The organism is Pseudomonas sp. RL_105y_Pfl2_101 (assembly GCF_963970585.1).
Taxonomy (GTDB): domain Bacteria; phylum Pseudomonadota; class Gammaproteobacteria; order Pseudomonadales; family Pseudomonadaceae; genus Aquipseudomonas.
Genome location: NZ_CAXAPG010000011.1, coordinates 57,672 through 115,342 on the forward strand (window position 1 = coordinate 57,672; position 57,671 = coordinate 115,342).

Consider the following 57,671-nt stretch of genomic DNA (forward strand, 5'->3'; position numbering starts at 1 on the left):
GGCGCGCACGTTAGGGATTTGCGTGGCTTCGGTGGCGCCGATCTGCAGCACCGCGTTCGGCTCTTCGGCTCCGGCGGCGAAGATGCCGCGAGGGCGCGAATACTTGAAGCTGCGGCCAATGATGTCGACACCGTTGGCCAGCAGCGCAGCGGCCAGGGAATCGCCTTCGAAGCCTTTGTAGGTCTGGCCGTTGAAGGTGAAGCTCAGCGCTTTGTTGCGGTCGATCCGTCCGCCGTTGGACAGGCGATTGATCTGGCTCATACCTTCTCTCCCAGAGCCTGTGCAGCCGCTTTCGGACTGTCAGCCTTGTCGGTGAACTGCGGCTTTTGGCCGATCTTGTAGGTTTCGAGAATCTCGTAGGTCACGGTGTCACGGGTCGCGTTGAAGTACTGGCGGCAACCGGCAACGTGATCCCACAACTCATGGTGCAACCCGCGTGGGTTGTCACGGAAGAACATGTAGTCGCCCCACTGTTCGTCGGTGCAGGCGTTCGGATCCAATGGGCGCGGGATATGCGCCTGGCCGGATGCATGGAATTCCTCTTCGGAGCGCAGTTCGCCGCAGTGAGGACAGAAGATGTGCAACATAGGGATTTCTCCTGTTAGTGGGCGACGGCAGCAGCGCCGTGTTCGTCGATCAGGGCACCGTTGTGGAAACGGTCGATGGAAAACGGCGCGGCCAGCGGGTGCATTTCACCCTTGGCCAGGCTTGCAGCGAAGACGTTGCCCGAACCCGGGGTGGCCTTGAAGCCGCCGGTGCCCCAACCGCAGTTGAAGAACATGTTCGGCACCGGGGTCTTGGAGATGATCGGGCAGGCGTCCGGCGTAGTGTCGACGATGCCGCCCCACTGGCGGTTCATGCGTACGCGGGACAACACCGGGAACATCTCGACGATGGCCTGGACCGTGTGTTCGATCACCGGGTACGAACCACGCTGGCCGTAGCCGTTGTAGCCGTCGATACCGGCGCCGATCACCAGGTCGCCCTTGTCGGACTGGCTGATGTAGCCGTGCACGGCGTTGGACATGATCACGCTGTCGATGATGGGCTTGATCGGCTCGGACACCAGCGCTTGCAGCGGGTGCGATTCGATCGGCAGGCGGAAGCCCGCGAGCTTGGCCATGTGTCCGGAGTTACCGGCCGTCACCACGCCGACGCGCTTGGCGCCGATGAAGCCCTTGTTGGTTTCGACGCCGATGCATACGCCGTTTTCCTTGCGGAAACCGATCACTTCGGTCTGCTGGATCAGGTCCACGCCCAACGCGTCCGCCGCCCGGGCAAAGCCCCAGGCCACGGCATCGTGACGGGCCACGCCGCCGCGACGTTGGACGGTGGCGCCCATCACCGGGTAGCGGGTGTTCTTCGAGCAATCCAGGTACGGGATCTCGTCGGCCACTTGCTTGGCGTTGAGCAACTCGCCGTCCACGCCGTTGAGGCGGTTGGCGCTGACGCGACGCTCGGAATCACGGATGTCCTGCAGGGTGTGGCACAGGTTGTAGACGCCACGCTGGGAGAACATCACGTTGTAGTTCAGGTCCTGGGACAGGCCTTCCCAGAGTTTCATCGCGTGTTCGTACAGGTGGGCCGATTCGTCCCACAGGTAGTTGGAGCGCACAATGGTGGTGTTGCGCGCGGTGTTACCGCCGCCCAACCAGCCCTTCTCGACCACGGCCACATTGGTGATGCCGTGCTCCTTGGCCAGGTAGTAGGCGGTCGCCAGGCCATGCCCGCCACCGCCGACGATGACCACGTCATAGACCTTTTTCGGGGTCGGCGTGCGCCACATCCGCTGCCAGTTTTCGTGATGGCTGAGAGAGTGCTTGAAGAGGCCGAAGCCCGAATAGCGTTGCATAGTCATTACTCCAAAACCGACTCAGCGATAAACCGGGAAGTCCGCGCACAGGGCCGCCACTTGCTGGGCGACATTGGCCTCGACATCGGCATCGCCGAGGTTGTCGAGAATGTCGCAGATCCAGCCGGCCAGCGTGACGCACTGGGCCACCTTGAAGCCACGCGTGGTCACCGCCGGGGTACCGATGCGCAGGCCCGAAGTCACGAACGGCGATTGCGGGTCGTTCGGCACGGCGTTCTTGTTGACGGTGATGTGGGCGCGGCCCAGGGCAGCATCGGCATCCTTGCCGGTCAGGCCCTGACGGATCAGGCTGACCAGGAACAGGTGGTTGTCGGTGCCACCGGACACTACATCGTAGCCGCGCTTGATGAACACGCCAGCCATGGCCTGGGCGTTGTCGATCACTTGCTGCTGATAAGCCTTGAAGCCAGGCTCCGCCGCTTCCTTGAAACACACCGCCTTGCCGGCGATCACGTGCATCAGCGGGCCGCCCTGGGCGCCGGGGAATACCGCGGCGTTGAGCTTCTTCTCGATCTCTTCGTTGGCCTTGGCCAGGATCAGGCCGCCACGTGGACCGCGCAGGGTCTTGTGGGTGGTGGTGGTGACCACGTCGGCGTAAGGCAGTGGATTAGGGTACAGACCGGCGGCGACCAGTCCGGCAACGTGGGCCATGTCGACGAACAACAGGGCGCCAACCTTGTCGGCGATCTGGCGGAAACGTGGAAAATCCAGGGTCTTGGAGTAAGCGGAGAAACCGGCAACGATCATCTTCGGCTTGTGCTCGACCGCCAGGCGCTCGACTTCGTCGTAGTCGATCAAGCCGGTGGTGGTGTCGATACCGTATTGCACCGCGTTGTAGAGCTTGCCCGAGGACGACACTTTGGCACCGTGGGTCAGGTGACCGCCGTGGGCCAGGCTCATGCCCAGAATGGTGTCGCCGGCCTGCAGCAAGGCCAGGTACACGGCGCTGTTAGCCGAAGAACCGGAGTGCGGCTGGACGTTGGCGTAGTCGGCGCCGAACAACTGCTTGGCGCGTTCGATGGCCAGGGCTTCGACTTTGTCGACGTGCTCGCAGCCACCGTAGTAACGCTTGCCCGGATAACCTTCGGCGTACTTGTTGGTCAGGCCGCTGCCCTGGGCCTCCATCACGCGCTTGCTGGTGTAGTTCTCTGACGCGATCAGTTCGATGTGATCTTCCTGGCGTTGCTCTTCGGCGTTCATCGCCGCCAGCAGTGCATCATCGTAGCCTTGGATTTGGTCTTGCTTGCTGAACATCGCGTCTCTCCCAGCGGCGGCGGTGCGCCTTTCGTCTCGGTGAGGCACGGACCGTTCGGTCGTGCCCTTTGGATGCGATGGTATGGCTGGCGCAGGCATGTCAAATGCCTATGGACGCCACGCAAAGGTGCGTTTACGACATGGGACCAAAGAGTCGGAGAGCAAGGCCTGCGCGATAGCACTGTGGGAGCAAAGCTTGCTCGCGATCCAGGCGCCCCGGGGCATGGCAGACCGCGGCGCTTTCATCGCGGGCAAGCCCTGCTCCCACGGGGTTAGGCGGCGACATGGCGAACCACGAGCAACAGCAAAAAATGCGCCGGATACAGCCCATAAGCCCAGCGCCGCATGGGCAATGGATGAAAACGACCCGCCTGTCGCAAAAGCATCAGCCCAAACCATGGCGCGATCAGGCAAGTCACCAGACCCCACAACGCCACCGCATCCCCCAGCCACGCCGCGCCATACAACACCCGCCATTGGTTGGCCGCCAGGCAGACCAGCCCCGGTAACAAGGCCATGTACAAAGGACGCTTGAATACCAGCAACATCGCCAGCGGCAGCAGCACACCAAAGAAACCGAACATCAGTTGCGACGAAAACAGCGCCGCCAACAGCAACGCCATCGCCGCCAGGTATCGCGCCTCCAGGGTGGGCGCCTGCCAACAGCGTGCCACCAACAATCCCAGCACCAGGGTTGGCATCACATTCAGAGTGGCGGGATCTGGAATGAACAAGCGATAGGGGATTTCGCTGACAGCGCTGAATAACAACAGCCAGCCCAGGTAACGCCAAGGGGCGGTGCTGGCGTCGTTGCGCGCCAGGTTCGCCGCCATCGCCAGGCAAAACCAGGGGAACGCCAACCGCCCGGGCACGTAGAGCCAATCGACGGAGAACCCGACATATCGCAGATGATCGAGCACCATCGCCAGCAATGCAGACCATTTGAGCAGATCCAAAGCACCTTCGCGCCGATTCATGTGTACCGCGACTCAAAAGCTTTGTAGTTTTCCCACAGAAACATCCGGTGTGTTCCCCCGCTAATCTTGGGTAAAGTGCGCACCAACATCGACCACGGCGCTGTGAACTCAAGCACGCCGAAAACCAGGGAACGCCCCACCCGGGAATTCCGCCAGGGATCTTTACCCAGGACTCTCTACCTTAGGAGCAAGGCCATGACCGACAAGAGTCAACAGTTTGCCAGCGACAACTATTCCGGCATTTGCCCCGAGGCCTGGGCGGCCATGGAAGCAGCCAACCAGGGTCACCAACGCGCCTACGGCGACGACGAGTGGACCCACCGCGCGGCGGACGATTTCCGGGCCTTGTTCGAAACCGACTGCGAAGTGTTCTTCGCGTTCAACGGCACGGCGGCCAACTCTTTGGCGCTGTCCTCACTGTGCCAGAGTTACCACAGCGTGATCTGCTCGGAAACCGCCCATGTCGAAACCGACGAATGCGGCGCACCGGAGTTCTTCTCCAACGGCTCCAAGCTGCTGGTGGCACGCACCGAAAACGGCAAGCTGACCCCCGAGTCGATCCGCGAGATCGCCCTCAAGCGCCAGGACATCCATTATCCCAAGCCCCGGGTCGTGACCCTGACCCAGGCCACGGAAGTCGGCAGCGTCTACACCCCGGAAGAAATCCGCGCCATCAGCATCACCTGCAAGGAACTGGGGCTGAACCTGCACATGGACGGCGCACGCTTTTCCAACGCCTGCGCCTTCCTCGGCTGCTCGCCGGCCGACCTGACCTGGAAGGCCGGCGTGGACGTGCTGTGTTTCGGCGGCACGAAAAACGGCATGGCGGTGGGCGAAGCGATTCTGTTCTTCAACCATGACCTGGCCGAAGACTTCGACTATCGCTGCAAACAGGCCGGGCAACTGGCCTCGAAGATGCGTTTCCTCTCCGCGCCCTGGGTCGGTTTGCTGCAAAATCAGGCCTGGCTCAAGCACGCCCGCCACGCCAACCGCTGCGCCCAACTACTGGCAGAGCTGGTCAGCGACATCCCCAGTGTGGAATTGATGTTCCCGGTCCAGGCCAACGGCGTGTTCCTGCAACTCTCGGAACCGGCCATCGCCGCGCTGACCGCCAAGGGCTGGCGCTTCTACACCTTCATTGGCAAAGGTGGCGCACGCTTCATGTGCTCGTGGGATACCGAGGAAGCGCGGGTGAGGGAATTGGCGGCGGATATTCGGGAAGTGATGAGCGCCTGAAGCAACGGCCGACATGATGATCGTTCCCACGCTCTGCGTGGGAACGCCTCTACGGACGCTCCGCGTTCGGCTCTTGGGGACGCAGAGCGTCCCTGGCTGCATTCCCACGCAGGAGCGTGGGAATGATCATCGAGGGTGTGCGGACTATTCCCACCCGCCTCGTGCCCTCTTCGTCTATCGCCAAACGTCTCGAAGACTGCAAGATGGTCATTCCCCGCAGCAAAGGAATGCATCCCATGGGCCGGAGCCGCTACGTCATCACCGAACCCGACAAGCCCCACTTTCTCACCTGCACATTGATGGAGTGGCTGCCGCTGTTCATTGGCCCCTACCTCGTCGATCACTTGCTCGGGTGCTGCTGGCGCTATCAGCAAACCCATCAGAATTTGCAACTGTTCGGCTATGTCGTTCTGGAAAACCATCTGCATTTCGTTGCCCAGGCTCCGAACCTGAGCAAGTGTCTGCGTCAGTTCAAATCCTTTACGGCACGCCAGATTATCGACGACCTGCAAAGCAAAGGCGCTGAGCGGGCTTTGCAACGCCTGCGGTTCAACAAACGAGCCCATAAACAGGACAGGGTTTATCAGCTCTGGCAAGAAGGCTCACACGCGGAGCAGATTTATAGCGAAACGGTAATGCGCCAGAAGCTGGACTACATCCATTTCAACCCGGTGAAACGTGGATATGTGGAATTACCGGAACATTGGCGCTATTCCAGTGCGCGTAATTATGCGGGGATGGAAGGGTTGATTGAGATTCAGCGGTGGTATTAGCGCATAGACAGCAGACTGCGACGAAGCTGGGACGCAGAGCGCCCCTGGTTGCATTCCCACGCAGGAGCGTGGGAACGATCAGGTCGCGATGGCTGTGAAATCGATCGTTCCTCACGCTCTGCGTGGGAATGCAGCCCGGGACGCTCCGCGCTCCCCTTGCGCCGAGCATGTGTCAGAACTCGATCCGCACATCCCCCTTCGGCACGCTGCAGCACGACAGGATGTAGCCCTCGGCCTCGTCGTCCTCGGTGATCCCGCCGTTGTGGTCCATCTCCACTTCCCCGCCCAGTTTCAAGACCTTGCAGGTGCCGCAGATGCCCATGCCACAGGCCTTGGGGATCATCATGCCGAGCTTGGCGGCGGCGGCGTGAACGGTCTCTCCCGGCCCCACGCGAATACTCTTGCCGGAGGCGGTGAACTCCACCAGATGCAGGTCCGCCATATCGACTTCCGGGGCATCGGCAGCCTGCTCGGCTTGCTCCACCGCGTCGGCACGAGCTTCCGCTGGCGTGGCGCCGAAAGATTCCTCGTGGTAACGCGTCATGTCGAAGCCAGCAGCTTCCAGCAGACGCTTGACCGCGTTCATGTAGGGCGTCGGCCCACAGCAAAACACTTCGCGCTCCATGAAGTCCGGCGCCATCAGCTCCAGCATCTTGTGGTTCAGATAGCCGCGATACCCGGCCCAGGGCTCGCCCAGCCCGTGTCTTTCGCAAATCAGGTGTAAGCTGAAATTATCGATCCGCGACGCCATATGTTCCAGCTCACGGTGATAGATGATGTCCTTAGGCGAGCGGGCGCTGTGGATAAACACCATGTCAACGTTGGCATTGGTGTCGTAGTACCAGCGAGCCATGGACATCACGGGCGTGATACCAACGCCGCCGCTGAGGTAAAGCACCTTCGGGTTCGAGAAGTCGATGGCATTGAACAGACCGACCGGCCCGTGCACCGCCAGCTCCTGGCCTTCGTGCAGGGTGTCGTGCAGCCAGTTGGAAACCTTGCCTCCCGGCACGCGCTTGATGGTCACCGAAAAACTGTAAGGCACCGACGGCGAGCTGGAGATGGTGTAGGAACGCATGATCGGCTGACCTTCGATTTCCAGCTCCAGGGTGACGAACTGCCCTGGCTTGAAAAAGAACAGGATCGGCTGGTCAGCCATGAAGCAGAAGGTGCGCACATCCCAGGTTTCCTGGATGACTTTGACGCAACGGACAATGTGACGACCATTGGCCCAGGTCTGGGTGGTTACCGGGTTCAGGAAGCTGTTGGACATGCTGATCTCCACGGCCGACTGTCGGCCTCTTATGAGGCGATTCTGCTTATAGCGCGAACCGCCCATTTACCTATCTGCGACATTCACATGCTTACCGCGACCAGCCCCCAACGACAGGACCTTGCGCGTCGGGAACAGATTGGGCCATGTCGCCCATGGATAAGGTTGCGCACCTGCGCGGCCCCACACTCGCCCCCAACAGATAAATAATATTTTCTGCCTTGCGTAGCACATTTGATTAGCCACTTTCGCCGGCCACGTAGAGGCCATGAGGATACAATGATGGACGTCACCGCAACCCTGAGCCTGGGCGATCCGCTGGAACCCGCACGCAAGGCCACCGCGCAAATGCTGCAAGAGCGCGAGCGCACCTTTTCGTTGCCGCAACCGTTCTACAGCGATGAGCGTCTGTTTGATATCGATATGCAGGAAATCTTCCAGAAGGAATGGCTGATTGCCGGCATGACCTGCGAAATCCCGGCCAAGGGCAACTACCTGACCCTGCAAATCGGCAAGAACCCGATCATCGTGATTCGCGGTGCCGAAGGCGTGGTGCACGCATTCCATAACGTCTGCCGCCACCGCGGTTCGCGGCTGTGCACCAGCGACAAGGGCAAGGTCGCCAAACTGGTCTGCCACTATCACCAGTGGACCTACGAGCTGGACGGTCGCCTGCTGTTCGCTGGCACCGAGATGGGCGCCGACTTCGACATGAAGCAATACGGCCTCAAGCCAGTGAACGTGAAGACCGCCGGTGGCTACATTTTCATCAGCCTGGCCGAGAACCCGCCGGCCATCGATGACTTCCTGTCGACGCTGACCCATTACATGGAACCCTACGACATGGAAAACACCAAGGTGGCGGTGCAAACCACCTTGATGGAGAAGGCCAACTGGAAACTGGTGCTGGAAAACAACCGCGAGTGCTACCACTGCAGCGGCGCGCATCCAGAACTGCTCAAAAGCCTGCTGGAATGGGACGACGTCACCGACCCACGCGCCGACCAGGCGTTCAAGGACCACGTGGCCGCCTCCGCCGCCGCTTGGGACGCCGAGAAGATCCCTTACGCCCACGCCAGCTTCGGCCTGCGTAACCGCATCGTGCGCATGCCGCTGCTCAAGGGCACCGTGTCGATGACCATGGACGGCAAGCAAGGCTGCGCCAAGCTGATGGGCCGCATCAAGAACCCGGACCTGGGCTCGATGCGCATCCTGCACTTGCCGCACTCATGGAACCACTGCATGGGCGACCACATCATCGTGTTCACGGTGTGGCCGATCAGCGCCCAGGAAACCATGGTCACCACCAAGTGGCTGGTGCACAAGGACGCGGTCGAAGGTGTGGACTACGACGTCGCGCGCATGCGCCAGGTCTGGGACGCCACCAACGACCAGGACCGTCGCCTGGCCGAAGAAAACCAGCGCGGCATCAACTCCACCGCCTACCAGCCAGGCCCGTACTCCAAGACTTATGAGTTCGGCGTGGTGAACTTCGTCGACTGGTACAGCGAACGCATGCTCAACAACCTGGGGGCCGAACCTGCGCCGTACCTCAAAGGTGTTCCGGTCCAGAGCTAAAACCCAGCGCTTCGGTTGATGATCGTCCCCACGCTCTGCGTGGGGATGCAGCCCGGGACGCTCTGCGTCCCAAAAGCCGAACGCGGAGCGTCCGTAGAGGCATTCCCACGCGGAGCGTGGGAACGATCTTCAGTGGGAAGACCACCGCACCGACCCATCCTCCCCATAAAAAGTCTCGACAATCTCCTCCCCCACCAGCCGCACCTTCACATACCCGTTCAACACCCGTTGCGGGTATGCCTTGTCCCCCGCCAGCTGCGTTTCCGACCACAACACCCCGGCATGTCCGTTCAACTCGCTGGTAGTGCCGTATGGGATCGCCCCATGCCCGGCGCAGCGCGCATGCAACCCGCCTTGCGGCGCGTAGCAAATACCGTTGTGCAAATGCCCCCAATACCAATAGTCCGGCTCACGCCCCAAGGCATCGCACACCGGTTGGTAAAGCGCCGTTTTGTTGTGCCCGGAAATATCAAAACCCTGGTGATGACTGAGCACCATGAGCTTTTTGCGCTTGGGCAGGGTCTTCATCCATTCGATCTGCTGGGTATTGAGGGTGCCGTCCATGTACAAATTCATCACGTCCGAGGCGTAGGCGCTGTCGAGGCCGACCACCAGCCAGTCGTCGTTGTACAAGGCAAAGTAACTGGTGCCCTGTTGCACCGGGAAACGCTTGGCCAGTTCCTTGAAATAGCCGTGGGCACCGCTGTACATCTCATGGTTGGAATTGAGGGTGAACGCGCCATGCTTGCCCTGGGGCCAGCCGACCATGTCGACGTCTTCCTGGGAATGGGTACCGGCGTAATACACGTCACCCAGATGAATGGTGAAATCGGCCAGGGCCAGTTGCATCTGGTTGGCCACCGCCACCGCCGGGGCGTGACTGTCGAACGGCCCGGTGCCCCAGTCGCCAGCGATGGCCAGCACGACGTCGTTGTCCATTTTCACCAACGCCGGGTTGGTGGCGAATTGCGCGTGATGGCGCAGGTTCTCGATCCACTTGAGCAACGCCTCACTCCACAACAGGTCCAGCAGTTCCCATTTGCGGCAACCGAGCAAGGTGCCGTCCTTGAGCACGCGGGTCGGTAGCTCGTCCTCGGTTTGCGGCAAGGCGCTGGCATTGCCGATCTTCAGGATCGAAAGACCGTGGGCCAGCTCCCACGGCACGGCCGGTTCGTCGTCCGGCAGATCGCCGTGGTCGATCACGTGCCGAGCCTGGTCGTGACCGCGCTGGAGCAGCTTGACGATGGCCTCGAACTCTTCGGGCTCCAGGTCGTTGACGAGTTTTTTCCAGGACATCTCCAGCCGCGTGACCAACCCGTGCAGGCGGACTTTGACCTTGTCGAACTCATGCTCCCAATGGTGCAGTAATGACATGTGAACGCTCCTTCGCAGTGCCCTGGACTACAGGGTTTTCATGAATTCGATCAGGGCCCGTTTGTCGGCATCCGACAACTGCGTGCCATACAGGTGGCCGCCGTTGTGGTTGCCTTCCAGGCGGGTGTCATATTTGAAATCCGCCGACGCCTTCATCTGCGCGCCGCCGGTGATGAAGCCGACCTTCTCCTGGTCGTAGATGTCGGAGCCGGTGTAGAACACCTGCGGACGCTGTTCCGGCGCTTGCAGCAAATCCCACAGGGTCGGCACCGAACCGTTGTGCAGGTACGGCGCGCGCAACCAGATGCCGTCGGTGGGCGTGTTGCTGTAGCTCTGGGTCTTGCGGTAGGCGCCGAAGTCAAACGGTGGTTTCTTGAAGCCGTGGAATGCCGTCACCAAGCCGGTGGTGAAGGAGTTCAGGCGATGGGGATCGGTGCCCAACTGATCGATGTTGGTGGTGACCTGGCCGGTGTCGCTGCGGCCGAAGTCATGGCAACCGGCACAGTTTTTCTCCCAGATCGGTTTACCCTGGGCGACTTTCGCCTGGTCCAGGGCGAACGGCCAGGCCGGCGGCTTGTGGCCCAGCAGCCAATTGGTCACGCGGTTGAAGCTGGGCGGCAGCACCGATTGCGGCGTCGCGCCCACGGCCATCGCCGCTGCGTAGTTGCGTTCGTGGATCTTGTTGTTATTGCCGTCCCAATGCAGGTACATGGACTCGCGGGGTTTCTGGTTCCAGACCTGCGGCAGGTCCACGGTGCCGATGGTGGAGTCATCCGGGAAGCCGAACACCACCATTTTGGTCGGGTTGAAGGTGTCGGTCCGCCCTGGCCCTTGGGCGGGGCGCAGCTTCTGCCAGGCGTAAGCCTGCTTCTGCTTGAGCAGCGCGCTCTTGGCCATCGGGATGATCAGGTAGCGGTTGTAGAGCTTTTCGAAGAAACCCAGCTGGAACTTGCCATTAATCGCCGCCATCACCGCATCGGGGGTGAATTTCGGATCGCTGGCACACTCGTAGGCGAACCACTGGAAGGCCTGCAGTTGCAAGGTATTGGCCGGTGCGCTGGCGACCGGAACCGCGACGTCACTGGCATTAGCCCGATAGGAGCCGGTGTGACACAGGGCGCAGTTGGGCTCCACCGTGGGGTAGCCGAGCTGCCGCTTGGCCATGCCGATGGGCAGATCGTTGCCGTTTTCATAAAGAAACCCGAATACCTCGTAGCCGCCCGGCTTGGGCAGCTTTTCCGGGCACATCTGCGGCAGCACGGCGAACAGGTAGTAGGGAATCCGCGCCTCAATACCCAGGCCGATGGCGGCGTATTTGTAATGGTCTTCGTCGGAGTCGAAGTCCGGTTGCGGCACTTCGCGGACCATCTGGTACCAGGTCTGGTAACCGATGAAACCCAGCAGCAATACCACCACCAACGTGCCGACCTTGAAGCCGTGGCTCTGCCAGCGCAGCGCCCAGCCGGCGCGCCATTCCCGCCATCCGGCGCAGAGCAAGGCCAACGGACGATTGGCCACCGGGCAGCCCAGGTACAGCAGCACACCCAGGATCAGGAACATGCTCAGGTCGCCCATCAACATCGGCACAAACACCTGGCCCTGGTTGTTGGTGTTGATCAGGTAGATCCAGAACACCACCGCCACCAGCCGCGACAGCACACACAGCCAGGAATGCACCACGAAACGCGGCGCGTTGAACCCCGAAGGCATGTAGAACAGGCTGATGCCCACCAGCAACATGCCGGCGTTTTCCAGCCAGGGATCGGATAACACGGGCGGCAGGCCGAGCATGGACGTCAGCAACGCCGGCGCAAACAGCGCCGGGATCGCGAAGACCATGTTCATGACAATCCCGACCCAGATGATGCGTTGGAACCAACGGATGTAAGTGTTCATGGCACCCTTTTCCTTATTCTTGACTCACCACACAGGGCCAGAGATTGCTCCCGCTAAGCTCTGTAGGAGCTGTCGAGCACAGCGAGGCTGCGATCTTTCCAAAGACACTTGAATCTCAAGCGAAAGATCAAGATCAAGATCAAGATCAAGATCAAGATCAAGATCAAGATCAAGATCAAAAGATCGCAGGCTTCGCCAGCTCCTACGGAGCTTCAACCGAGCGCCGTCTTCTCCAGGTGCTCAAGGATGATCGGATACACATCCACCACCGCATCCTTGCCGAACATGCAGTCGATATGGCCGTACCCGGGCACTTCGTGACGGCTGAACAACTGCGGGCCGTGCATCTCGCACAGTCGTTCGTAGGTCTTGAGGGTGCTTTGCGGCAAGTAGCACTGGTTGTCGGCACCGCTGATGAAGCAGATCGGCAACTTCAACCGATCGAAATGGGGCATGTAGACGTCGTTGCCCTTGAAGTCCACCAGGTGTCCCTTGCGCACGATCAGCGCCAGGTGCTCGAAGGTCTGGATGTTCGACTCGCCGAACAACTCATGCAGGTTGTCGTGCAGGGTTTCGTTGAGGGTGTCGTGGCGGTACAGCGACGCATACATGAACGTGATGCGATGGCAGACCGGGTTGGTGCAGTAGCCCTGGGCCTCGATCCGGGCATAGCCGTTAAGGGCCTTGTCGTAGAGTTTGTTGAACCAGCTTTCCTTGGTGTCGGCATAGGCCGTGAGGGACTTGATACCGACGGCATCGAGCATCCCCGGCAAGTGCAAACCGGCCTTCAGCCCTGTGGCGGTGGCGACCACCGTGTCGGCGGCGATCTGCGAGCAGACCACCGAGCGCACCCCTTGCAAGCCTGCCAGCATCGACATGAAGAAAGTCGTCGCGCCATAGCAATGCACCACGCACTGCACGTCACGGGCCAGGGTCGCCTGCTGGATCTGCTCGATGGCGGCCTTGAAATCGTACTGGGCCACCTGGTCGCCGTTCCATTCATTTTTGCTGGCCGGCAGCAGGATGCTCACCCGCAGATCCAGCAGCCAGACGTCGTACTCATGCTTGCAGAGATATTCCAGCAGGTTGGTGTGGATGGTGTCGGTGGAGAAAATATTCGAGCCCACGCCCAGGCCATGAACCAACATCACCGGGCCTTTGGTACCGGCCTGGTAACGCGTCAGGCGTAGCTCGACGTTGTCTTCAGTCTGGAAGAAATGCACCACCGGTGGCGGCGCATCCAGTGGTCGTTTCAACCGGGGCGGCGCGTCCGGGTTGAAGTAGACATCGCCAGCGAAGACACCACCGTAGCTCTCCCACAAGATGCCGGCAAAGAACTTGCCGAACCGCGCCAGTGCCTCCACGCGCTCACGCTCATTGCGGGCGTTGAGTACTTTCATGGTGGTCATTTGCTTGGCGAAGTCGGCCGGCAGAATGTGCATCACCCCCGAACCGATCACCGCACCGGTCTTGTCCGGTCCACGATAGAGCGTGACGTACAGGGTGCTGGTGTCGGGCCAGATGTTCAGCACGCCGTTGTCTTCGGGCACGGTCTTGAAGGCGCTGAAATAATAGTCGCTGCCGTCTTCAGCGGTCAGCTTCATGTCATAGTTCATGTGCCGCACGCCCACCTGTTCCTGATACTGCTCGAACAGGTTGAACACCCCATTGCTGGCGACCAGCGGATGCGCTGAGAGCAGCGGTGCATCCAGGGTGCCCACCAGGGTCGCGGCGTGTTCCGGCTCCTTGATCAGCCGGTTGAGGTCAGCGGCGGTGATGGTCAGGGTGAACTCGATGGGTGAATTCTCGGTCTTGCCGCGCTTGGCCGCCGCTTCGTACAGGCTGAGGTCGGTGCCCTGGGGCTGGGTGAAGGCGGTGGAAAAGTAGCCCTTCATGGTTTCGGTGAACTGCACGCCGAGGGTCGGCGCCGCCACCGCTTTGCGCGGGGCTGAAGGCAGCGTGTAGTCGATGATCCAACCGCGGTCGGCCGCCAACAGCCCCATGTTGCGCTCGCTCACCGCCGAAATAGTCAGCAACGGGTTGACCGCCAGGGACGTGGGGATCACTGCGCCGTCCGTCACGTACAGCCCCGGGTAGACATCGGTGCCACTGGCGCCACTGAACACCTGGCCCTTGTGGTTGACCACGCCTTGGGTCGCATCCTCGCCCATCACGCAACCGCCCAGCGGATGGACCGAGACGATGCTGTGCTTGAGCAGCTTGGTCCAGATCGGGTTCTCGACCCAGATCCCGCCCAGGGCCTTGGTGCTCTGGTGCAGCCGCTCGTTGCCGAGGGTGACGTTCTCCTGTTCGCCGACGCCGGGCCAGTCGATGCGCAACTGGTCCTTGTTGTCGAGCAGCATGCGCCCCTTGGCGTTGTCATGGCTCATGATCAAGTAGGTCTGCATATTGTGCAGTGCGCCGTGATACGGTCCGCGCAGAAAACTCTCGGTTTCGCGCCCCTTGTACCTGAGGCTGGCGCCGAAACCGGTGTCGGTGGGCGCGCCGATCATCTCGGAAAACGCCGCCATGCTCGGCACCATGGCCCGGCCGAGCGCGCCGGGAATCGACCCTTCCTCGATGACCATGCGGCTGCGCCAGTCACCCTCGGTGCGCATGTCGATGATCGAGGTGATGCACGGCCCCACCGGGTCCAGCTCCTTGGCCGAATGGGCACCGAAGCCGATGCCGTTGATGACCTGGTCGCAGTTGTGGCCGAAGCCGAGGATGTCGCCGTTGCCGCTCATGTGCTCGCCCAATTGGCTGGACATGGACAGGCCCTTGTCCCGCGAGCGCAACATGATTTCAGTGGAGCCCAGGGTGCCGGCGGACACCACCACGATGTCGGCGCGCACGAACAGGGTGGGCGCCGCGAACATCTCGCGGCCGCTGTCCAGGTACTGGAAGTGCACGATCCAGCCATCGCCGTCGCGCTCCAGGTACCGCACCTCGGCCTGGCAGAAAATCTGCGCACCGTGGTTCCAGGCATCGGGCAGGTAGTTCATCAGCGTGGTGTTCTTGGCCTTGTTGTTACAGCCCGAGACGCAATCACCACAGCCATTGCACGGTAGCTGTTCGACGCCAACGTGGTTGAGGTTGTTGGGCAGCTTGTCGAAGGTCACGTTGATCGGCGGCTTGTAGAAATGCGCGCCTTGCTTGAGGTAATCGGCCGACTTCTTGTGGGCATCCAGCTTGGGCAGGTTCGGCTCCGACGCCGGGTACGAATTAGGCTTGAGCATCTCCCGGGCCCGCGCGTAGCCGTCCTTGAGCAGCGTGTCGCGGTGCTCACGGACCGCCTGGGGCCAGCGCGGGTCCTCGAACACGCCAGGCTCGGGCTCCAGCGAAACGTTGGCATTGATCAGCGACGTGCCGCCCAGGCCACAACCGACCACCACGTTCTGCTGGGCGTTGACGTGCAGGTCGAATAGCCCGGTGCGCGAACCGATGTGGCCATCCGGGTCGTGGACTTGCAGTTCCTCGGTGGCCGCGAGCAGGGTATTGGGGTATTCGCCGGGCTGAATTTCCCGCCCCCGCTCCAGCAGGCACACCTTGCGCCCGGCCCGGGACAAACGCGAGGCAGCAATGCCGCCACCGTAGCCGGAACCGATGACGATCACGTCGTAGTGTTCCTGGATGTCACTGATGGGGGTCGAGATCCGTGTCATGTTCAAGTCCTCTCAGGCAGAAGGGGCAACTCTGCGGTTGCCTGCAAATCGACAGGCGCACGAACGCCTGGCCACCGGCCCTTGCAGGGTCCGGCGGCAGTCAACGGTGCGACAGGGAAAACCCGGGCGCTATAGACGCGCACGCTGATTGACGGCGCGACGATGAGTGCGTTTGTGCAACGAGGTGGGAGGTGTCGGGACGCAGGTCACCGATGAAAGCAGGTGTGGGTGGGGGGCCTTGCTATCCATCATGTGCTCTCCCTGAACCTGATGTGGATAAAGTCGCGATGTCCTTGTGCCATGAAGTGAAGACAGCCCAAAGACCCTCGTCAAGGGTGTGACTTAGAACTGTATGAAATTTGATCTATCGCGATTTTCGCTATGCCGGCCGTGGCTTGCAGCGTTTGGCGAACAAGTTATCCACATGGCCACCCACAGCAAATGGGGACAAGTGCACACATGCCCGGCATTTCTCCACCGACAACGTGAATAAAAACCGTGACTTATGAACAATGACGGTTTTTCCGGTCTATCGGTTGTTTTTTGATCAAGCGCCTGTACGCCCCGGAATGCTTGGTCTGTGGAGGTGAGCGAACACCTTATCCACAGAAGCACCAACAGTGTTTGGGGGTAATTTTGACGATGCTGTGGAAAAACCCTTGGACGGCTTATAAATCGAGGTTTTCCGGAGGTTTTCCTGACTAAAAAAGTAAATTGATCAGTTTATGATCAATTCGATGAGCGCCCCGGCCCGTCTGGCTTGTAGCGTAGAGCAAACATCTTATCCACAGAAGCGCCAACAGAGATTGGGGGCAAGTTTCGGCTGAAACGGCCCGTTACTCACAGACAAAAGCCAATAAAAACCAAGGCTTAGGCTGGATGTTTTTTGAGCGCAGGCCGGCAGGGCCCGATTTACATAGGGTGCAGCGAGGGGCGAACAGGTTATCCACAGAGGCGCGCACAGGGATTGTGGGTAACACGCATTCCACTTGTGGGAGCGGGCTTGCTCCCACAGAGGGTTCTGGTGAAGCCGCCATGACGGTCAAGGCCGATGCATGAGGTACGCCTCTCCCGTCACCCGAATCAGTGGATGCGGGACAACCTGACAGGTTTTGACGATGCCAAAGCCCTGGCGCTCATAAAAGCGCCGGGCACCGGTATTCGCGGCGTAGTCGATCAAGCTCAGGCCTTTGAGCGCCAGTTGGTCGGCACGCTGTTGCGCCAGCTCAAGAAAACGCACGCCGAGCCCCCTGTTACGCCAGCCTTCATGCAGGGCCAGGCTTGAGATATAGAGGGTGTCGGGCACTTCCATGTCGGCGTAGGGCGCCAGAACCGGATCGGTCACCGGAGCCGCCAGCGGATCCTCGCGCGTCACATAACAGTGCATCATGCCGATGACCCGGCTATCGGCCTGGGCGACAAGGCAGTTCTGGTAGGAAAAATCGACATTTTCTCGTGCATAACGAGCAGCCCCCACGTCCAGGAGGTCCTGCCCTGGCCCCGCCAATTGACTCCAGATGTAATCCGACGCGCCCTCTGAGGAAATCCGGAACAGATGGGCGATCTCCCACGCATCCGTGGGCAAGGCCGGACGAAATTCAACTTCCATTGATCGATTCCATTGGCTGACAAGCGTTTTTTCATGCGCAGGTTTGTGGCGCGGCACCAGCCGGGCCAGCAGGTTTATGGCCGGATGTTGAGGTTGATCGTTTTTTAAGCAAAGGCCTGGACGACCCGATTGGCGCCGTGTGCGGCGAGGGCCGAACAGGTTATCCACAGAGGGGCGCACAGGGATTGTGGGTAACACGCATCTCAATTGTGGGAGCGGGCTTGCTCGCGAAAGCGGTGTGTCAGGCAACCCTTATGTCGACTGCTGCACCGCCTTCGCGAGCAAGCCCGCTCCCACAGTTTTTGTCTTGAGCCTGAGTCTAGCGAACCACCCCTTCCTCCACCAGCAGCTTGAGAATCGCCTCGGCCCCCGCCTCCGGGCTCACACCCTTGAGCACTTGCCCGCCTCCGCCGCTGGCCTTGGCCGTGGCGGCTTTCATGCGGTCGGCGCCGCTCTTGGCCTTGATCACTTTCAAGCGTTTGGGTCGCGGCTTGGCCGGTTGCAGGGTCGCCACCGCCAGCAAGCTGTCGTCGATCACCTCGATTTCCTCGCCATGCAACGCCCCGCGCCGGGCCGGGCCGTAGGCGCTTTGCCGAGGTTTTGGCGCAGCGTTATCCACAGTGGCCAGGAACGGCAGGCGCACTTTGAGACGGCGCCGTTGGCCGCGGGGCAAGGCTTGCAGCACCAGGGCCACGCCACCGTCGATGGATTCGACCTGGGCCAGCCCCACCACCAGCGGCCAACCGAGATTCTCGGCCAGCAGGAACGGCAACATGCCCGACCCTTCGCCGGTTTCCGCCTGGCTACCGGTGAGCACTACTTGGGCGCCGGCGTCACGCAGGTAATCGGTCAGGGCCGGCAACGCGTCGGCGCCGACGGGGTTTTCCAGCACGAGCAGTTCATCCAGGCCCATGCCCAGGTAGGCGCGCAGGGCCGGTTCGGCCACGTCCCCGGCGTGCAGCACTTGCAGGTCGCTGCCGGCCAGTTGCAGGCCCAATTCCACGGCCCGGGCGTCCTGCTCGGCGCGCCGGGGTCGCCCGGAAGTGGGGTGGGCGCCGATGGACACGAGGCTGATCACTTGGGTACTCATCAACTTATCCTTCTTAAGCCGCATCGCGCTTGGCTTCGTTGCGGTAAGCCTCTACCGCCGCGATCAAGGCCTGGAGAATCGCCGCGCTGTCACCGATCACCGACAGGTCCGCCCGTTTGATCATGTCGCAACCCGGATCGAGGTTGATCGCCACCACCTTGTCGCAGGCGCCAATGCCCTGCAGGTGCTGGATCGCCCCGGAAATCCCCACGGCCACGTAGACCCGCGCCGTGACCCAGGTGCCAGACGCACCGACCTGGCGATCCCGGGCCATGAAACCGTCGTCCACCGCCACCCGCGAAGCGCCTTCGGTGGCGCCCAGGGCCGCAGCGGTCTTGTGGAAAAGATCCCAGTCCTTGACCCCGTTGCCGCCGGAGAAAATGAATTCGGCCTCGGCCATCGGGATCGCGCCCGGGTCCACCGCCACCGCGCCGAGGTCTTCGATACGCGACAAGCTGCGGGCCACGCTTGTGGATAACTCCACCGGCAAGGCTTCGTGGCGGGTGTCGCTGACCGGCTCGGCGCATTCGGCCGCCGCCAGGATCAAGCGCGCCAACGGCCGAGCCAGGTCCTGCAGGCCGGCACCGGCACGGCCGATGCACTCTTCGCCCTTGACCTGCCAGACCCGCGTGGCCGGGCGTTCACCCAAGGCGGCGGCAAAGCGTCGGCCCAGTTCGCCGCCACCGCTGCGACTGTCAGGCAACAGCCAATGGCGTGGGCTGAATTGGTTATCCACAGCCCGCAGGCCTTGCACCCGTTGCTCCGGTGCATAACCGCTGAAGGCCTCGCCTTCCAATACCAGCAAGCGGTCGACACCCGCCGTGGCGAAGGTGCTTTCCTTGTGCTCGCCGAAGACCACCGCCAACACTGCGCCGTCGCTACCGGCAAGCTGATGGGCCAGGCCAAGCAGATCGCGGTCGTGGCTGCTGAGGCGGCCACCGACCATGTCCGGCACCACACTGATGTAGAACGCCGGCTGCGCTACTTGATGCAGCGGCAGTTGCACTTCAGCGGCGGCGGTACGCTTGCTCGCGCCACCCTGCTGGGCGCCGCTGCGGTCGATGCGCTTGATGCCGTTAGGGCCAATGAAACCAACGCCATGAACGTTCTTGCGGATGATGCCATTGGGCCCCATCCAGCTATGCTGCACCGGTTGCATGGCCGCATGCAGCGGGTGCAAGCGGTTGCGGGCGATCCACTCGGCGCGAGGGTCGCGGCGGATGATGTCGCTCATTAATGCACCTCCGCAGGTTCACGTTTGACTGGCGTCACCGGTTTGTTCGGGGCCGTGCCTTCCAGCAGCGCGTCGGCCACCAGTTCGGCAATGTCCTTGATCATCGGCCGCGGTTCGACCACGCCTTCCAGCATGGCGGTGCACTGTGGACAACCCACCGCCACCAGTTCGGCGCCGGTCTCGCGAATGTCGTCCATGCGCATGTCGGGAATCCGCTGCTTGCCCGGGATGTCGGTGATCGGCGCACCGCCGCCACCGCCGCAGCAACGCGAACGGAAACCGGAACGCTGCATCTCCTTGACCTCGATACCCAGCGCACGCAGCACCTGGCGCGGCGCCTCGTATTCGCCGTTGTAGCGGCCCAGGTAGCACGGGTCGTGATAAGTCACGCTGTCGCCCTTGTGCTGGCCAAGGTTCAGTGCCCCGGCGTCGATGATTTGGGCCAGGTAGGTGCTGTGGTGCTGCACCAGGTAGTTGCCATCGAAGGCGCCGTATTCGTTTTTCAGCACGTGGAAGCTATGGGGGTCGCAGGTGACGATACGGTTGAAACTGTATTTGGCCAGGGTCTGGATATTGCGCTTGGCCAGCAGTTGGAACGTCGCTTCATCACCCAGGCGCCGGGCCACGTCGCCGCTGTCGCGCTCTTCGAGGCCGAGCACGGCAAAGTCGATGTTCGCCGCCTTGAGCACTTTGACAAAGGCGCGCAAGGTGCGTTGGTTGCGCATGTCGAAGGCACCGTCGCCGACCCAGAACAGCACGTCGGTGGATTTCACCTCGCTGAGCAGGTTCAGGTTCAGGTCCGCCGCCCAGTTCATCCGCCCGCCCGGGGCGAAGCCGCCAGGGTTGTCGGTGGCGATGAGGTTTTCCAGCACCTCGGCGCCCTTGTTTGGCGTGGCGCCTTTTTCCAGGGTCAGGTGGCGGCGCATGTCGACGATGGCATCGACGTGCTCGATCATCATCGGGCATTCCTCGACGCACGCCCGGCAGGTGGTGCAGGACCACAGGGTCTCGGCGTCCACCAGGCCGTTGACGATCGGCTGATGCGGGTTGCCGCTGTGTTCGCCCACGGGTTTACCCGGATAGGGGCTGCCAGCGAACTTCGCATCGGTACCGCCGGCCAGGCCGACGACCATGTCCTGGATAAGCTTTTTCGGGTTCAGCGGCTGGCCGGCGGCGAACGCCGGGCAGGCCGCTTCGCACTTGCCGCACTGCACGCAGGCGTCGAAACCGAGCAATTGGTTCCAGGTGAAATCCTTGGGTTTCTCAACGCCCAACGGTGCAGCGGGGTCGTTCAGGTCCAAAGGTTTGAGGCCGGTTGAGCGGCCGCCACCAAAGCGTTCGGCGCGGCGATGCCAGGCCAGGTGCAAGGCCCCGGCAAAGGCATGTTTCATCGGCCCGCCCCAGGTCATGCCGAAGAACATTTCCGACACACCCCAAAGCACGCCCAGGCCCAACAACGCCACCAATACCCAGCCCCCGAAGTCTGCCGGCAAGATCCCGGCGACCGGCAAGGTCACCAGGAAAAAACTGATGGAAAACGCAAACAGGCTCTTGGGCAGGCGCATCCACGGGCCTTTGGACAGCCGTGAAGGTGGATGACGACGACGCAGGGCAATGAAGATCGCGCCGCTGAACATCAGCAGCGTGGCGAACAGCAAGGCATAGCCCAGAATGCGGTTCTGCAGGCCGAAACCATGCACCAGAATCGCCAGCAGCGCCGCCAGCACAAAGCCACCCGCCGTGGCGACGTGGGTATTGGCGATGTATTTGTCCCGCGCCACCACATGGTGCAAATCCACCATATAGCGCTTGGGCATGGCGAAAAGACCGCCGATCAGGTCGACCTTGGCCGGTCGTCCGCGACGCCACATGTTCACCCGCCGCAAGGCGCCAAGGACCGCGAGGCCCAGGGCGGCAAACAGCAGGATGGGAAGAAGGGTGTTCAGCATGGTGAAGCTCCCAAAGACCTCAGGTCTTGCAGGCACAGAAACCTGGATGTCTTGCTCGATTCCTGTGGGAGCAAGGTTTGCCCGCGATGCGATCGACTCGGTCAGTCAGATGCGCCGTGTCGCATTTATCGCGGGCAAGCCTTGCTCCCACAGGGTTATCCACAAGCCGTTAGAAATCCTTGCACAACCGCAGGGCGTCGTAGATGGCCGCGTGGGTATTACGCTGGGCCACGCAGTCGCCGATGCGGAACAGCAGGTAGCCGTCGCCACTCTGTTCCAGGCACGGTTGCGGCTTGATCGCGAACAGGGCTTCGACGTCGATCTGGCCCTTGTTGCGCGAACCTTCCTTAAGCGCGTAGTAGATTTCTTCGTCCGGCCGCACGCCGTTTTCCACCACCACCTGGTCCACCACGCGCTCTTCCTTGGCACCGGTGTATTCGTTCTCCAGCACCGCCACCAGCTTGTCGCCTTCGCGGTAGACCTTCTCCAGCATCATGTCCCCGGTCATGATCACTTCCTTGGGGTACATGCTGCGGTAGTAGGTGGGGAACGACGTCCCGCCAATGGCCACGCCCGGCTTGATGTCGTCGGTGACGATCTCGACCTGGCTGCCTTTGTCGGCGAGGAAGTCAGCCACCGACATGCCGGTGAACTCGCAAATGGTGTCGTAGACCAGCACGTTCTTGCCCGGTGCAACCTTGCCGTCGAGCACGTCCCAGCTGCTGACCACCAGCCCTTCGGCGGCGCCCCAGTGCTCGTTCTGCTCCAGGTACGGATGCCCGCCGACGGCCAGCACCACCACGTCCGGACGCACGTCCATGATGGTTGCCGCATCAGCTGCCACACCCAGGCGCAAGTCGACTTTCAACCGCGCCAGCTCCAGTTGGAACCAGCGGGTAATACCGGCGATCTGGTCCCGTTGCGGGGCTTTCGAGGCCGTGGTGATCTGTCCGCCGATGAATTCTTTCTTCTCGAACAAGGTCACATCGTGCCCGCGTTCAGCGGCCACACGCGCCGCTTCCATCCCGGCCGGGCCGGCACCCACGACGACCACCTTGCGTTTCGGTCCGGTGGACTTCTCGATGATGTGCGGCACGCCCATGTATTCACGGGACGTCGCGGCGTTCTGGATGCACAGCACGTCCAAGCCTTGGTACTGACGGTCGATGCAGTAGTTGGCGCCGACACATTGCTTGATCTGGTCGATCTGGCCCATCTTGATCTTGGCGATCAGGTGCGGGTCGGCGATGTGGGCGCGGGTCATACCGACCATGTCGACATAACCGCCTTCCAGGATCCGCGTAGCCTGGTTCGGGTCCTTGATGTTTTGCGCGTGCAAAACCGGAACCTTGACCACTTCCTTGATCCCGGCGGCCAGGTGCAGGAACGGCTCCGGTGGATAACTCATGTTCGGGATGACGTTGGCCAGGGTGTTGTGGGTGTCGCAACCCGAGCCCACCACGCCGATGAAATCGAGCATGCCGGTGTCGTCGTAGTACTTGGCGATCTGCTTCATGTCTTCGTGGGACAAACCGTCCGGGTGGAACTCGTCACCGCACAGGCGCATGCCCACGCAGAAATCGTCGCCCACTTCGGCACGCACGGCCTTCAACACTTCCAGGCCGAACTTCATCCGGCCCTCAAAGCTGCCGCCCCACTCGTCGGTACGCTTGTTGACCCGCGGGCTCCAGAACTGGTCGATCATGTGCTGGTGCACGGCGGACAGTTCGACACCGTCCAGGCCACCGGCCTTGGCACGTCGTGCCGCCTGGGCATAGTTGCCGATCACCCGCCAGATCTCTTCCGGCTCGATGGTCTTGCAGGTGGCACGGTGCACCGGCTCACGCACACCAGACGGCGACATCAGGGTCGGCCAGTTAAAGCCATCCCAGCGCGAGCGACGGCCCATGTGGGTAATCTGGATCATGATCTTGGCGCCATGCTTGTGCATGGCGTCGGCCAGGTTCTGGAAGTGCGGGATGATGCGGTCGGTGGACAGGTTCACCGAGCTCCACCACTCCTGCGGGCTGTCGATGGCGACCACGGACGATCCACCGCAGATCGCCAGGCCGATGCCGCCCTTGGCCTTCTCTTCGTAATACTTCACGTACCGGTCGGTGGTCATGCCGCCGTCGGTGGCGTAGACCTCGGCGTGCGCGGTGCTGAGCACGCGGTTGCGGATGGTCAGCTTGCCGATCTGGATCGGCTGGAACATTGCTTCAAAAGCCATGGCGCGATCCTCGACTTACAACGGCTTGACGATGAACAGGCCGTCGTCGTGGCCTTCTTCGGAACCGCCGTAGACCTGCTCGGCCACGGTGCGGATCGAACTGCCGCGCGCGGCCAGGATCTGGTCCATGGCACCGGCGAACCAACCGGTGAACATATAGTCGACCTTGCGCCCGACCTTGCCGTACACATAGACGAATGCCGAGTGTTCGAGCTTGACGCTGGCGGTGCCTTTGTCCAGGTCGATGTCCTGGATCTTGAACAGGCCCCAGCCACGCTGCGACAGGCGCTTCATGTAGTGCTCGAACACCGCGACGCCTTCCAGGCCATGGCATTCGGCTTCTTTTTCACACCAGTGCCAGGCGGATTTGTAGCCGGCCTTGTAGAGAATCTCGGCGTAGGCGTCGGCGCCCAGCACTTCTTCGATGCCCATGTGGTTGTTGACGAAAAAGTGACGCGGCACGTACAGCATCGGCAGGGCGTCTGACGTCCAGATACCGGTTTCGCTGTCGACTTCGATAGGCAGTTGAGGGGCGATTTTGGCCATGAAAACTTGACTCCGGAAATGCGTGGTATTGCCTGCGGCACAGACGGCCGCAGGTAAGGGATTCGGCGATACGGCGGCGTTTATTCGCCCCAGACGTCCTTCAGGACGTTGACCCAGTTCTCGCCCATGATTTTGCGCACCACCCGCTCAGGATGGCCGCGCTTGAGCAGCGTCTCGGTGAGGTTCGGGAACTCGCCCACGGTGCGGATGCCCAGGGGGTTGATGATCTTGCCGAAGCTGGTCAGACGACGTGCATAGCCCTTGTCGTGGGTCAGCATTTCGAAGAAGTCCTGGCCGTGACCCTGGGTGAAGTCGGTGCCGATGCCGATGGCGTCTTCACCGACGATGTTCATGGTGTATTCGATGGCTTCGGCGTAGTCGTCGATGGTCGAATCGATGCCCTTGGCCAGGAACGGCGCGAACATGGTCACGCCAACGAAACCGCCGTGGCCGGCAATGAACTTCAGCTCTTCATCGGATTTGTTGCGCGGGTGTTCCTTCAGGCCGGACGGCAGGCAGTGGGAGTAGCACACTGGCTTCTTCGATTCGAGGATGACCTCTTCGGACGTCTTGGAACCGACGTGGGACAGGTCGCACATGATGCCGACACGGTTCATCTCGGCGACGATTTCGCGGCCGAAGCCCGACAGGCCACCGTCGCGCTCGTAGCAACCGGTGCCGACCAGGTTCTGGGTGTTGTAGCACATCTGCACCACACCCACGCCCAGTTGCTTGAAGATCTCGACGTAGCCGAGTTGGTCTTCGAAAGCGTGGGCGTTCTGGAAACCGAAAATGATGCCGGTCTTGCCCTGTTCCTTGGCGCGACGGATGTCGGCGGTGGTTTTCACCGGGATCACCAGGTCGCTGTTCTCGCGGATCAGTTTTTGGCTGGCCGCGATATTATTGATGGTGCCCTGGAAACCTTCCCACACCGACACGGTGCAATTGGCCGCGGTCAGGCCGCCCTTGCGCATGTCTTCGAACAGGTCGCGGTTCCATTTGGCAATGATCAGCCCGTCGATAACGATGCTGTCGGCGTGCAATTGCGCTGGGCTCATCAGGCAGTCCCCTTTTGTCAGCGATTCATGCGCCGAATCGTGTGCCGGCGCTTTGGGGCCAGCATATGCCTGAGGGCCGTGGCGACCCGGTGCAAAAACGACAGGGGAATTGCCGAAAGCGTCAATCCACGACAATGGACTACAACAGGCCCACCCCACCCGTCTGTTCTTTACCTGACGCTTGCGCCAGAATCCGCCGCATCACTGGTTTTCACTGGACTTGAGCGGCAACGCGATGAAATCACTCTTCCTGACTTTGGCACTGATCAGCACCCTGGCACACGCAACCGAAGACACCGAGCCCAACCCCTGCGACGAAGTTGAAAACGACGTCCAGACCCTGGCCTGCTCGGCCTACGGAAAAACCGCCGCCGTACAACTGCTGGACGAAAACCTGCAGAGCCTCCTTGAGCGCCTGCAAACCCGCTACGCCAGCGACAAGGCCCAGCTCAACGACATCACCACCAAGGTCAATACCGCCCAACAACTGTGGCAAAAACAGCGCGACGCCGACTGCGCCATCGCCGCCTTCCCGGCCAAACCCGGCAGCGACGCCTACAAAATCGCCGAAAACGACTGCATGGCCCAAGTGAGCGATGACCGGTCGGAGTTTTTGGAGTCGATTGGGCAAGACTGAGGGCAATATTCAGACACCTTTCACGCATTGGCCCTGAAGGGGATATAAGTCAGGTTTCGCAAACCTCATAAAAGACTTATGTCCTTCCATGAACACCATCCACAGGACCGGAAAAGCCGTTAGGCAGCTTCTAAAATTGCATGCTGCCCATCAGGCCCAGGTTCGGGACGCCGTTACGGCGCTCGCCCAGATGCCCGACGCGGTGAACGTCAAAGCGCTTGTCGGCCATGACTACGCCTATCGCCTTCGGGTAGGCCGCTATCGAGTCATGTTCGATTGGGACGGGGCGATCAAGATCGTCAGCATTCAAGAGGTCAGGAAACGCGATGAGCGTCCCTACTGATATTCAGATCATCAATGACGCAGACGGGCATCCCGCCTTTGTGGTCATTGCGTATGCCCAATACGTCGCGCAGAAACTGCAACCCGATCTCATCCCCCATGCAGTCGTCAGCCGCATCGTCGACGGCGCCACGCCCAGCCGTGCCTGGCGCGAACACCTGAACCTGACTCAAGATGAAGTCGCCAGGCGCCTGGGTATTTCTCAACCGGCCTTTGCCCAGCAAGAGTCCGTCGCCAAGCCTCGCCGCGCCACCCGCGAAAAAATTGCTGCGGCCTTTGGTATCCAGGCTGATCAGTTGGAGCTGTAAGCTGCACGTCACCATCGAGCAAAGGGCTTCACATGAAAACTTGCGGCATCGAAATCAAAGGCAGCGAAGCGATCATCGCTGTTGCCTCGCTGGATCAACAGGTGCTGAGCCACGTCGCGCTGAACACCAAGAAAATCGCCCTGGACGACGATGACGACGCCGCCAACGTCAAGGCTTTCGCCGCCCAAGTGCGGGCGTTCGTGACGGACAACGGCATCGAACGCATCGCCATCAAGAAGCGCAGCAAGAAAGGTGAGTTCGCCGGTGGCCCGACCACGTTCAAGATCGAAGGGGTTTTCCAGTTGCTGGAAGGTTGCGAGGTGACGCTGCTGTCACCGCAAACCCTCAATGCGCAGAGCAAGAAACACGACTTCACCCCGCCGGCGACGCTGAACAAGTATCAGCATGAGGCTTATAAGGCGGCGTGTTCGGCGCTGATGAAGAAATAGAGCTTTTGCACCGAACACCGTACCTATAGCCATGGGATTTTTTGTGGGCGCAAAGCTTGCTCGCGATGGAGGCGATGCGGTCCTTCAGAAACCGAGTCGACTGTTTCGCGAGCAAGCTTTGCTCCCACACCCCCCCCTCTCCACTCAGGTCACTATGCTCGACCGCTAATCGGGTCAGGACCGATTCTGTTGCTTACGATACCCCTTCAACCCATCGACAAACGCCTTGTCCTCCAGCGCATAACCACCCCGGTTGGACTTCCACACCCGTTCCTTTTCACGTCGCGCATCAATACAGGCTTGTCCGCCGAAACTTACGGAGGACAGTCTTGAAAAAATCACAGCACCCGCCACAAACAATCTAAATCAAGTTATTTTTAATTGTTCTCGATGCGCCGGTCATTGAAGCGTTTGATTTATCGCCACTTGTCGCCGATCCTCCCGCGGGCAGCGCGCGAAGCGTGTCCGATAACTGCGGGTGAAGTACGACGGTGACTCAAAGCCGCAGGCAATGCTCACTTCCAACACGCTCATGTCGGTCTGGCGCAACAGTTGCTGGGCCTTTTCCAGGCGCAGACGCAGGTAGAAGTTGCTCGGGGTGTCGTTCAGGTGCAGGCGGAACAGGCGTTCGAGCTGGCGACGGGTGACGTTGATCGACTCGGCCAGCGCCAAGGTGCTCAGGGGCGGCTCGCTGTGGGCTTCCATCTCACCGATGACGTGCACCAGTTTCTTGTTACGAATGCCATAGCGGTTGGCGATTTCCATGCGCTGGTGATCTTTGCGCGGGCGGATGCGGCCGAGCACGAACTGCTCGCTGACCTGGATCGAAAGTTCCGAACCGTGGGCCTGGCCGATCAGGTCCAGCATCAGGTCGATGGAAGCAGTGCCGCCCGCGCAAGTGATGCGGCGACGGTCGATCTCGAACAGTTCCTGGGTCACGCTGAGTTGCGGATAAGACTCCTTGAACGCCTCGAGCGCCTCCCAGTGCAAGGTCACGCGGTGCCCTTCCAACAGCCCCGCCTCGGCCAGCACCACACTGCCGGTGTCGATGCCGCCCAGCGTCACGCCTTCGTTGTCCAGCCGATGCAACCAGCGCTCCAGTGCCGGGGTGGCGAATTTCAGCGGTTCGAATCCGGCCACCACCCAGAGGGTCGCGCCTTTCTTCAAGGGCTCCAGTGCGGCATCGGCGTTGACCGACATGCCATTGCTCGCCAGCACCGGCCCGCCATCGACACTCAGCACATGCCAGCGGTACAGCTCGCCACGAAACCGATTGGCGACCCGCAAGGGCTCGATGGCCGAAATGAAACCGATGGCCGAAAAACCCGGCATCAACAAAAAGTAGAAATCCTGGGACATGGAGCGCACTCGGTTGGCGGGTAGCGTGCGGACCTTGATACGCCAGTTGCAACGGCCGTTCAAGAGTCGCTGCAGTGCAAGAGCACGTCGCCGCTGTGCGTTTTGCCTGGCACCGGGCTGCGTAACTTGGCATCACCGGCGCGCAGATGCCGCACCCCATAACAATAAGCTGCCGAGGAACCCGACATGAAACGACTGATCAGCTCCTGCGTACTTGGACTTTGCGGTACCACTTTGCTCAATGGCGCCGCCATGGCCGCCGAGCCCGCCGCGTGCCAGAACGTGCGCCTGGGCGTGGTCAACTGGACCGACGTCATCGCCACCAGCGCCCTGACCCAAGTGATGCTCGACGGCCTCGGCTACAAGACCAAGCAAACCAGCGCCTCCCAGCAAATCATCTTCGCCGGCATCCGCGACCAGCGGCTGGACTTGTTCCTGGGCTACTGGAACCCGCTGATGACCCAGACCATCACCCCGTTCGTCGAGGCCAAGCAGGTCAAGGTGCTGGAACAGCCCAGCCTCAAGGACGCCCGCGCCACCCTGGCCGTGCCGACCTACCTGGCCGACAAGGGCCTGAAGACCTTCGCCGACATCGCCAAATTCGAAAAAGAGCTGGGCGGCAAAATCTACGGCATCGAGCCCGGCTCCGGCGCCAATACCCAGATCAAGGCGATGATCGCCAAGAACCAGTTCGGCCTGGGCAAATTCCAGCTGGTGGAGTCCAGCGAGGCCGGCATGCTCGCCGCCGTGGACCGTGCCGTGCGGCGCAAGGAGGCCGTGGTGTTCTTCGGCTGGGCGCCACACCCGATGAACGTCAACGTGCAAATGACCTACCTCACCGGCAGCGACGACGCCCTCGGCCCGAACGAAGGCATGGCCACCGTCTGGACGGTCACTGCGCCGAACTACGCCGAGCAATGCCCGAACGTCGGCCGCTTGCTGAGCAACCTGACGTTCAGCGCCGAAGATGAGAGCCGGATGATGCAGCCGTTGCTCGATCACAAGGACCCGCTCGAATCGGCCCGGCAATGGCTCAAGGATCATCCGCAAGACAAGCAGCGCTGGCTCGAAGGCGTGACCACCTTCGACGGCAAGCCCGCCGCCGACAACCTGAAACTCACCAGCAACTGAACAACCGTTATCCATCTGCGCAGCGCCAAACGGCTGCGCGGTGACTCACCACGCCTGAAGGAAGCCGCACCATGAACCACGACGTCATCATCACCTGCGCACTCACCGGTGCTGGCGACACGACCGCCAAGAGCCCCCACGTGCCGGTCACCCCGAAACAGATCGCCTTCGCCGCCGTCGAGGCGGCGAAGGCCGGGGCCACGGTGGTCCATTGCCACGTCCGCGACCCGCAGACTGGCAAGTTCAGCCGTGACGTGGCGCTGTACCGCGAAGTGATGGCGCGCATCCGAGAGGCGGACGTGGACATCATCGTCAACCTCACCGCCGGCATGGGCGGCGACCTGGAGATCGGTGCGGGCGAACGGCCGATGGCGTTCGGTCCCAACACCGACCTGGTTGGGCCGCTGACCCGCCTGGCCCACGTCGAAGAGCTGTTGCCGGAAATCTGCACCCTGGATTGCGGCACCCTGAACTTCGGCGACGGCGACACCATTTACGTCTCCACCCCGGCGCAACTGCGGGCCGGCGCCAAGCGCATCACTGAGCTGGGCGTCAAGGCCGAGCTGGAGATCTTCGACACCGGTCACCTGTGGTTCGCCAAGCAACTGATCAAGGAAGGCCTGCTGGACAACCCGCTGTTCCAACTCTGCCTGGGCATCCCATGGGGCGCGCCGGCCGACACCACCACCATGAAAGCCATGGTCGACAACTTGCCGGCGGACGCGGTGTGGGCCGGCTTCGGCATCGGCCGCATGCAGATGCCGATGGCCGCCCAGGCGGTGCTGCTGGGAGGCAACGTGCGGGTCGGCCTGGAAGACAACCTCTGGCTGGACAAAGGCGTCCTCGCTACCAACGGTCAGTTGGTGGAGCGCGCCGGCGAAATCCTCAGCCGCCTCGGCGCCCGCGTGCTCACCCCGGCTGAAGGTCGCAAGAAAATGGGCCTGACCCAGCGCGGCTGAGCCGACATCCACCTTCCCCTATCGGGGGGCACAACCTGTGGGAGCAAGGCTTGCCCCCACAGGAGATCACCGAACTATTTCTTCAGGACATCACCATGAGCTTTATCACCGACATCAAGACCTTCGCCGCCCTGGGCAGCGGTGTGATCGGCAGCGGCTGGGTCAGCCGGGCCCTGGCCCATGGCCTGGACGTCGTCGCCTGGGACCCGGCGCCGGGTGCCGAAGCAGCGTTGCGCAAGCGCGTCGCCAATGCCTGGGGCGCCCTGGAGCAACAAGGCCTGGCACCCGGCGCTTCGCAAGATCGGTTGCGCTTTGTCGCCACCATCGAAGACTGCGTGCGCGACGCCGACTTCATCCAGGAAAGCGCCCCCGAGCGACTGGAATTGAAACTCGAGCTACACGCTCAGATCAGCGCCGCCGCCAAGTCAAACGCGCTCATCGGCTCCAGCACTTCGGGGTTACTGCCAAGCGAGTTCTATGAGGGTTCCACCCACCCGGAACGCTGTGTGGTCGGGCACCCGTTCAACCCGGTCTACCTGTTGCCGCTGGTGGAAGTGGTCGGCGGCAAACACACCGCGCCCGAAGCCGTGCAGGCGGCGATGCAGGTGTACGAATCCCTCGGCATGCGGCCGCTGCACGTGCGCAAGGAAGTGCCCGGTTTCATCGCCGACCGCCTGCTCGAAGCGTTGTGGCGCGAAGCCCTGCACCTGGTCAACGACGGCGTCGCCACCACCGGGGAAATTGACGACGCCATCCGCTTTGGCGCCGGACTGCGCTGGTCGTTCATGGGCACGTTCCTGACCTACACCCTGGCCGGCGGCGATGCCGGCATGCGGCACTTCATGGCCCAGTTCGGCCCGGCGCTGCAACTGCCGTGGACCTACCTGCCAGCGCCAGAGCTGACCGAAAAACTGATCGACGATGTGGTGGACGGCACCCGCGCGCAATTGGGCAGCCACAGCATCTCGGCCCTGGAGCGCTATCGTGATGATTGCCTGCTGGCGGTGCTGGAGGCGGTGAAGACCACCAAGGCCAAGCACGGCATGTCTTTCGCTGAATAACCCCCGGTGGGAACGGGCTTGCTCGCGAAGAGGCTGGTACATCCGCTAAATATCGTGCGGCAGATACACCGCCTTCGCGAGCAAGCCCGCTCCCACATGAATCCCAATCTTCCGCTGGATCGTCATCATGCCCACCCTCACCCCCTACCAAACCCACATCCTCCCCGAATGGGTTGATTACAACGGCCACCTGCGCGATGCCTTCTACCTGCTGATCTTCAGCTACGCCACCGACGCGCTGATGGACCGGCTCGGCCTGGACAGCCAGAACCGCGAAGCCTGCGGCCACTCGCTGTTCACCCTCGAACTTCATCTCAACTACCTGCACGAAGTGAAGCTCGACGCCCAGGTCGAGGTGCACACGCACATCATCGGCCACGACGCCAAACGCCTGCACCTCTACCACAGCCTGCATCTGGTCGGCGGTGATAAAGAGCTGGCCGGCAATGAACAGATGCTGCTGCACGTCGACCTGGCCGGCCCGCGCTCGGCGCCCTTCACGGAACAGACCCTGGGCCGGCTCAACGCCTTGCTCGAGCAACAATCCGACCTGCCGCCGACCTATATCGGCCGGGTCATCGCCCTGCCTGCCGCCCGGTAAGCCTTACACAGGAGATCGCATGAACACCGCCGCCGCTTTTGCCGACTTCCGCCGTTACCCCCTGATCTTCCCATTGACCGCCGCCACACCGTTGTCCGACCGGGTGCAAGTGACGTGGGCCGACGGCCGGGTCAGCCCCTTTCATCACCCGTGGTTGCGGGACAACTGCCCTTGCCCACAATGCGTCTACAGCGTCACCCGCGAGCAGGTGCTGGAAATCGTCGACGTCCCTGAAGACATCGCCCCCGACGCAACCCGCCTCGACGACGAAGGCTGCCTGTGTGTGGACTGGCAGGACGGTCACCAGAGCCGTTTCGACCCGGGCTGGTTGCGCGCCCACGCCTACGATGATCAGTCCCGAGCCGAGCGCCTGGCGAACAAACCCCGGCGCCAATTGTGGCGGCGCGACCTGCAATTGCCAGTGTTCGATTACCCGGCACTGATGGACGATGCCGATGCGTTGTTGCAATGGTTGTTGGCGGTACGCGACATCGGCCTGACCCAAGTGCGCGGCGTACCCACCGAACCCGGCTCGCTGAAACGAGTTGCCCAGCGCATTGCCTTCATTCGAGAGAGCAACTTCGGCGTGCTGTTCAACGTGCAGTCCAAGGCCGATGCCGACAGCAACGCCTACACCGCTTTCAACCTGCCGCTGCACAGTGATTTGCCGACCCGGGAATTGCAGCCGGGGCTGCAATTCTTGCATTGCCTGGTGAATGACGCCGACGGTGGCGAGAGCATTTTTGTCGACGGTTTCGCCATTGCCGATTCCCTGCGCCAGAAAGACCCCGAGGCCTTCGACGCGCTGTGCCGGATCCCGGTGGAGTTTCGCAACAAGGACCGCCACAGCGACTACCGCTGCCTGGCCCCCATCATCGCGCTGGATGCCCTTGGGCAGGTTTCGGAAATCCGCATGGCGAACTTCCTGCGTGGGCCGTTCGACACCTCGGTCGAGCAGATGCCCAAGCTTTACCACGCCTACCGCCGCTTCATTGCCCTGACCCGAGAGCCACAATTTCGCCTGGTACAGCGCCTCGAACCCGGCCAGCTCTGGTGCTTCGACAACCGCCGCATCCTCCACGCCCGCAATGCCTTCGACCCGGCTTCCGGGGCCCGGCATTTCCAGGGGTGCTATGTGGATCGGGATGAGTTGTTGTCGCGGATTCTGGTGTTGCAGCGTTAGACCGCATCATCGTTCAGCGCGAGCAGGTTCTATGAACGACACAGAACCGCTGTGGGAGCGAGCCTGCTCGCGAAGGCGCCCGATCAAACAACACACTTTCACCTGATTCACACAGGCAAAAAAATCCCCGATCAAGCCGTGACAGGATCGGGGCAGGTTGCGTTACTGGAGGAGCTGTCGCGCGAGGGTGACCAAACCATCGTGATTCAGCTTGTGGGCAGTGTGCCCAGTCCAGTCCCGTGCAAGTTAGCCGAAAACGACGCCTCCATAGTCATTCATGACATTGCGACCATTTGCCCTTGCCGCCGCTTCGGGTGGCTACCAGAATCGAGACACGACCCCAATCCCTGAACAAGGAAAAGCGTCATGATGTACGCCGATTTGATCGACCAGGAAGACCTGCTGGGCCACCTCAAGGCCCTGGGTCTGCAAATACCCAGTGGCTCCACGGCCGAACAGGCGTGCGAGTGTGCTGTGCGGGGGCTGGACACCATCCGTGCCAATGAATTGCGGCGGATGGTCAAGGATATGTACACCAGCAGCGCCACCATCCTGCCGGCCGTGCGCCAGGCAATTGATAAGCAACTGTTGCCGGCGTTGATGCAATACCAGCAGAACCATAGCGCCTGACAGAACCAATGGTTCCCACAGGATTTGTGTCGTTCACGAAACCTGTGGGAGCGAGCTTGCTCGCGATGGCGGCCTGACTGAGTACATATCCGTTGCTGCGGTAACGGCGGCTTATGGTTCCGCCCTGACGGCGGCTCACTTTTGGAAGAGCGCCAAAAGTAAGCAAAAACGCTTTGCCCCACCACTCGGCACCTCGCCTAGGCTCGGTGTGCCCGAACGAAGGCATTGCTCCGTGGGCCCGCCGCGATCAACGTCCACCGCGAGGCGGCCTAGTAGCCGACCTAGCTCTCCCCGTCGTACACCCATCAGATCTGTTTGAGCAGGACCTGTGGGAGCAAAGCTTGCTCGCGAGGCGCGCCTGACAGCCGGCCTGTCTCTCCAGCCAAACCCCAATCCAACTGTGGGAGCGAGCTTGCTCGCGAAGGCGGCCTTACAGCCAACCCGCCTCTCCAGCCAAACCCCAATCCAACTGTGGGAGCGAGCTTGCTCGCGATGAAGACGCTACGGTCTCAGAGTCTCACACTGGCAAACGTCGACTCATTACGCGCCTGGCTCAGCGCCGACAGCGGGCCGGACAATGGCGACAGCACCAGCGCCTGCGGCAGCGGCAACATCGCCACCTGTTGGGTGGTATTGGAGCCGACGCGTTCGTCGCGAGGCGGAATGCCGAAGTATTCGCGGTAGCACTTGGAGAAGTGCGGGGTGGAGACGAAGCCGCACACCGAGGCCACTTCGATGATCGACATCGGCGTCTGCTTGAGCAGTTGCCGTGCACGGATCAGCCGCAGCTTGAGGTAATAGCGCGACGGCGAACAGTGCAGGTATTTCTGGAACAACCGCTCCAACTGTCGCCGGGACACGGCGACGTACACCGCCAGTTCGTCCAGGTCGATCGGCTCTTCGAGGTTGGCCTCCATCAGCGCGACGATTTCCTGCAACTTCGGTTGGTTGGTACCGAGCATGTGCTTGAGCGGCACACGCTGATGGTCCTGTTCGTTGCGGATACGCTCGTAGACAAACATTTCCGAGATCGCCGCCGACAGTTCACGACCGTGATCGCGGCTGATCAAGTGCAGCATCATGTCCAGCGGCGCGGTGCCACCAGAGCTGGTGAAGCGGTTGCGGTCTAGGGAGAACAAACGGGTACTCATCGACACCCGCGGGAAAGCTTCCTGCATGGCAGCCAGGCATTCCCAGTGCACGCTGCAATCGAAGCCGTCCAGCAGGCCGGCGCAGGCCAGGGCCCAACTGCCGGTACAAACCGCGCCGAGGCGACGGGACTGGCGGGCCTGGCTCTGCAACCACGACACGTGTTCGCGGGTCACGGTGCGCTGGATGCCGACGCCGCCACAGACGATGACAGTATCCAGGGGCGGCGCCTTGTGCATGGAGGCGTCGGGGGTGATCTGCAAACCGTCGCTGGCCCAGACTTGGCCGCCATCGACCGTAAGGGTGGTCCAACGATACAGCTCACGACCGGACAATTGGTTGGCCATGCGTAGCGGTTCTACCGCGGACGCCAGGGAAATCAGCGTGAAATTGTCCAGCAGCAAAAAGCCGATGGATTGAGGCGTACGGTTCTGGGATTGGGCCCCTGAGTTGGACGGCGTCATCGCGGTATCTCCTCACACAAAGCGGGTGATGGCCTCAGGCGGAGGCTCTTTTTATTGGTTGTTGCCCTCGTTCTCACGAAGGAGCTGGGCTTTACAGCGATAGAGCAATTGCCATGCCTAAAATTGAATACGCGTTCAATAAATCCTGAAAACGACATCACGAGCAGTCTATATAAGGCGTGCATCGAGTACGGGTTATGAGCGCCATCAATGGCGGCTGGCACCTGCCACAACAGACAGTGAGCAGTTCGGTATCACTTGTGGGAACTGGGCTGCGCCGCTTGCACAACGAGTATCACCACAGGTGCGGGTGACGGACGGTCGAGCGCGCTTCAGCGCCTGGATCGACAAAACGGGACTTGTCTGTTTGCGACGCGCCAAAAGGTGGCGCGTTTGCAGATCGGTGTTCATTTTGCGAGCAGTTTTCGCTCTTGTGGATAAAGAAAATCATCAGTGGGAACAAAGCTTGCTCGCGAGGGTGGTAGGTCAGTCGACATCCATGTTGAATCTACTGCCCCCATCGCGGGCAAGCCTTGCTCCCACAGAGAACCCCCTTGCTACAGAGGGTTGCGCGAACGCGATTCAGCACTCCACCGCACTGACCGCCAAGCCGCCGCGCGAGGTCTCCTTGTATTTGTCATGCATGTCGGCACCGGTATCACGCATGGTGCGGATCACCCGATCCAGGGAGATGAAATGCTGGCCATCCCCGCGCAGGGCCATTTGGGCGGCGTTGATTGCCTTGACCGCGGCGATCGCATTGCGCTCGATGCACGGCACCTGCACCAGGCCACCCACTGGGTCGCAGGTCAGGCCGAGGTTGTGCTCCAGGCCGATTTCCGCCGCGTTGCACAGTTGCTCCGGCGTGGCCCCGAGGATTTGCGCCAGGCCTGCAGCCGCCATGGCGCAGGCCGATCCCACTTCGCCCTGGCAACCGACTTCGGCGCCGGAAATCGATGCGTTCTTTTTGCACAGGATTCCAACGGCCGCCGCACCGAGGAAATAATCCACGACGTTGGCGTCGGTGACCGCTTCGCTGAACTTCATGAAGTAATGCAGCACCGCCGGAATGATCCCCGCCGCCCCATTGGTCGGCGCCGTGACCATGCGCCCACCGGCGGCGTTCTCCTCGTTGACCGCCAGGGCGAACAGGTTGACCCACTCCATGGCACTGAGGGTCGAGCCGATGACATTGGGCTTGTTCAGCTCTTGCAAGCTGCGATGCAACTTGGCCGCACGCCGACGCACATTCAAGCCGCCCGGCAAGATACCTTCGTGCTTGAGGCCCTGCTCGACGCAATCCTGCATGGCCCGCCAGAGTTTCATCAGGCCGCTGCGGATCTCGTCTTCCGAACGCCAGACCTTTTCGTTGGCCATCATCAACTCGGCCACCCGCAAGTTATGGCTGCGGCACAACTGGAGCAACTCTTCGGCGCTGGAAAAATCGTAAGGCAGTTCGGTGCGGTCCAGGTCCACCACACCGCTGGTGGCTTGGGCCTGATCGACGACGAAACCGCCGCCGACCGAGTAAAAGGTGTTACGGTATAGCTCGTCGCCGTTGGCGGCCTCGACCACCAGCGTCATGGCGTTGGGATGGAATGGCAGGTTTTCGTCGATCAGGCGCATGTCCCGGGACCAGACGAAAGGCACCGGTAGGCGACCGTCCAGCAGCAGAGTCTGGGTCTGGCGCAGTCGCTCGATGCACACACCAATCTGCGATGGGTCGATCGCGTCCGGCCACTCGCCCATCAAGCCCATAATCACCGCGTTATCGCTACCATGGCCGATGCCAGTGGCGGAAAGCGAACCGTAGAGTTGAACTTCCACCCGTGCTACCTGCCCCAAAATTCCTCGCTCACGCAAACCTTGCACGAACAATGCGGCGGCCCGCATCGGGCCCACGGTGTGTGAGCTGGACGGACCGATACCGATTTTGAACAGGTCAAAAACGCTGATTGCCATTGCCGAAAACTCCAGAACAGGCACATCCGGGCGCAGGAGCGTCCGGTGACGGAGCTGCTAAGCTCAACGTCGGATGGCCGCATCATCCGGTTTTTGCCTTGGGCCCCGACGTCTGACACCGACGCAATCATGCCCACCAACGCCGCCCCGCCCTGCCCCCGGTTTTACGCCGTTTTTCTGCGTGTCAGAGCCCCCCCAGGGGCGAAAAAAAGCTGTAACCGACATCACCGATACTAGATGCGACCCTCCCTGTACTGGATACGACCCCCCCTGTAGGCGTCAGATTTGCACTGGTACATGATCGGTTACGGCTCGTTTGCAAGGCCGCGTGTCACACAGTGCCCACGCGCCACCAACCGCAGAATCCAATTAAGCGCGGTTGTCCTCCCGGACACCGCCGATAAAACACCAGGAGTCCGCCCATGAAAGGTTCCACGTCATTGTTGTTGGCAGCCATGCTGAGTCTTCCAATGTTGGCCAGCGCCGCTGAACCCGAACAGTGCAGCACCGTCAACTTCTCCGATGTCGGCTGGACCGACATCACCGTGACCACCGCCACCGCCAGCGTGGTACTCGACGCCCTCGGCTACACGACCAAGACCACCATGATTTCCGTGCCGGTAACCTACAAGTCCCTGGCCGATGGCAAGAACATGGACGTGTTCCTCGGCAACTGGATGCCGACCATGGAAAACGACATCAAGGCCTACCGCGAAGCCGGCACCGTGGAAACCGTGCGCACCAACCTCAAGGGTGCCAAGTACACCCTCGCCGTCCCTCAGGCTTTGTATGACAAAGGCCTGCACGACTTCGCCGACATCCCCAAATTCAAGAAAGAACTCGACGGCAAGATCTACGGTATCGAACCCGGCAACGACGGCAACCGCCTGATCCAGAGCATGATCGAAAAGAACGCCTTCGGCCTGAAGGATGCAGGCTTCAAAGTCGTCGAATCGAGTGAAGCCGGCATGCTCTCGCAGGTCGACCGCTCCGCCAGGCGTGGCACCGACGTGGTGTTCCTCGGCTGGGCACCACACCCGATGAACACCCGCTTCAAGATCCAGTACCTGACCGGCGGCGACGACTTCTTCGGCCCCGACTTCGGTGCCGCAACCGTGGCGACCAACACCCGCAAGGGCTACAGCCAAGAGTGCAGCAACGTTGGCCAGCTGTTGAAAAACCTGGAGTTCACCGTCGACATGGAAAGCACGCTGATGGGCAACGTGCTCGACGACAAGATGAAACCTGAGGCCGCCGCCAAGGCCTGGCTGAAGAAAAACCCACAGGTACTCGATACCTGGTTGGCTGGCGTGACCACCATTGACGGTAAACCTGGCCTGGACGCCGTGAAAGCCAAGCTTGCACAGTAACTGCTTATGTTATGCCAGGCGGGCCCGCCCGCCTGGGCTGTTCATTCCCTTGCATGCGGACGTCCACTACCATGCTCATTGATCAAAAAATACCCTTAGGCCAGTACATTGCCGGCTTCGTCGATTGGTTGACGCAACACGGCGCCAACACTTTCGATGCCATCGCACTGTTTCTGGAAACGATGATTCACGGCGTGACGTTTGCGCTGACCTGGTTCAACCCGTTGGCTTTGATCGGCCTCATCGCGCTATTCGCGCACTTCATCCAGCGCAAATGGGGCCTGACCGTATTCGTCATCGCGTCCTTCCTGCTGATCCTCAACCTGGGTTACTGGCAAGAGACCATGGAAACCCTCGCCCAGGTGCTGTTCGCGACCCTGGTTTGCGTACTGATCGGCGTGCCGCTGGGCATTGTTGCCGCGCACAAGCCGCTGTTCTACACCCTGATGCGCCCGGTACTCGATCTGATGCAGACCGTACCGACCTTCGTATACCTCATTCCTACCCTGACCCTTTTCGGTCTGGGTGTGGTCCCGGGCCTGATCTCCACGGTAGTGTTCGCGATTGCCGCGCCCATCCGCCTGACCTACCTGGGCATCCGCGACGTACCAGAGGAACTGATGGACGCCGGCAAAGCTTTCGGCTGCTCCCGTCGCCAACTCCTGTCGCGTATCGAACTGCCCCATGCGATGCCAAGCATCGCGGCCGGTATCACCCAGTGCATCATGCTGTCCTTGTCGATGGTGGTGATCGCCGCGCTGGTGGGGGCCGATGGCCTGGGTAAACCTGTGGTCAACGCACTGAACACCGCCGATATCGCCCTGGGCTTTGAAGCTGGCCTGGCAATCGTACTGCTGGCGATCATGCTCGACCGAATCTGCAAACAACCCGACGCCAAAGTAAGGAGTGACGCATGAGCATCATTCATTTTGAAGACGTCGACGTGATCTTCGCCAGGGATCCACGCGAAGCCCTGAAGCTGCTCGACCAAGGCATGACCCGCAACGAAATCCTGAAGAAAACCGGGCAGATCGTCGGCGTTGAAAAAGCCAGCCTGGACATCGAGAAAGGCGAAATCTGTGTCTTGATGGGCCTTTCCGGTTCCGGCAAATCCAGCCTGTTGCGCTGCATCAACGGCTTGAACACCGTCAGTCGCGGCAAGCTGTTCGTCGAACACGAAGGCCGGCAGATCGACATCGCCTCCTGCACCCCCGCCGAACTGAAGATGATGCGCACCCAGCGCATTGCCATGGTGTTCCAGAAGTTCGCCCTGATGCCTTGGCTGACGGTGCGCGAGAACATCAGCTTTGGTCTGGAAATGCAGGGTCGCCCTGAGAAAGAACGCCGCAAGCTGGTGGATGAGAAGCTGGAGCTGGTGGGCCTGGCCCAGTGGCGCAACAAGAAGCCCGACGAATTGTCCGGCGGCATGCAGCAACGGGTTGGCCTGGCCCGCGCCCTGGCGATGGACGCCGACATCCTGCTGATGGATGAACCGTTCTCGGCCCTCGACCCATTGATCCGCCAAGGCCTGCAAGACGAACTGCTGGAGCTGCAACGCAAGCTGAGCAAAACCATCGTGTTCGTCAGCCACGACCTCGACGAAGCCCTGAAGCTGGGCAGCCGTATCGCGATCATGAAAGACGGCCGGATCGTCCAGTACAGCAAACCCGAAGAGATCGTGCTGAACCCGGCCGATGACTACGTGCGCACCTTCGTCGCCCACACCAACCCGCTCAACGTGCTGTGCGGTCGCAGCCTGATGCGCACCCTGGACAACTGCAAGCGCATCAACGGTTCGGTGTGCCTGGACCCGAGCGGCGACTCCTGGCTCGACCTGGCCGAAGGCAACACCATCAAGGGCGCCCGGCAGAACGGCGCGGCGCTGGACCTGCAAAACTGGGTACCGGGCCAAGCCGTCGAAGAACTGGGCCGGCACCCGACCCTGGTGGACTCCAACATCGGCATGCGCGACGCGTTGCAGATTCGCTACCAGACCGGCAATAAACTGGTGCTCCACGATAACCAGCAAATCGTCGGGATCCTCGGCGACAGCGAGCTGTACCACGCACTGCTGGGCAAGAACCTGGGCTAAGCCAACGCCTGCAAAGACGCCGCGAGATGAACGCGGTGTCTTTGTTTGGCCCTCTCTCAAACCCACACAAGCCCCGGTGGCGCCTCTCTTCGTTCCAGCCCATCGACCAGTGGGCATCCAACCCACGGATGTCATAAAGACATCCCGAAAAAACCTCGCCTTATCCCGCGGGGTCACGCTGTCTCAGGTGCCACATGCCCATTTGCGCATAAGGAATTTCGGCAACAGCGACGAGCCGTCGCAGAACTCACTTTTTGTTGATTGAACGTTCAATCAAAACAAAATAGACTGGTTTCGTTCCGGCAGACGACATTCGCGAGCCCAATGGCCTAAGGAGATGTGCTAGATGCCCAAGGTCGGTATACAACCCATGCGCCGCCAACAACTGATCGAAGCCACGTTGCAAGCGGTCGATCAGGTCGGTATGGGGGACGCCAGCATTGCGCTGATCGCCCGTTTGGCCGGTGTCTCCAACGGCATCATCAGTCACTACTTTCAGGACAAGAATGGCCTGATCGCGGCCACGGCCCAGTACCTGATGAGTGTCCTGAGCGAGAACGTCACCGCGCGCCGCCAGGCGCTGGAGGACACAAGCGCCCGGGCTCACCTCAAGGTGATCATCGAAGGCAACTTCGACGCCAGCCAGGTCAATGGCCCGGCAATGAAAACCTGGCTGGCCTTCTGGGCCACCAGCATGCACCACCCGTCTTTGCACAGGTTGCAGCGGATCAACGATCACCGTCTGTATTCCAACCTGTGTAGCCAGTTCCGCCGCGTGCTGCCCGTTGATCAGGCACGCAGCGCGGCACGGGGGCTGGCCGCGCTGATTGACGGTTTGTGGCTGCGCGGAGCGCTGTCGGGAGACGCGTTCGATACCGCCCAGGCGCACCAGATCGCTCACGAATACATGGATCTCCAACTGGCCAAAGCAGGGGCGCCAGAGCACACAGAACCGCTCGACTCCTGAACCGCCGCCGAGCCGCGTCGTCAGCTATAAACGACGCGCTCCGCTGGCCAGCCAACCACTTATGCACTTGCGAGGACTTTATGGCCCGTTTCGAACTGCAAAAACTCTACATCGATGGCGCGTACAGTGATGCCAGCGGCGACGCCACTTTCGAAGCCATCAACCCTGCCAACGGTGAAGTCCTTGCCCAAGTGCAGCGTGCGACGTTCGAAGACGTCGAGCGCGCCGTGGCCAGCGCCGAAAAAGGCCAGAAAATCTGGGCCGCCATGACCGCCATGCAGCGTTCGCGCATCCTGCGTCGCGCCGTGGAGATCCTGCGCGAGCGCAACGATGAGTTGGCCGCCCTGGAAACCCTGGACACCGGCAAGGCCTACTCCGAAACCCGCTACGTCGACATCGTCACCGGCGCCGACGTGCTGGAATACTACGCCGGCCTGGTGCCTGCCATCGAAGGCGAGCAGGTTCCGCTGCGCACCACTTCATTCGTCTACACCCGTCGCGAGCCCCTGGGCGTCGTGGCCGGTATCGGCGCGTGGAACTACCCGATCCAGATCGCCCTGTGGAAATCCGCCCCGGCCCTGGCGGCCGGTAACGCGATGATCTTCAAGCCGAGCGAAGTCACCTCGCTGACCACCCTGAAACTGGCCGAAATCTACACCGAGGCCGGCGTTCCAGCGGGTGTGTTCAACGTACTGACCGGCAGCGGCCGCGAAGTCGGCACCTGGCTGACCGAGCACCCGCGCATCGAAAAAATCTCCTTCACCGGCGGCACCGACACCGGCAAGAAAGTCATGGCCAGCGCCTCGAGTTCTTCGCTCAAGGACGTGACCATGGAACTGGGCGGCAAGTCGCCGCTGATCATCTTCGACGACGCCGACCTGGATCGCGCCGCCGACACCGCGATGATGGCCAACTTCTATAGCTCCGGTCAGGTCTGCACCAACGGCACCCGCGTGTTTGTGCCGAGCCACCTCAAGACCGCCTTCGAAGCCAAGATCGCCGAGCGCGTGGCGCGCATCCGCATCGGTAATCCTGAGGACGAAAACACCAATTTCGGTCCGCTGGTGAGCTTCGCCCACATGGAAAGCGTGCTGGGCTACATCGAGAAAGGCAAAGCCGAAGGCGCGCGCCTGTTGTGCGGCGGCAGTCGCCTGACCGACGGCGAATTGGCCAAGGGCGCGTTCGTCGCCCCGACCGTGTTCACCGATTGCACCGACGAGATGACCATCGTTCGCGAAGAAATCTTCGGCCCGGTGATGAGTATCCTCACCTATGACACCGAAGAAGAAGTGATCCGTCGCGCCAACGACACCGACTTCGGCCTGGCCGCCGGCGTCGTGACCCGCGACCTGAACCGCGCCCACCGAGTGATCCACCAGCTCGAAGCCGGCATCTGCTGGATCAATGCCTGGGGTGAGTCGGCGGCTGAAATGCCGGTCGGTGGCTACAAGCAATCGGGCGTGGGCCGGGAGAACGGTATCAGCTCGCTGAACAACTTCACCCGCATCAAATCGGTACAGGTCGAGTTGGGCGATTACACGTCGGTGTTCTGATCCAGCGTCGTCTCTGAGACCGCCATCGCGAGCCGGCTCGCTCCCACAGGAGCCCCCATTCCAGTGTGGGAGCGAGCCGGCTCGCGATCGAGTGCGAAGCACTCGCAAGGTCTGACCTGAACCCATTCAAAAGAGGGTGCATTTCATGTCCCAAACATTCGACTACATCATCATCGGCGCCGGTTCGGCCGGTAACACCCTGGCCACCCGCCTGACCGAAGACGAAGGCGTCACCGTCCTGCTGCTCGAAGCCGGCGGCCCGGACTATCGCCTGGACTTCCGCACACAAATGCCCGCCGCCCTGGCGTTCCCGCTGCAAGGCCGACGCTACAACTGGGCCTACGAGACCGACCCGGAACCACACATGGATGGCCGCCGCATGGAATGCGGTCGCGGCAAGGGCTTGGGTGGTTCTTCGCTGATCAACGGCATGTGCTACATCCGCGGCAACGCCCTGGACTATGACAACTGGGCCAAGTTGCCGGGCCTGGAAGACTGGGCCTACCTCGATTGCCTGCCGTATTTCCGTAAAGCCGAAACCCGCGACATCGGCCCGAACGACTACCACGGCGGCGACGGCCCAGTCAGCGTGACCACGCCCAAGGCCGGCAACAACCCGCTGTTCCACGCCATGGTCGAAGCCGGCGTACAGGCCGGTTACCCGCGTACAGAAGACCTCAATGGCTACCAGCAGGAAGGTTTCGGCCCGATGGACCGCACCGTCACGCCCAACGGTCGCCGGGCCAGCACCGCACGCGGTTACCTGGACATCGCCAAGAAGCGCTCGACACTGACCATCGTCACCCACGCCCTGACCGACAAGATTCTGTTCGAAGGCAAACGTGCAGTCGGCGTGCGTTACCTGGTGGGCGCCGCTGAAGAGCGCGTCGAAGCCCGGGCGCGCAAGGAAGTGCTGCTGTGCTCCGGCGCCATCGCCTCGCCGCAGATCCTGCAACGCTCCGGCGTCGGCCCGGCCCAGTTGCTGGAAAGCCTCGACATCCCGGTGGTCCACGACCTGCCGGGTGTCGGTGAAAACTTGCAAGATCACCTGGAGCTGTACCTGCAATACGCCTGCACCCAACCGGTTTCCCTGTACCCCTCGCTGCTCTGGTACAACCAGCCGGCCATCGGTGCCGAGTGGCTGTTCAACGGCACCGGCATTGGCGCCAGCAACCAGTTCGAGGCCGGCGGCTTCATCCGCAGCCGTCCGGAATTCGATTGGCCGAACATCCAGTATCACTTCCTGCCGGTGGCGATTAACTACAACGGCAGCAACGGCGTGAAGGAACACGGTTTCCAGGCGCACATGGGCTCCATGCGCTCGCCAAGCCGCGGCCGTATCCAGGCCACGTCCAAGGACCCACGCCAGCACCCGAGCATCCTGTTCAACTACATGGCGACCGAGCAGGACTGGCAGGAGTTTCGCGATGGCATCCGCCTGACCCGTGAGATCATGCAGCAGCCGGCGCTCGATCCGTTCCGTGGTCGTGAGATCAGCCCGGGCATCGAGGTGCAGACGGACGAGCAGTTGGACCAGTTCATCCGCGAGCATGCCGAAACCGCGTTCCACCCGTCCTGCTCGTGCAAGATGGGCACCGACGACATGGCGGTGGTGGACGGCGAAGGCCGCGTGCATGGCATGCAAGGGTTGCGCGTGGTGGATGCCTCGATCATGCCGATCATCACCACCGGCAACCTGAACGCACCGACGATCATGATCGCCGAGAAAATCGCCGACAAGATCCGCGGCCGCAAGCCCCTGCCACGCAGCACCGCGCCGTACTACGTGGCCGGTAGCGCACCGGTCAAGGGCAAGCCAATGCGTGAGGTTAGCAACTCTGCCCAGTAACATTCGACAGGCACAAAAAACCGCCAATCCTTATGAAATGGCGGTTTTTTTGTGCCTGTTTTTTCAATCGCCAGTCGCCCTCCCGACCCAGCGAAAATAAAATTCGGCAACATATATAAACTTGTCAAGTTAACCCCCCATCTCTACTATCCGCGCACTTTTCAATACAGTTAGGATTGCAGTAATTGAAGGACCAAATTACGGCAGATGCTCCGTCAGTCGTCAGCGATTTTCGTGAACGGATACATAAAGAAACCTGCATTAACCTTGACTTTGGTTACTTGAACGGTGCCATTGAGTCATGGTGGATGAGGAATAATCATCAACCCACCCATACACTTAAATTGCAATTGCTGTGCCTTTTCCAAACCTACCTGCGCAACGAAGACACGTTGTACTTCGATAAGGTCGGCCTGGCCGATGAAGGCGTGGCAGCGGTATGCATCAAGAATATCTTCAGGCTGGACTCCCCAAAGCTTGCACTTACCGCACACGAAGCGCTGGCAGAGCTGTTCTACCTGACCGATATCAAATATGACTATGAGGAGCACAAGGCGCTCTATCTAAAACCATCGGCAGAGCAATACAAAGAATGGGGTAATGGCTACGGAGATATCACGCCGCACTCCGACGACCTGTATGAACATATGCATATTGTTTATTTGGCATTGACAGTATGTCGCGACACTACCCATACACCGACGACTTATTACTTCCCTCGCGACCTGATCGACAATCTCAGTGACGACGAACTGGCAACGCTGCTCACTATGCAAGCAATATTTACTTCCGGTAAAAACGTGAATGGTTTCAAGGAACGAATTCGCAACATCGTCACTTATGACTCACTTTACGGCTATCAGTTTTCGCTGGACTTTCGTATTGACCAGCACTGTGGCGAACGCATGCGCGCGATCAATGGTGGGCAGCACGTCCTGGACAAAATGCGGGCCGGGATCGCCCACGCCAGGCATCACGTATCTACAGCGCAAACAGGCACCTTCCTGATCATGGCCAACCACAAGCTCCTGCATGCCCGACCGACGCTAAATATCAGTGTCGACACAGTTCGCAAACACTCGGCTACACCGACCCTCGGCACGACACCGCGCCTGCTATTTCGCAGCAAAGGCCCCAGAAAATACTATTACCCGCTGGACGAAAGCCCTGGCGTCATAGAGGACAAGCCATGACTGCCGATATACAGCCGACAAACTCATTGCCGCACAGGGTCTTCAAAGAAGGCGCTCGCGATGCCGTTACCTTTGGTATCGCATTCGTTTTTCTTTATTTATCGATTGGTATTCTCGGTGCCACGCAAACCCTGTCCTGGGGCCAGACCCTGGCGACGACGTTATTGATTTTTTCCACGCCACTGCAGTTCTTGCTCGTACAAAACCCACATGATGGCTGGTTGCTGGTTCCAATCATTATCATACTCAACGCCAGATTCGTCTTGCTCTCGGCGGCGATAGCACCACACATCAGAGACACCTCCACCGCAAAAATCACCGCCTCATTGATTCTGATCACCCCGTCGATCTTTACGGCGTTCATGACCCGCCTGAAACATCGAAACGACTACCCCTTCAGTTACATGATCGGTGTCGGGCTGCCCATATTCGTCGTGTCGATCATCTGCACTTGTATCGGTTTCATAGCCGGTGCAGAGCTTGCGTCACCGTTCGTCTATGCGGCCATGGCGATGTTGCTGCCCCTCCAATTCACGGCTCTGGCAGGGAAGCACTGGCCTCATTATGCAGAGGTATCGAGCTATTGGCTTGGGTTCATCGGCGCGCCATTGCTGGTTCTGATGTTCAGGGACTACAGCCTGCTCCTGACACCGTTTGTCATCGGAGCCGGCATGGTGTTGGTTGAAAACCGACGCAAGGCCAGGGAGACCACAACGCCATGACGCTCTGGCTCCTGATAGTTTTCTCGGCGCTTTGCGCCTTCGTTTTTCGCGGCCTGCCGTTTGTCTTCAAGAACAGCGCGGCACTCACGCAGACAGAGGGGTCGTTGTATCGGTTCATCAGCTACAGCGCACAAGCGATGCTGGGCGTCATCGTCTATGACACCGCCTTCGATAAACGCGATGCGTTAAGCCTGGTGCAGGAGTTCCAGACGCTCGATGGGGTGAAACTGGTCCTGTTGTCGTTAGCCTTTGTCGTGGTCATAAAAACAAAAAGAATACTGCCCAGTTTCTTCGCCTGTCTGCTGGCTTACCTCGCCGCGCTCCTTTACCTCCATTAGCCTCGATTCCGACCCAGCATACAAATACCTTTGACGAGAGTTTATTCTCGCGCCAAAGGTATCGTGTTCGACCTCTTCTTGATCCCTCCCCCGCCCAGGCCTACTCTAGAGCCGCCGCGTCAACACGCCGCACCTCGCTGCATCGCCACTCCAGACAAGGAGGTTCCATGTTCGACTTCCACCCCCAGCTCAAGCAGCGTTTTGCTGCCTTGCGCACGGGCGCTGAATTCTTTTCCCTGCGTTACGTGCGCGAGTCCGGCCAGCACCTGTCAGTGCGCAAGAATGTCGCCGAACCACCCAGCCTGGGCCGTGATGAAGGGGCGATGCTCACCGTGCGGGTCAACGGGGTCGAGGCGTATGCCGCTACCAACGACCTGTCCCAGGTCGGCCTGCAAGCGGCACTCGAACGCGCCGAGCAACATGCTCGCGGGCTCAAGCCCCATGCCCTGCTGGACCTGCGTGAGCAAGCGGTGTCCAGCGAACGCGCCGATTATTTCTCGCCGAATTTCGACCAGGCCTTCGCGCCACTGAGCGATTGCTACCAGTTACTCGGCGACGAGTCAGCCGCAGTGCCCCAGGACGAGCGCCTCGTGAACTGGCAAGCCAGCATCGGCCTGACCCAGGTCGAGCAGATCTACCTCAACAGTGCTGGCGCTGAACTGCGCCAGGCTCAACGCTTCATCTACCCGGCCCTGGAAGTCACCGCCTTCGACGGGCACGACAGCCAGACCCGCACCCTGGGCCGGGAAAACTTCGGCCAGCAAGGCGGCTTCGATGTGATCAGTCGTAGCGGCCTGATTGGCGCCGGGCTGAAAATCGCCGACCAGGCCCTGCAATTGCTGCTGGCGCCAAACACGCCCCAAGGCCCCCGCGACCTGCTGCTGATGCCCGACCAGATGATGCTGCAGATTCACGAGTCCATCGGTCATCCGCTGGAGCTGGACCGCATCCTGGGGGACGAGCGCAATTACGCCGGCACAAGCTTCGTCAAGACCAGTGATTTCGGCCACTTGCAATACGGTTCCAACCTGCTGAACGTGACCTTCGACCCGAACATTCCCGAAGAACTGGCGAGCTACAGCCATGACGACGATGGCAGCGCCGCCAACAAACAGTTCCTGATTCGTGAAGGCCTGTTGCTGCGTCCACTGGGCGGTGCACTGTCCCAGTTTCGCGCCGGCCTCGACGGTGTCGCCAACAGCCGCGCCTGCGGCTGGAATCGTCCGCCCATCGACCGCATGGCGAACCTGAACATCGAACCCGGCGACCAGTCCCTGGAGCAACTGATCGAGGGCACCGAGCGCGGCGTGCTGATGCGCACCAACCGCTCGTGGTCCATCGACGACGCCCGCAACAAATTCCAGTTCGGCTGCGAATGGGGCCAGTTGATCGAGAACGGTGAGCTCACGGGTGTGGTGAAGAACCCCAACTACCGCGGCATTTCCGCACAATTCTGGAAGAACCTGCGCGCCGTGGGCGATGCCAGTACCCTCCAGGTCCTGGGCACGCCGAACTGTGGCAAGGGCGAACCGAACCAGGCTATCCGCGTCGGCCATGCGTCGCCGGCCTGCGTGTTCAGCAACGTTGATGTGTTTGGGGGGGATGCCTGATATGAGCACCGTCAATACTCAGGCCGAAGCATTCAAAGTGTTGGTCGACTGGCTGCGCGCGGCCCTGCATGAGCCGGAACAGTTCACCTTAGGCTATGCCGCCGAGTCCTCGGCCTTCGTGCGTTTCAACCACGCCAAGGTGCGCCAGGCCGGGCAGGTGCAGCAGGCCAATATCAATTTCAAATTGATCGACGCCGGACGCCACGCCGACTTGCAGATCACCCTGTCCGGCGACACCGAGACCGACCTGCAACGCCTGTCCGAAGGCCTGCAACAGCTGCGCGAAACCTTGCCGCTGCTGCCCCGCGATCCGTATCTGCTGCTCAACCACAACCACTGGCAGAGCCATAACGTGCAGGACCATCCACTGCCGGACACTGAGCAGGCCGTGGCGCAAATCACCCGCGCCGCCGCAGGCCTGGACCTGGTGGGATTCTATGCGGCCGGGCCCATCAGCCGAGGTTTCGCCAGTTCGTCGGGAGCGTTCGGCTGGCACCAGGCCAACAGCTTCAACTTCGATTTCAGCCTCTTCCATGAAAACGGCCAGGCGGTGAAAGCCAGCTACGCCGGGCATGCGTGGAGCAGCGAAGGATTTGCCCGACGCTTCGAGCAGGCCCGCGAGCAACTGGCGTTTCTCGGCCTCCCGTTGCGCACGTTGCCGCCCGGCGAGTACCGCGCCTACCTGGCGCCGGCCGCCCTGGAAGAGATCATGGGCATGCTCAGTTGGGGCGGTTTCTCGGCCCAGGCGATTGCCAGCAAGCAGAGCCCGTTGCAGAAGTTCTACGCCCACGAAGCAGGCTTGAGCCCCAACGTGTGGCTGAGCGAGCAGGTCAGTGGCTCCTTGAGCCCGGCGTTTTCCGACGAAGGCTATCCCCGTGACGACCTGGAGCTGATCGCCAAGGGCACGGCCAATGCGCAACTGGTCAACTCTCGCAGCGCCGCCGAATACGGCCTCACCGCCAACGGCGCCAGCAGCTACGAATACCCCACGGCGCTGGACATGCAGGGCGGGCAACTGGAGCAACAAGACATCCTCGAGCAACTCGGCACCGGGCTGTACATCAGCAACCTCTGGTACCTGAACTACTCGGACCAACCGGCCGCCCGCCTGACCGGCATGACCCGCTTCGCCACGTTCTGGGTCGAGAACGGCCGGATCGTAGCGCCGGTCAGTACCATGCGCTTCGACGACAGCGTCTACAGCCTGCTCGGCTCGCAACTCGAAGGCCTGACCCGAGAGCGGGAACTGCTGCTCTCGGCCAGCACCTACAGCCAGCGTGCCACAGCCTCGATGTTGCTGCCGGGGGCGCTGGTCAAGCGGTTGACCTTGACGCTGTAAAAGAGCATCGCGGGCAAGCCTTGCTCCCACAGGATGTGCGCCGTACAGGTGGGAGCAAGGCTTGCCCGCGATGACGCCAACAGACACCCGAACACAAACCAGAGGCCCCATGCCCGACCGCGCACCGCTCGACGCCGTCACCGCCCGCTGGCTTCCATGGGTGGTGGCGATTGCCTTCTTCATGCAGTCCCTGGACGGGACCATCCTCAACACCGCCCTGCCCGCCATGGCCAGCGACCTGGCGGAAAACCCGTTGCGCATGCAGGGCGTGATCATTGCCTACATGCTCACCGTGGCGTTGTTGATCCCCGCCTCGGGCTGGATCGCCGACCACTTCGGCACCAAGAAGATTTTCTTCGGGGCGATCCTGTTGTTCAGCTTCGGCTCGTTGCTGTGCGCCTTGTCCAGTTCGTTGAGCATGCTGATCGGCGCCCGGGTCATCCAGGGCCTGGGCGGTGCGCTGATGCTGCCGGTGGGCAGGCTGGTGGTGCTGCGAGCTTATCCGCGCTCGGAACTGGTGCGGATCATGGGTTTCATCACCATCCCCGGCCTGCTCGGCCCACTGATCGGGCCGACCATGGGCGGTTGGATGGTCGAGTACCTGACCTGGCACTGGATCTTCATCATCAACCTGCCGGTGGGCGTGATCGGCTGTTATGCCGTGTGGAAGTTCATCCCCGACCTGCGTGGCAGCGAACGGACGCGGTTCGATGGGCTGGGGTTCCTGCTGTTCGGCGCAGCGATGGTGCTGATCACCATCGCCATGGAAGGCCTGGGTGAACTGCACTTGCCGCACCTGCGGGTGATGTTGCTGCTGTTCGGCGGCATGGCCTGCCTGGCGGCCTATTGGTTGCGGGCCGGGCACGTCGAGAACGCGCTGTTCCCACCGTCACTGTTCAAGACCCGGACCTTCGCCGTGGGCATTCTTGGCAACCTGTTCGCGCGCCTGGGCAGCGGCGCCCTGCCGTTCCTGGTGCCGTTGCTGCTGCAAGTCGCCCTGGGCTATTCACCGTCCCAGGCCGGGATGAGCATGCTGCCCCTGGCGGCGGCGGCCATGGTTGCCAAGTCCGTGGCCCGGCCGCTGATCGAACGCCTGGGCTATCGCATCGTCCTGACCGCCAACACCCTGGCCCTGGGCCTGATGCTGGCAAGCATGGGCCTGGTCAACGAACAGACGCCGTACTGGCTGCTGCTGGCGCAACTGGCGGTGCTGGGGGCGATCAACTCGCTGCAATTCACCGCGATGAACACCGTGACCCTGATCGACCTGGACGACGCCAGCGCCAGCAGCGGCAACAGCCTGCTGTCGGTGGTGGCCCAGTTATCCCTGAGCCTCGGCGTGGCCTGCGCCGGCGCCCTGCTCGGCGGCTTTACCGCCCAGGTGGGCAACGATGGGGTAGAGACCGTGCTGGGGGCGTTCCAGCTGACGTTCGTGACGGTGGGGGTCATGGCGATGCTGGCGGCAACGATTTTTTCCCAGTTGTCGCGCGAAGACGGGCGACGAGTGAAACGTCCGGATGAACATGTCGAACATTAACGGGCGAAATCCCCCCCACTGGAGCCTCGAAGCTATGTAGGTGCCGTGTAGGCGCTGTGTAGGAGCTGTGTAGGAGCTGTCGAGTGCAACGAGGCTGCGATCTTTCCCAAAACATTGAATCTCAAGCGAAAGATCAAAAGATCGCAGACTTCGCCAGCGCCTACAGAGCCCAGCGGGAGCAAGCTCCCTCGCCACAGGGAATTCGCCCGCTTCAGACCTGCGCCACAGCTCGTCCAGAACTTTCGAAGAAAGTGGCACGAGGCTGCTACACTGCGCGACATTTTGTTTTGCAGGCCAGTCCCGTGACCACCATTGCCACCGCTTTTAATACTTTGCCGCTGTCCGCCGCCATGCTGGCTAACCTCGAATCACTCGGTTATGCCCAGATGACGCCGATCCAGGCGCAAAGCTTGCCGGTGATCCTCAAGGGCATGGACCTGATCGCCCAGGCCAAGACGGGTAGCGGCAAGACCGCCGCTTTTGGCATCGGCCTGCTGAACCCGATCAATCCGCGCTTCTTCGGCTGCCAGGCGCTGGTGATGTGCCCGACCCGTGAACTGGCCGACCAGGTCGCCAAGGAAATCCGTCGCCTGGCCCGCGCCGAAGACAACATCAAGGTCCTGACCCTGTGCGGCGGCGTGTCCTTCGGCCCGCAGATCGCCTCCCTCGAACACGGCGCCCACATCATCGTCGGCACGCCAGGGCGCATCCAGCAGCACCTGCGCAAGGGCTCGCTGGTCCTGGACGGCCTCAACACGTTGATCCTCGACGAAGCCGACCGCATGCTCGACATGGGTTTCTACGACGCCATCGAAGACATCATCCAGCAGACCCCGGAACGCCGTCAGACGCTGCTGTTCTCCGCCACCTACCCGGTGGGCATCAAGCAACTGTCGTCCAAGTTCATGCGTAACCCGCAGCAAGTGAAGGCCGAGGCGTTCCACTCCGACGCGCAGATCGAGCAGCGCTTCTACGAAATCTCCCCCGAGGAGCGCATGGACACCGTGGTCAAGGTCCTGGCGCATTTCCGCCCGGCCTCCTGCGTGGCGTTCTGCTTCACCAAGCAGCAGGTCCAGGAAACCGTCGACCACCTGACGTCCAAGGGCATCTCGGCCGTCGGCCTGCACGGCGACCTGGAACAACGCGACCGCGACCAGGTACTGGCGATGTTCGCCAACCGCAGCACCTCGGTGCTGGTGGCCACCGACGTGGCGGCCCGCGGCCTGGACATCGATGCCCTGGACATGGTGATCAACGTCGAACTGGCCCGGGACTCGGAAATCCACATCCACCGCGTCGGCCGCACTGGCCGCGCCGGTGAGAAAGGCATCGCCATCAGCCTGGTGGCGCCGTCCGAAGCCCACCGCGCCCAGGCCATCGAGCAACTGCAGAAGTCGCCCCTGAGCTGGGACCAACTGGACAACCTCAAGCCCCAGGGCGGCGGCCCGCTGCTACCGACCATGAGTACCCTGTGCATCGGCGCCGGCCGCAAAGACAAAGTCCGCCCCGGCGATATCCTCGGTGCCCTGACTGGCGAGGCCGGCATCCCCGGTGCCCAGGTCGGCAAAATCGCGATCTTCGATTTCCAGGCCTATGTAGCCGTGGAACGCGGGATCGCCAAACAGGCCCTGCAACGCCTGAACGATGGCAAGATCAAGGGGCGCTCGTTGCGGGTGCGGATCCTGTAACCGATCGCCCCCCCTACAAAGATCCCTTGTGGGAGCGGACTGTGTAGGAGCAAAGCCTGCTCCCACACACCCCGCTCCCACATTGTTTGTCGGTGAATATTAAATTTGTGTGAGGACACCGTTTTGCGCTCTACCGAAGTCGTGATCATTGGTGCTGGCGCCGCGGGATTGATGTGCGCGCTGACCGCGGCCGCGCGCGGGCGGCAGGTGATGTTGCTGGACCACGCCAACAAGGCCGGCAAGAAAATCCTCATGTCGGGCGGCGGGCGTTGCAATTTCACCAACATGTACACCGAGCCAGGCAATTTCCTTTCGCAAAACCCGCACTTCTGCAAATCGGCCCTGGCCCGCTACACCCAATGGGACTTCATCGCCCTGGTGGCCAAGCACGGCGTGCCCTATCACGAGAAAAAGCTCGGCCAGTTGTTCTGCGATAACAAGTCCAGCGACATCCTCGGCCTGCTGCTGGAGGAATGCGAGGAGGCCGGCGTCAGCCTGCACCTGGACACCTCGATCACGCAGATCGAAAAAGCCGACGGCGGCTACCGGCTGCAAACCATCCTCGGCGCCATCGCCTGCCAGTCCCTGGTGATCGCCACCGGCGGGCTGTCGATCCCGACCCTGGGGGCGACCGGTTTCGGTTATCAGGTGGCGAAACAGTTTGGCCATGCGTTGCTGCCGACCCGCGCCGGCCTGGTGCCGTTCACCATCACCGATCAACTCAAGAGCCTGTGCACCGAACTCTCGGGCACGTCGGTGGATTGCCTGGTGAGCTGCAACGACCAGAGCTTTCGCGAGAACATCCTGTTCACCCACCGCGGCCTCAGCGGCCCGGCGATCCTGCAGATTTCCTCGTTCTGGGAATCGGGGGACACGGTTCAGATCAACCTGTTACCCGACCACGACGTACCGCAATGGTTGCAACAGCAGCAGGCCGAACGCCCCAACAGCGAACTCAAAACGTTGCTGGGCGAGTTGTTCACCAAAAAAATGGCCAATCTGCTGGCGGACACCTGGTTCGCGTCCAAACCCATGAAGCAATACACCCACGCGGAGCTGGCAGACATCGCCGAGAAACTGGCGAGCTGGAACGTCGTCCCCGCCGGTACCGAAGGCTACCGCACCGCCGAAGTCACCCTGGGTGGCGTCGACACCCGGGAAGTCTCGTCCAAGACCATGGAATCGCTGAAAAGCCCCGGCCTGTATTTCATCGGCGAAGTGCTGGACGTCACCGGGCACCTGGGCGGGTTCAACTTCCAGTGGGCGTGGGCGTCGGGGTATGCGGCGGCGCAGTACGCCTGAGCCTGCTTTTGTGGCAAGGGAGCTTGCTCCCGCTGGCTCTGTAGGAGCTGCCGAAGGTTCGGGCCGCGTTCGGACGATCTTTGGATCTTTCGCTTGAGAATCAAGCGTCAGGGGAAAGATCGCAGCCTCGCTTCGCTCGGCAGCTCCTACAGGCCATCGCGAGCAAGCTCCCACAGAGGTTCGGGGTACATGCCGGAACACTTTTTGCTGTCGGATGTGATCGTCGCCATTGCGTCGGCGTCATTACTGCCTCAATTTAGCGTCATTGCCCGTCAGGCCTATGCACTTCATGTCAGCGAACTCGTTTAGCCAATCTTTGCGTCGCCTTTGGGCGTTGGATAAGTTCAGTTATAGCGTGCGGGTCTTCATCGCCCTGACCGGCAGCATGGGGCTGTGCTGGTACCTGGATGAAATGGCGCTGCTGATTCCCTTGTTCCTGGGCATCATCGCCAGTGCGCTGGCCGAGACCGATGACAGTTGGCAGGGCCGCCTCAATGCGCTGGCCGTTACATTGGTGTGCTTCAGCGTTGCCGCGCTGTCGGTAGAACTGCTGTTCCCCTACCCCATCCTGTTCATCATCGCCTTGGCCCTGGCAGCCTTTGGACTGACCATGCTTGGTGCCCTGGGCGAGCGCTATGGCGCCATCGCCTCAGCCACGCTGATTCTTTCGGTCTACACCATGATCGGCGTGGACCAGCGCGGCGGCGCAGTCACGGATTTCTGGCATGAACCCCTGCTGCTGGTCACCGGTGCCGCGTGGTACGGCTTGCTGTCGGTACTGTGGCAGGCGTTGTTTTCCAACCAACCGGTGCAACAAAGCCTGGCGCGGCTGTTTCGCGAGCTGGGGCGCTACCTGAAACTCAAATCGTCGCTCCTGGAGCCGATCCGCCATTTGGACGTCGAAGGCCGACGCCTGGAGCTGGCCCAGCAAAACGGCCGGGTGGTCGCTGCGCTCAACAGCGCCAAGGAAATCATCCTGCACCGCGTGGGCAATGGCCGCCCCGGCTCGAAAGTCAGCCGGTACCTGAAACTGTACTTCCTGGCCCAGGACATCCACGAACGCGCCAGCTCTTCTCACTACCCCTACAATGCCCTGGCCGAGGCCTTCTTCCACAGCGACGTGCTGTTCCGCTGCCAGCGCCTGCTGCGCCAGCAAGGCAAGGCCTGCCAGGCACTGGCCGAGTCGATCCAGCTGCGCCAGCCGTTCGTCTACGACGACACCTTTGCCGAGGCCCTCAACGACCTGCACGCGTCCCTCGAACACCTGCGCATCCAGAGCAACCCGGCCTGGCGCGGCTTGCTGCGGTCGTTGCGAGCCCTGTCGGCCAATCTTGCCACCATGGACCGCCTGCTCAGCGACGCGAGCAACCCCGACGCCCTGGCCGACGCCACCGACAGCAGCCTGCTCGACCGCTCGCCGCGCAACCTCAAGGATGTCTGGCTGCGCTTGCGCACCCAGCTCACGCCCACTTCACTGCTGTTCCGGCATGCCCTGCGCCTGCCCCTGGCCCTGAGCGTGGGCTACGCCATGGTGCATCTGATCCACCCGTCCCAGGGTTACTGGATCATTCTCACCACGCTGTTCGTCTGCCAGCCCAGCTACGGCGCCACCCGGCGCAAGCTCGGCCAGCGGATTATCGGCACCTCCATCGGCCTGACGGTGGCCTGGGCGCTGTTCGATCTGTTTCCCAACCCGTTGGTGCAATCAAGCTTCGCCATTGCCGCCGGGGTGGTGTTCTTTACCAACCGCACCACCCGCTACACCCTGGCGACGGCAGCGATCACCGTCATGGTGCTGTTCTGCTTCAACCAGGTGGGCGACGGCTACGGGCTGCTGTTGCCGCGGCTGTTCGATACCTTGCTCGGCAGCCTGATTGCCGGGCTTGCGGTCTTCCTGTTCCTGCCCGACTGGCAGGGTCGTCGGCTGAACAAAGTGCTGGCCAATACGCTGACCTGCAACAGCACGTACCTGCGCCAGATCATGCAGCAATACGCCGCCGGCAAGCGCGACGACCTGGCCTATCGCCTGGCCCGACGCAACGCCCACAACGCCGATGCCGCGCTGTCCACCACGCTGGCCAATATGCTGATGGAGCCGGGGCATTTCCGGAAGGAAGCCGATGTGGGCTTCCGCTTCCTGGTGTTGTCCCACACCCTGCTCAGTTACTTGTCAGGCCTGGGCGCCCACCGGGGCACCGAGCTGCCAACCGAAGTACGCGAACAGCTGATCGACGGTGCCGGGGTGAAACTGGCGGCGAGCA

47 protein-coding genes (2 of these 47 cut by a window edge) are annotated in these 57,671 nt (G+C 61.4%); 28 read left to right on the forward strand and 19 right to left on the reverse strand.

Going from position 1 to position 57,671, the window contains the following annotated elements:
* The 5 genes from AACY31_RS14680 to AACY31_RS14700 form a co-directional block, all read right to left on the reverse strand.
* A protein-coding gene (locus AACY31_RS14680) for a sarcosine oxidase subunit alpha (RefSeq protein WP_339491558.1) crosses the window boundary here: on the reverse strand, positions 1 to 261 show its 5' end (the start). It extends 2,757 nt beyond the left edge of the window; the window shows 261 of its 3,018 coding nt (coding positions 1–261); the start codon lies at positions 259 to 261; its stop codon lies beyond the left edge, outside the window.
* A complete protein-coding gene (locus AACY31_RS14685) occupies positions 258 to 587 on the reverse strand; it encodes a sarcosine oxidase subunit delta (RefSeq protein ID WP_212797906.1) in 330 nt (109 codons plus the stop codon). The genes AACY31_RS14680 and AACY31_RS14685 overlap by 4 nt, the downstream gene beginning before the upstream one ends.
* 14 nt (positions 588 to 601) lie before the next feature.
* Positions 602 to 1,852, reverse strand: a complete 1,251-nt coding sequence (locus AACY31_RS14690; RefSeq protein WP_003177603.1) for a sarcosine oxidase subunit beta — start codon at positions 1,850 to 1,852, stop codon at positions 602 to 604.
* 21 nt (positions 1,853 to 1,873) lie between these two features.
* Positions 1,874 to 3,127 (reverse strand): serine hydroxymethyltransferase, encoded by a 1,254-nt coding sequence (gene glyA / locus AACY31_RS14695; protein ID WP_339477325.1) that lies wholly within the window; start codon positions 3,125 to 3,127, stop codon positions 1,874 to 1,876.
* Between the two features lie 272 nt (positions 3,128 to 3,399).
* Positions 3,400 to 4,104, reverse strand: a complete 705-nt coding sequence (locus AACY31_RS14700) for a TraX family protein (RefSeq protein ID WP_339491559.1) — start codon at positions 4,102 to 4,104, stop codon at positions 3,400 to 3,402.
* 195 nt (positions 4,105 to 4,299) lie between these two features.
* Here AACY31_RS14700 and AACY31_RS14705 point away from each other — a divergent pair, with 195 nt between their 5' ends.
* Positions 4,300 to 5,340, forward strand: coding sequence for a threonine aldolase family protein (locus tag AACY31_RS14705; RefSeq protein ID WP_339477331.1), 1,041 nt, complete (start codon positions 4,300 to 4,302; stop codon positions 5,338 to 5,340).
* 236 nt (positions 5,341 to 5,576) lie between these two features.
* A complete protein-coding gene (locus AACY31_RS14710; RefSeq protein WP_339504715.1) occupies positions 5,577 to 6,113 on the forward strand; it encodes an REP-associated tyrosine transposase in 537 nt (178 codons plus the stop codon).
* A 172-nt stretch (positions 6,114 to 6,285) separates the two neighbouring features.
* Here the strand turns inward: AACY31_RS14710 and gbcB are convergent, their stop codons facing one another.
* Positions 6,286 to 7,386 (reverse strand): glycine-betaine demethylase subunit GbcB, encoded by a 1,101-nt coding sequence (gene gbcB, locus AACY31_RS14715; protein WP_339477334.1) that lies wholly within the window; start codon positions 7,384 to 7,386, stop codon positions 6,286 to 6,288.
* Between the two features lie 282 nt (positions 7,387 to 7,668).
* Between gbcB and gbcA the strand changes: the two genes are divergently transcribed.
* Positions 7,669 to 8,964, forward strand: coding sequence for a glycine-betaine demethylase subunit GbcA (gene gbcA, locus AACY31_RS14720; protein ID WP_339477336.1), 1,296 nt, complete (start codon positions 7,669 to 7,671; stop codon positions 8,962 to 8,964).
* A 129-nt stretch (positions 8,965 to 9,093) separates the two neighbouring features.
* Here the strand turns inward: gbcA and AACY31_RS14725 are convergent, their stop codons facing one another.
* The 10 genes from AACY31_RS14725 to AACY31_RS14770 form a co-directional block, all read right to left on the reverse strand.
* Complete coding sequence (locus AACY31_RS14725; RefSeq protein WP_339504694.1) at positions 9,094 to 10,338, reverse strand: metallophosphoesterase; 1,245 nt, start codon at positions 10,336 to 10,338, stop codon at positions 9,094 to 9,096.
* Positions 10,339 to 10,365: 27 nt separating this feature from the next.
* Complete coding sequence (locus tag AACY31_RS14730) at positions 10,366 to 12,234, reverse strand: c-type cytochrome (protein ID WP_339491561.1); 1,869 nt, start codon at positions 12,232 to 12,234, stop codon at positions 10,366 to 10,368.
* Between the two features lie 212 nt (positions 12,235 to 12,446).
* Entirely contained in the window at positions 12,447 to 15,899 is a 3,453-nt protein-coding gene (locus AACY31_RS14735; RefSeq protein ID WP_339477342.1) for a GMC oxidoreductase, read from the reverse strand.
* Positions 15,900 to 16,941: 1,042 nt separating this feature from the next.
* Entirely contained in the window at positions 16,942 to 17,508 is a 567-nt protein-coding gene (locus tag AACY31_RS14740; RefSeq protein WP_339491562.1) for a GNAT family N-acetyltransferase, read from the reverse strand.
* Between the two features lie 319 nt (positions 17,509 to 17,827).
* Positions 17,828 to 18,598, reverse strand: coding sequence for an electron transfer flavoprotein subunit beta (gene etfB, locus AACY31_RS14745; RefSeq protein ID WP_339477350.1), 771 nt, complete (start codon positions 18,596 to 18,598; stop codon positions 17,828 to 17,830).
* Between the two features lie 13 nt (positions 18,599 to 18,611).
* A complete protein-coding gene (gene etfA, locus AACY31_RS14750) occupies positions 18,612 to 19,832 on the reverse strand; it encodes an electron transfer flavoprotein subunit alpha (RefSeq protein ID WP_339477352.1) in 1,221 nt (406 codons plus the stop codon).
* Positions 19,832 to 21,781, reverse strand: a complete 1,950-nt coding sequence (gene dgcB / locus AACY31_RS14755) for a dimethylglycine demethylation protein DgcB (RefSeq protein WP_339477354.1) — start codon at positions 21,779 to 21,781, stop codon at positions 19,832 to 19,834. Before dgcB ends, etfA begins: the two co-directional genes overlap by 1 nt.
* Before the next feature lie 169 nt (positions 21,782 to 21,950).
* The gene (dgcA, locus tag AACY31_RS14760) at positions 21,951 to 24,011 is read right to left on the reverse strand and encodes a dimethylglycine demethylation protein DgcA (protein ID WP_339477356.1); all 2,061 of its coding nucleotides are present in this window, start codon (positions 24,009 to 24,011) and stop codon (positions 21,951 to 21,953) included.
* A gap of 15 nt (positions 24,012 to 24,026) precedes the next feature.
* A complete protein-coding gene (locus AACY31_RS14765; RefSeq protein WP_025215877.1) occupies positions 24,027 to 24,557 on the reverse strand; it encodes a DUF5943 domain-containing protein in 531 nt (176 codons plus the stop codon).
* Positions 24,558 to 24,637: 80 nt separating this feature from the next.
* A complete protein-coding gene (locus tag AACY31_RS14770) occupies positions 24,638 to 25,615 on the reverse strand; it encodes a dipeptidase (RefSeq protein WP_339504695.1) in 978 nt (325 codons plus the stop codon).
* Positions 25,616 to 25,850: 235 nt separating this feature from the next.
* On the opposite strand from AACY31_RS14770, the gene AACY31_RS14775 reads away from it, so the two are divergent.
* The 4 genes from AACY31_RS14775 to AACY31_RS14790 all read left to right on the forward strand — a co-directional run bounded on the left by AACY31_RS14775 (position 25,851) and on the right by AACY31_RS14790 (position 27,351).
* Positions 25,851 to 26,252 carry a lysozyme inhibitor LprI family protein gene (locus tag AACY31_RS14775; protein WP_339477364.1) on the forward strand — a complete coding sequence of 134 codons (402 nt, stop codon included), beginning with the start codon at positions 25,851 to 25,853 and terminating at the stop codon, positions 26,250 to 26,252.
* An 88-nt stretch (positions 26,253 to 26,340) separates the two neighbouring features.
* Positions 26,341 to 26,595, forward strand: coding sequence for a type II toxin-antitoxin system RelE family toxin (locus tag AACY31_RS14780; RefSeq protein ID WP_339477367.1), 255 nt, complete (start codon positions 26,341 to 26,343; stop codon positions 26,593 to 26,595).
* Positions 26,579 to 26,902: a helix-turn-helix domain-containing protein gene (locus AACY31_RS14785; RefSeq protein ID WP_339477370.1), complete on the forward strand. Its 324-nt coding sequence runs from the start codon at positions 26,579 to 26,581 to the stop codon at positions 26,900 to 26,902. The genes AACY31_RS14780 and AACY31_RS14785 overlap by 17 nt, the downstream gene beginning before the upstream one ends.
* Positions 26,903 to 26,934: 32 nt before the next feature.
* Entirely contained in the window at positions 26,935 to 27,351 is a 417-nt protein-coding gene (locus tag AACY31_RS14790; protein WP_339477373.1) for a DUF3010 family protein, read from the forward strand.
* Between the two features lie 399 nt (positions 27,352 to 27,750).
* On the opposite strand, the gene AACY31_RS14795 is transcribed toward AACY31_RS14790, so the two are convergent.
* The gene (locus AACY31_RS14795; RefSeq protein ID WP_339477376.1) at positions 27,751 to 28,710 is read right to left on the reverse strand and encodes a GlxA family transcriptional regulator; all 960 of its coding nucleotides are present in this window, start codon (positions 28,708 to 28,710) and stop codon (positions 27,751 to 27,753) included.
* 186 nt (positions 28,711 to 28,896) lie between these two features.
* Here AACY31_RS14795 and AACY31_RS14800 point away from each other — a divergent pair, with 186 nt between their 5' ends.
* The 6 genes from AACY31_RS14800 to AACY31_RS14825 all read left to right on the forward strand — a co-directional run bounded on the left by AACY31_RS14800 (position 28,897) and on the right by AACY31_RS14825 (position 34,275).
* A complete protein-coding gene (locus tag AACY31_RS14800) occupies positions 28,897 to 29,841 on the forward strand; it encodes a choline ABC transporter substrate-binding protein (RefSeq protein ID WP_339477379.1) in 945 nt (314 codons plus the stop codon).
* 71 nt (positions 29,842 to 29,912) lie between these two features.
* On the forward strand, positions 29,913 to 30,800 hold the full coding sequence (locus AACY31_RS14805) for a 3-keto-5-aminohexanoate cleavage protein (RefSeq protein WP_339477382.1): 888 nt from the start codon (positions 29,913 to 29,915) through the stop codon (positions 30,798 to 30,800).
* 95 nt (positions 30,801 to 30,895) lie between these two features.
* Complete coding sequence (locus AACY31_RS14810; protein ID WP_339477384.1) at positions 30,896 to 31,861, forward strand: L-carnitine dehydrogenase; 966 nt, start codon at positions 30,896 to 30,898, stop codon at positions 31,859 to 31,861.
* Positions 31,862 to 31,988: 127 nt separating this feature from the next.
* The gene (locus AACY31_RS14815) at positions 31,989 to 32,462 is read left to right on the forward strand and encodes a thioesterase family protein (protein ID WP_339477387.1); all 474 of its coding nucleotides are present in this window, start codon (positions 31,989 to 31,991) and stop codon (positions 32,460 to 32,462) included.
* A 19-nt stretch (positions 32,463 to 32,481) separates the two neighbouring features.
* Entirely contained in the window at positions 32,482 to 33,645 is a 1,164-nt protein-coding gene (locus AACY31_RS14820) for a gamma-butyrobetaine dioxygenase (RefSeq protein WP_339477390.1), read from the forward strand.
* Positions 33,646 to 34,011: 366 nt separating this feature from the next.
* Complete coding sequence (locus tag AACY31_RS14825) at positions 34,012 to 34,275, forward strand: hypothetical protein (RefSeq protein WP_339477392.1); 264 nt, start codon at positions 34,012 to 34,014, stop codon at positions 34,273 to 34,275.
* 509 nt (positions 34,276 to 34,784) lie between these two features.
* Here the strand turns inward: AACY31_RS14825 and AACY31_RS14830 are convergent.
* Together AACY31_RS14830 and AACY31_RS14835 are read right to left on the reverse strand one after the other, a co-directional pair.
* Entirely contained in the window at positions 34,785 to 35,888 is a 1,104-nt protein-coding gene (locus AACY31_RS14830; protein ID WP_339477394.1) for a GlxA family transcriptional regulator, read from the reverse strand.
* A gap of 582 nt (positions 35,889 to 36,470) precedes the next feature.
* Positions 36,471 to 37,850: an L-serine ammonia-lyase gene (locus AACY31_RS14835; protein WP_339477397.1), complete on the reverse strand. Its 1,380-nt coding sequence runs from the start codon at positions 37,848 to 37,850 to the stop codon at positions 36,471 to 36,473.
* A gap of 422 nt (positions 37,851 to 38,272) precedes the next feature.
* Here AACY31_RS14835 and AACY31_RS14840 point away from each other — a divergent pair, with 422 nt between their 5' ends.
* The 15 genes from AACY31_RS14840 to yccS all read left to right on the forward strand — a co-directional run.
* Positions 38,273 to 39,220 (forward strand): choline ABC transporter substrate-binding protein, encoded by a 948-nt coding sequence (locus AACY31_RS14840; protein WP_339477399.1) that lies wholly within the window; start codon positions 38,273 to 38,275, stop codon positions 39,218 to 39,220.
* A 71-nt stretch (positions 39,221 to 39,291) separates the two neighbouring features.
* On the forward strand, positions 39,292 to 40,137 hold the full coding sequence (choW, locus tag AACY31_RS14845) for a choline ABC transporter permease subunit (protein WP_339477402.1): 846 nt from the start codon (positions 39,292 to 39,294) through the stop codon (positions 40,135 to 40,137).
* On the forward strand, positions 40,134 to 41,312 hold the full coding sequence (gene choV, locus AACY31_RS14850; RefSeq protein WP_339477405.1) for a choline ABC transporter ATP-binding protein: 1,179 nt from the start codon (positions 40,134 to 40,136) through the stop codon (positions 41,310 to 41,312). Before choW ends, choV begins: the two co-directional genes overlap by 4 nt.
* Before the next feature lie 346 nt (positions 41,313 to 41,658).
* Positions 41,659 to 42,279: a transcriptional regulator BetI gene (betI, locus tag AACY31_RS14855; protein WP_339477407.1), complete on the forward strand. Its 621-nt coding sequence runs from the start codon at positions 41,659 to 41,661 to the stop codon at positions 42,277 to 42,279.
* Positions 42,280 to 42,359: 80 nt separating this feature from the next.
* Entirely contained in the window at positions 42,360 to 43,832 is a 1,473-nt protein-coding gene (gene betB / locus AACY31_RS14860; protein WP_339477409.1) for a betaine-aldehyde dehydrogenase, read from the forward strand.
* A gap of 145 nt (positions 43,833 to 43,977) precedes the next feature.
* Entirely contained in the window at positions 43,978 to 45,681 is a 1,704-nt protein-coding gene (betA, locus tag AACY31_RS14865; protein ID WP_339477411.1) for a choline dehydrogenase, read from the forward strand.
* Positions 45,682 to 45,866: 185 nt separating this feature from the next.
* Positions 45,867 to 46,874, forward strand: coding sequence for a hypothetical protein (locus AACY31_RS14870; RefSeq protein WP_339504698.1), 1,008 nt, complete (start codon positions 45,867 to 45,869; stop codon positions 46,872 to 46,874).
* Positions 46,871 to 47,596, forward strand: a complete 726-nt coding sequence (locus AACY31_RS14875) for an AzlC family ABC transporter permease (RefSeq protein ID WP_339504700.1) — start codon at positions 46,871 to 46,873, stop codon at positions 47,594 to 47,596. The genes AACY31_RS14870 and AACY31_RS14875 overlap by 4 nt, the downstream gene beginning before the upstream one ends.
* Positions 47,593 to 47,934, forward strand: a complete 342-nt coding sequence (locus AACY31_RS14880; protein WP_339477419.1) for an AzlD domain-containing protein — start codon at positions 47,593 to 47,595, stop codon at positions 47,932 to 47,934. The genes AACY31_RS14875 and AACY31_RS14880 overlap by 4 nt, the downstream gene beginning before the upstream one ends.
* Positions 47,935 to 48,101: 167 nt before the next feature.
* A complete protein-coding gene (locus AACY31_RS14885) occupies positions 48,102 to 49,544 on the forward strand; it encodes a TldD/PmbA family protein (protein WP_339477421.1) in 1,443 nt (480 codons plus the stop codon).
* A 1-nt stretch (position 49,545) separates the two neighbouring features.
* Entirely contained in the window at positions 49,546 to 50,883 is a 1,338-nt protein-coding gene (locus AACY31_RS14890) for a TldD/PmbA family protein (RefSeq protein ID WP_339477424.1), read from the forward strand.
* A gap of 109 nt (positions 50,884 to 50,992) precedes the next feature.
* Complete coding sequence (gene mdtD / locus AACY31_RS14895; RefSeq protein WP_339477427.1) at positions 50,993 to 52,420, forward strand: multidrug transporter subunit MdtD; 1,428 nt, start codon at positions 50,993 to 50,995, stop codon at positions 52,418 to 52,420.
* Positions 52,421 to 52,770: 350 nt separating this feature from the next.
* Complete coding sequence (dbpA, locus tag AACY31_RS14900) at positions 52,771 to 54,108, forward strand: ATP-dependent RNA helicase DbpA (RefSeq protein WP_339477676.1); 1,338 nt, start codon at positions 52,771 to 52,773, stop codon at positions 54,106 to 54,108.
* A 123-nt stretch (positions 54,109 to 54,231) separates the two neighbouring features.
* Positions 54,232 to 55,410, forward strand: a complete 1,179-nt coding sequence (locus AACY31_RS14905; RefSeq protein ID WP_339477430.1) for an NAD(P)/FAD-dependent oxidoreductase — start codon at positions 54,232 to 54,234, stop codon at positions 55,408 to 55,410.
* A gap of 289 nt (positions 55,411 to 55,699) precedes the next feature.
* On the forward strand, positions 55,700 to 57,671 hold the 5' portion of the coding sequence (yccS, locus tag AACY31_RS14910; RefSeq protein ID WP_339477433.1) for a YccS family putative transporter. The gene runs 212 nt beyond the window's last position; 1,972 of the gene's 2,184 nt are visible here — the first part of the coding sequence; it begins with the start codon at positions 55,700 to 55,702; the stop codon falls past the right edge of the window.

Excerpts from the sequence above, each read along its gene's own strand:
- AACY31_RS14690 (WP_003177603.1), bottom strand. The coding sequence starts at position 1,852 with ATGCAACGCTATTCGGGCTTCGGCCTCTTCAAGCACTCTCTCAGCCAT.
- AACY31_RS14825 (WP_339477392.1), top strand. The coding sequence starts at position 34,012 with ATGATGTACGCCGATTTGATCGACCAGGAAGACCTGCTGGGCCACCTC.
- AACY31_RS14685 (WP_212797906.1), bottom strand. The coding sequence starts at position 587 with ATGTTGCACATCTTCTGTCCTCACTGCGGCGAACTGCGCTCCGAAGAG.
- betA (WP_339477411.1), top strand. The coding sequence starts at position 43,978 with ATGTCCCAAACATTCGACTACATCATCATCGGCGCCGGTTCGGCCGGT.
- AACY31_RS14770 (WP_339504695.1), bottom strand. The coding sequence starts at position 25,615 with ATGAGCCCAGCGCAATTGCACGCCGACAGCATCGTTATCGACGGGCTG.
- AACY31_RS14785 (WP_339477370.1), top strand. The coding sequence starts at position 26,579 with ATGAGCGTCCCTACTGATATTCAGATCATCAATGACGCAGACGGGCAT.
- AACY31_RS14840 (WP_339477399.1), top strand. The coding sequence starts at position 38,273 with ATGAAAGGTTCCACGTCATTGTTGTTGGCAGCCATGCTGAGTCTTCCA.
- AACY31_RS14885 (WP_339477421.1), top strand. The coding sequence starts at position 48,102 with ATGTTCGACTTCCACCCCCAGCTCAAGCAGCGTTTTGCTGCCTTGCGC.
- AACY31_RS14735 (WP_339477342.1), bottom strand. The coding sequence starts at position 15,899 with ATGACACGGATCTCGACCCCCATCAGTGACATCCAGGAACACTACGAC.
- AACY31_RS14780 (WP_339477367.1), top strand. The coding sequence starts at position 26,341 with ATGAACACCATCCACAGGACCGGAAAAGCCGTTAGGCAGCTTCTAAAA.
- dgcA (WP_339477356.1), bottom strand. The coding sequence starts at position 24,011 with ATGGCTTTTGAAGCAATGTTCCAGCCGATCCAGATCGGCAAGCTGACC.
- AACY31_RS14795 (WP_339477376.1), bottom strand. The coding sequence starts at position 28,710 with ATGTCCCAGGATTTCTACTTTTTGTTGATGCCGGGTTTTTCGGCCATC.
- etfA (WP_339477352.1), bottom strand. The coding sequence starts at position 19,832 with ATGAGCGACATCATCCGCCGCGACCCTCGCGCCGAGTGGATCGCCCGC.
- mdtD (WP_339477427.1), top strand. The coding sequence starts at position 50,993 with ATGCCCGACCGCGCACCGCTCGACGCCGTCACCGCCCGCTGGCTTCCA.
- gbcA (WP_339477336.1), top strand. The coding sequence starts at position 7,669 with ATGGACGTCACCGCAACCCTGAGCCTGGGCGATCCGCTGGAACCCGCA.
- AACY31_RS14730 (WP_339491561.1), bottom strand. The coding sequence starts at position 12,234 with ATGAACACTTACATCCGTTGGTTCCAACGCATCATCTGGGTCGGGATT.
- gbcB (WP_339477334.1), bottom strand. The coding sequence starts at position 7,386 with ATGTCCAACAGCTTCCTGAACCCGGTAACCACCCAGACCTGGGCCAAT.
- AACY31_RS14725 (WP_339504694.1), bottom strand. The coding sequence starts at position 10,338 with ATGTCATTACTGCACCATTGGGAGCATGAGTTCGACAAGGTCAAAGTC.
- AACY31_RS14815 (WP_339477387.1), top strand. The coding sequence starts at position 31,989 with ATGCCCACCCTCACCCCCTACCAAACCCACATCCTCCCCGAATGGGTT.
- AACY31_RS14775 (WP_339477364.1), top strand. The coding sequence starts at position 25,851 with ATGAAATCACTCTTCCTGACTTTGGCACTGATCAGCACCCTGGCACAC.
- dgcB (WP_339477354.1), bottom strand. The coding sequence starts at position 21,781 with ATGCTGAACACCCTTCTTCCCATCCTGCTGTTTGCCGCCCTGGGCCTC.
- AACY31_RS14820 (WP_339477390.1), top strand. The coding sequence starts at position 32,482 with ATGAACACCGCCGCCGCTTTTGCCGACTTCCGCCGTTACCCCCTGATC.
- AACY31_RS14830 (WP_339477394.1), bottom strand. The coding sequence starts at position 35,888 with ATGACGCCGTCCAACTCAGGGGCCCAATCCCAGAACCGTACGCCTCAA.
- AACY31_RS14765 (WP_025215877.1), bottom strand. The coding sequence starts at position 24,557 with ATGGCCAAAATCGCCCCTCAACTGCCTATCGAAGTCGACAGCGAAACC.
- dbpA (WP_339477676.1), top strand. The coding sequence starts at position 52,771 with ATGCTGGCTAACCTCGAATCACTCGGTTATGCCCAGATGACGCCGATC.
- AACY31_RS14800 (WP_339477379.1), top strand. The coding sequence starts at position 28,897 with ATGAAACGACTGATCAGCTCCTGCGTACTTGGACTTTGCGGTACCACT.
- AACY31_RS14835 (WP_339477397.1), bottom strand. The coding sequence starts at position 37,850 with ATGGCAATCAGCGTTTTTGACCTGTTCAAAATCGGTATCGGTCCGTCC.
- AACY31_RS14890 (WP_339477424.1), top strand. The coding sequence starts at position 49,546 with ATGAGCACCGTCAATACTCAGGCCGAAGCATTCAAAGTGTTGGTCGAC.
- betB (WP_339477409.1), top strand. The coding sequence starts at position 42,360 with ATGGCCCGTTTCGAACTGCAAAAACTCTACATCGATGGCGCGTACAGT.
- glyA (WP_339477325.1), bottom strand. The coding sequence starts at position 3,127 with ATGTTCAGCAAGCAAGACCAAATCCAAGGCTACGATGATGCACTGCTG.
- AACY31_RS14875 (WP_339504700.1), top strand. The coding sequence starts at position 46,871 with ATGACTGCCGATATACAGCCGACAAACTCATTGCCGCACAGGGTCTTC.
- AACY31_RS14880 (WP_339477419.1), top strand. The coding sequence starts at position 47,593 with ATGACGCTCTGGCTCCTGATAGTTTTCTCGGCGCTTTGCGCCTTCGTT.
- AACY31_RS14700 (WP_339491559.1), bottom strand. The coding sequence starts at position 4,104 with ATGAATCGGCGCGAAGGTGCTTTGGATCTGCTCAAATGGTCTGCATTG.
- AACY31_RS14810 (WP_339477384.1), top strand. The coding sequence starts at position 30,896 with ATGAGCTTTATCACCGACATCAAGACCTTCGCCGCCCTGGGCAGCGGT.
- choV (WP_339477405.1), top strand. The coding sequence starts at position 40,134 with ATGAGCATCATTCATTTTGAAGACGTCGACGTGATCTTCGCCAGGGAT.
- choW (WP_339477402.1), top strand. The coding sequence starts at position 39,292 with ATGCTCATTGATCAAAAAATACCCTTAGGCCAGTACATTGCCGGCTTC.
- AACY31_RS14710 (WP_339504715.1), top strand. The coding sequence starts at position 5,577 with ATGGGCCGGAGCCGCTACGTCATCACCGAACCCGACAAGCCCCACTTT.
- AACY31_RS14740 (WP_339491562.1), bottom strand. The coding sequence starts at position 17,508 with ATGGAAGTTGAATTTCGTCCGGCCTTGCCCACGGATGCGTGGGAGATC.
- betI (WP_339477407.1), top strand. The coding sequence starts at position 41,659 with ATGCCCAAGGTCGGTATACAACCCATGCGCCGCCAACAACTGATCGAA.
- etfB (WP_339477350.1), bottom strand. The coding sequence starts at position 18,598 with ATGAGTACCCAAGTGATCAGCCTCGTGTCCATCGGCGCCCACCCCACT.
- AACY31_RS14705 (WP_339477331.1), top strand. The coding sequence starts at position 4,300 with ATGACCGACAAGAGTCAACAGTTTGCCAGCGACAACTATTCCGGCATT.
- AACY31_RS14790 (WP_339477373.1), top strand. The coding sequence starts at position 26,935 with ATGAAAACTTGCGGCATCGAAATCAAAGGCAGCGAAGCGATCATCGCT.
- AACY31_RS14805 (WP_339477382.1), top strand. The coding sequence starts at position 29,913 with ATGAACCACGACGTCATCATCACCTGCGCACTCACCGGTGCTGGCGAC.